This is a genomic window from Kitasatospora sp. NPDC048407 (genome assembly GCF_043200475.1).
Taxonomy (GTDB): Bacteria; Actinomycetota; Actinomycetes; order Streptomycetales; family Streptomycetaceae; genus Kitasatospora.
In genome coordinates this window covers 1-55,212 of sequence record NZ_JBICXW010000001.1, presented here as the reverse complement: position 1 = coordinate 55,212, position 55,212 = coordinate 1, and the positions used below count along the sequence as shown (strand labels likewise).

51 protein-coding genes and 2 pseudogenes (1 of these 53 only partly in view) are annotated in these 55,212 nt (G+C 72.4%); 27 read left to right on the top strand and 26 right to left on the bottom strand.

From position 1 onward, the window contains the following. From ACGFWJ_RS00265 to ACGFWJ_RS00250, 4 genes are all read right to left on the bottom strand, one after another. On the bottom strand, positions 1-27 hold the beginning of the coding sequence (locus ACGFWJ_RS00265; RefSeq protein ID WP_387633707.1) for a DUF6296 family protein. The gene continues 204 nt to the left of window position 1, outside the view; the window shows 27 of its 231 coding nt (coding positions 1-27); its start codon is at positions 25-27; its stop codon lies beyond the left edge, outside the window. A gap of 126 nt (positions 28-153) precedes the next feature. Further along, positions 154-1,053 carry a hypothetical protein gene (locus tag ACGFWJ_RS00260; RefSeq protein WP_387864503.1) on the bottom strand — a complete coding sequence of 300 codons (900 nt, stop codon included), beginning with the start codon at positions 1,051-1,053 and terminating at the stop codon, positions 154-156. Then, the gene (locus tag ACGFWJ_RS00255; protein ID WP_392943708.1) at positions 1,050-2,141 is read right to left on the bottom strand and encodes an SPFH domain-containing protein; all 1,092 of its coding nucleotides are present in this window, start codon (positions 2,139-2,141) and stop codon (positions 1,050-1,052) included. Before ACGFWJ_RS00255 ends, ACGFWJ_RS00260 begins: the two co-directional genes overlap by 4 nt. A 153-nt stretch (positions 2,142-2,294) precedes the next feature. Further along, positions 2,295-3,164: an NAD(P)-dependent oxidoreductase gene (locus ACGFWJ_RS00250; RefSeq protein ID WP_392943707.1), complete on the bottom strand. Its 870-nt coding sequence runs from the start codon at positions 3,162-3,164 to the stop codon at positions 2,295-2,297. A gap of 213 nt (positions 3,165-3,377) precedes the next feature. Between ACGFWJ_RS00250 and ACGFWJ_RS00245 the strand changes: the two genes are divergently transcribed. Further along, complete coding sequence (locus tag ACGFWJ_RS00245) at positions 3,378-3,695, top strand: DUF6191 domain-containing protein (protein WP_392943706.1); 318 nt, start codon at positions 3,378-3,380, stop codon at positions 3,693-3,695. Between the two features lie 61 nt (positions 3,696-3,756). Here ACGFWJ_RS00245 and ACGFWJ_RS00240 read toward each other — a convergent pair whose 3' ends face one another. Next, on the bottom strand, positions 3,757-4,533 hold the full coding sequence (locus ACGFWJ_RS00240; protein ID WP_392943705.1) for a VOC family protein: 777 nt from the start codon (positions 4,531-4,533) through the stop codon (positions 3,757-3,759). Positions 4,534-4,719: 186 nt separating this feature from the next. Here ACGFWJ_RS00240 and ACGFWJ_RS00235 point away from each other — a divergent pair, with 186 nt between their 5' ends. Next, entirely contained in the window at positions 4,720-5,127 is a 408-nt protein-coding gene (locus ACGFWJ_RS00235; protein WP_392943703.1) for a hypothetical protein, read from the top strand. Between the two features lie 84 nt (positions 5,128-5,211). On the opposite strand, the gene ACGFWJ_RS00230 is transcribed toward ACGFWJ_RS00235, so the two are convergent. From ACGFWJ_RS00230 to ACGFWJ_RS00220, 3 genes are all read right to left on the bottom strand, one after another. Further along, positions 5,212-6,081, bottom strand: coding sequence for an SGNH/GDSL hydrolase family protein (locus ACGFWJ_RS00230; protein ID WP_392943701.1), 870 nt, complete (start codon positions 6,079-6,081; stop codon positions 5,212-5,214). A gap of 68 nt (positions 6,082-6,149) precedes the next feature. Then, the gene (locus ACGFWJ_RS00225; protein WP_392943699.1) at positions 6,150-7,340 is read right to left on the bottom strand and encodes a glycosyltransferase; all 1,191 of its coding nucleotides are present in this window, start codon (positions 7,338-7,340) and stop codon (positions 6,150-6,152) included. Next, positions 7,337-8,758: a glycosyltransferase family 4 protein gene (locus tag ACGFWJ_RS00220; protein ID WP_392943697.1), complete on the bottom strand. Its 1,422-nt coding sequence runs from the start codon at positions 8,756-8,758 to the stop codon at positions 7,337-7,339. Before ACGFWJ_RS00220 ends, ACGFWJ_RS00225 begins: the two co-directional genes overlap by 4 nt. A gap of 418 nt (positions 8,759-9,176) precedes the next feature. Between ACGFWJ_RS00220 and ACGFWJ_RS00215 the strand changes: the two genes are divergently transcribed. Next, positions 9,177-11,906 carry a TIM-barrel domain-containing protein gene (locus ACGFWJ_RS00215; protein ID WP_392943695.1) on the top strand — a complete coding sequence of 910 codons (2,730 nt, stop codon included), beginning with the start codon at positions 9,177-9,179 and terminating at the stop codon, positions 11,904-11,906. A 160-nt stretch (positions 11,907-12,066) separates the two neighbouring features. Here ACGFWJ_RS00215 and ACGFWJ_RS00210 read toward each other — a convergent pair whose 3' ends face one another. Next, the gene (locus ACGFWJ_RS00210; RefSeq protein WP_387633688.1) at positions 12,067-12,489 is read right to left on the bottom strand and encodes an avidin/streptavidin family protein; all 423 of its coding nucleotides are present in this window, start codon (positions 12,487-12,489) and stop codon (positions 12,067-12,069) included. A 280-nt stretch (positions 12,490-12,769) separates the two neighbouring features. Here ACGFWJ_RS00210 and ACGFWJ_RS00205 point away from each other — a divergent pair, with 280 nt between their 5' ends. After that, positions 12,770-13,600 carry a pentapeptide repeat-containing protein gene (locus ACGFWJ_RS00205; protein ID WP_392943693.1) on the top strand — a complete coding sequence of 277 codons (831 nt, stop codon included), beginning with the start codon at positions 12,770-12,772 and terminating at the stop codon, positions 13,598-13,600. Between the two features lie 154 nt (positions 13,601-13,754). Then, the gene (locus tag ACGFWJ_RS00200; RefSeq protein ID WP_387864479.1) at positions 13,755-13,991 is read left to right on the top strand and encodes a hypothetical protein; all 237 of its coding nucleotides are present in this window, start codon (positions 13,755-13,757) and stop codon (positions 13,989-13,991) included. A gap of 216 nt (positions 13,992-14,207) precedes the next feature. On the opposite strand, the gene ACGFWJ_RS00195 is transcribed toward ACGFWJ_RS00200, so the two are convergent. The 3 genes from ACGFWJ_RS00195 to ACGFWJ_RS00185 all read right to left on the bottom strand — a co-directional run bounded on the left by ACGFWJ_RS00195 (position 14,208) and on the right by ACGFWJ_RS00185 (position 16,262). Further along, positions 14,208-14,780: a rhodanese-like domain-containing protein gene (locus ACGFWJ_RS00195; RefSeq protein WP_387633684.1), complete on the bottom strand. Its 573-nt coding sequence runs from the start codon at positions 14,778-14,780 to the stop codon at positions 14,208-14,210. A 133-nt stretch (positions 14,781-14,913) separates the two neighbouring features. Beyond that, on the bottom strand, positions 14,914-15,888 hold the full coding sequence (locus ACGFWJ_RS00190; RefSeq protein WP_392943691.1) for a sulfite exporter TauE/SafE family protein: 975 nt from the start codon (positions 15,886-15,888) through the stop codon (positions 14,914-14,916). Continuing rightward, on the bottom strand, positions 15,885-16,262 hold the full coding sequence (locus ACGFWJ_RS00185; protein ID WP_392943689.1) for a rhodanese-like domain-containing protein: 378 nt from the start codon (positions 16,260-16,262) through the stop codon (positions 15,885-15,887). Before ACGFWJ_RS00185 ends, ACGFWJ_RS00190 begins: the two co-directional genes overlap by 4 nt. A gap of 320 nt (positions 16,263-16,582) precedes the next feature. On the opposite strand from ACGFWJ_RS00185, the gene ACGFWJ_RS00180 reads away from it, so the two are divergent. Together ACGFWJ_RS00180 and ACGFWJ_RS00175 are read left to right on the top strand one after the other, a co-directional pair. Beyond that, positions 16,583-17,953 carry a rhodanese-like domain-containing protein gene (locus ACGFWJ_RS00180; protein ID WP_392943687.1) on the top strand — a complete coding sequence of 457 codons (1,371 nt, stop codon included), beginning with the start codon at positions 16,583-16,585 and terminating at the stop codon, positions 17,951-17,953. Between the two features lie 131 nt (positions 17,954-18,084). After that, a complete protein-coding gene (locus tag ACGFWJ_RS00175; RefSeq protein ID WP_043911727.1) occupies positions 18,085-18,351 on the top strand; it encodes a metal-sensitive transcriptional regulator in 267 nt (88 codons plus the stop codon). Between the two features lie 212 nt (positions 18,352-18,563). Here ACGFWJ_RS00175 and ACGFWJ_RS00170 read toward each other — a convergent pair whose 3' ends face one another. The 3 genes from ACGFWJ_RS00170 to ACGFWJ_RS00160 all read right to left on the bottom strand — a co-directional run bounded on the left by ACGFWJ_RS00170 (position 18,564) and on the right by ACGFWJ_RS00160 (position 20,772). Beyond that, entirely contained in the window at positions 18,564-18,830 is a 267-nt protein-coding gene (locus ACGFWJ_RS00170) for a metal-sensitive transcriptional regulator (RefSeq protein ID WP_043911730.1), read from the bottom strand. Positions 18,831-18,919: 89 nt separating this feature from the next. Beyond that, on the bottom strand, positions 18,920-19,807 hold the full coding sequence (locus tag ACGFWJ_RS00165; RefSeq protein WP_392943684.1) for a lysophospholipid acyltransferase family protein: 888 nt from the start codon (positions 19,805-19,807) through the stop codon (positions 18,920-18,922). A gap of 80 nt (positions 19,808-19,887) precedes the next feature. Further along, complete coding sequence (locus ACGFWJ_RS00160; RefSeq protein WP_392943682.1) at positions 19,888-20,772, bottom strand: GNAT family N-acetyltransferase; 885 nt, start codon at positions 20,770-20,772, stop codon at positions 19,888-19,890. Positions 20,773-21,143: 371 nt separating this feature from the next. On the opposite strand from ACGFWJ_RS00160, the gene mptB reads away from it, so the two are divergent. From mptB to ACGFWJ_RS00145, 3 genes are all read left to right on the top strand, one after another. Next, positions 21,144-22,547, top strand: coding sequence for a polyprenol phosphomannose-dependent alpha 1,6 mannosyltransferase MptB (mptB, locus tag ACGFWJ_RS00155; protein WP_392943680.1), 1,404 nt, complete (start codon positions 21,144-21,146; stop codon positions 22,545-22,547). Next, a complete protein-coding gene (locus ACGFWJ_RS00150; RefSeq protein WP_392943678.1) occupies positions 22,541-23,791 on the top strand; it encodes a glycosyltransferase 87 family protein in 1,251 nt (416 codons plus the stop codon). Before mptB ends, ACGFWJ_RS00150 begins: the two co-directional genes overlap by 7 nt. A 222-nt stretch (positions 23,792-24,013) precedes the next feature. Beyond that, positions 24,014-25,120, top strand: coding sequence for a DUF4037 domain-containing protein (locus ACGFWJ_RS00145; protein ID WP_392945429.1), 1,107 nt, complete (start codon positions 24,014-24,016; stop codon positions 25,118-25,120). A gap of 129 nt (positions 25,121-25,249) precedes the next feature. Here ACGFWJ_RS00145 and ACGFWJ_RS00140 read toward each other — a convergent pair whose 3' ends face one another. From ACGFWJ_RS00140 to ACGFWJ_RS00120, 5 genes are all read right to left on the bottom strand, one after another. Then, positions 25,250-26,101: a class I SAM-dependent methyltransferase gene (locus ACGFWJ_RS00140; RefSeq protein ID WP_387633668.1), complete on the bottom strand. Its 852-nt coding sequence runs from the start codon at positions 26,099-26,101 to the stop codon at positions 25,250-25,252. Between the two features lie 176 nt (positions 26,102-26,277). Further along, positions 26,278-27,378: a glycerate kinase gene (locus tag ACGFWJ_RS00135; RefSeq protein WP_392943676.1), complete on the bottom strand. Its 1,101-nt coding sequence runs from the start codon at positions 27,376-27,378 to the stop codon at positions 26,278-26,280. Positions 27,379-27,560: 182 nt separating this feature from the next. Next, a complete protein-coding gene (locus ACGFWJ_RS00130) occupies positions 27,561-28,421 on the bottom strand; it encodes a sugar phosphate isomerase/epimerase family protein (protein ID WP_392943674.1) in 861 nt (286 codons plus the stop codon). Beyond that, the gene (locus ACGFWJ_RS00125; protein ID WP_392943672.1) at positions 28,418-29,566 is read right to left on the bottom strand and encodes a dihydrodipicolinate synthase family protein; all 1,149 of its coding nucleotides are present in this window, start codon (positions 29,564-29,566) and stop codon (positions 28,418-28,420) included. The genes ACGFWJ_RS00130 and ACGFWJ_RS00125 overlap by 4 nt, the downstream gene beginning before the upstream one ends. Positions 29,567-30,015: 449 nt before the next feature. After that, positions 30,016-31,167, bottom strand: coding sequence for a Gfo/Idh/MocA family protein (locus tag ACGFWJ_RS00120; RefSeq protein WP_392943670.1), 1,152 nt, complete (start codon positions 31,165-31,167; stop codon positions 30,016-30,018). 384 nt (positions 31,168-31,551) lie between these two features. On the opposite strand from ACGFWJ_RS00120, the gene ACGFWJ_RS00115 reads away from it, so the two are divergent. Next, a complete protein-coding gene (locus ACGFWJ_RS00115) occupies positions 31,552-32,586 on the top strand; it encodes a LacI family DNA-binding transcriptional regulator (protein ID WP_392943668.1) in 1,035 nt (344 codons plus the stop codon). 329 nt (positions 32,587-32,915) lie between these two features. Here ACGFWJ_RS00115 and ACGFWJ_RS00110 read toward each other — a convergent pair whose 3' ends face one another. Further along, entirely contained in the window at positions 32,916-33,338 is a 423-nt protein-coding gene (locus ACGFWJ_RS00110; protein WP_387633655.1) for a MarR family winged helix-turn-helix transcriptional regulator, read from the bottom strand. A gap of 124 nt (positions 33,339-33,462) precedes the next feature. Here ACGFWJ_RS00110 and ACGFWJ_RS00105 point away from each other — a divergent pair, with 124 nt between their 5' ends. After that, complete coding sequence (locus tag ACGFWJ_RS00105) at positions 33,463-34,311, top strand: NAD(P)H-binding protein (protein ID WP_392943666.1); 849 nt, start codon at positions 33,463-33,465, stop codon at positions 34,309-34,311. A gap of 84 nt (positions 34,312-34,395) precedes the next feature. On the opposite strand, the gene ACGFWJ_RS00100 is transcribed toward ACGFWJ_RS00105, so the two are convergent. Continuing rightward, on the bottom strand, positions 34,396-34,971 hold the full coding sequence (locus ACGFWJ_RS00100) for a MarR family winged helix-turn-helix transcriptional regulator (RefSeq protein ID WP_392943664.1): 576 nt from the start codon (positions 34,969-34,971) through the stop codon (positions 34,396-34,398). A 403-nt stretch (positions 34,972-35,374) separates the two neighbouring features. Between ACGFWJ_RS00100 and ACGFWJ_RS00095 the strand changes: the two genes are divergently transcribed. The 8 genes from ACGFWJ_RS00095 (at position 35,375) to ACGFWJ_RS00060 (ending at position 45,357) form a co-directional block, all read left to right on the top strand. Continuing rightward, a complete protein-coding gene (locus tag ACGFWJ_RS00095; protein WP_392943662.1) occupies positions 35,375-36,424 on the top strand; it encodes an MFS transporter in 1,050 nt (349 codons plus the stop codon). Positions 36,425-36,565: 141 nt separating this feature from the next. Continuing rightward, positions 36,566-38,866 carry a molybdopterin oxidoreductase family protein gene (locus tag ACGFWJ_RS00090; RefSeq protein WP_392943660.1) on the top strand — a complete coding sequence of 767 codons (2,301 nt, stop codon included), beginning with the start codon at positions 36,566-36,568 and terminating at the stop codon, positions 38,864-38,866. A gap of 6 nt (positions 38,867-38,872) precedes the next feature. Then, complete coding sequence (locus ACGFWJ_RS00085) at positions 38,873-39,490, top strand: 4Fe-4S dicluster domain-containing protein (RefSeq protein WP_387633649.1); 618 nt, start codon at positions 38,873-38,875, stop codon at positions 39,488-39,490. Continuing rightward, entirely contained in the window at positions 39,490-40,119 is a 630-nt protein-coding gene (locus ACGFWJ_RS00080; protein ID WP_392945427.1) for a ubiquinol-cytochrome c reductase iron-sulfur subunit, read from the top strand. The genes ACGFWJ_RS00085 and ACGFWJ_RS00080 overlap by 1 nt, the downstream gene beginning before the upstream one ends. 52 nt (positions 40,120-40,171) lie before the next feature. After that, complete coding sequence (locus tag ACGFWJ_RS00075; RefSeq protein WP_392943658.1) at positions 40,172-40,534, top strand: hypothetical protein; 363 nt, start codon at positions 40,172-40,174, stop codon at positions 40,532-40,534. An 83-nt stretch (positions 40,535-40,617) separates the two neighbouring features. After that, a complete protein-coding gene (locus ACGFWJ_RS00070) occupies positions 40,618-41,022 on the top strand; it encodes an SHOCT domain-containing protein (RefSeq protein ID WP_392943656.1) in 405 nt (134 codons plus the stop codon). 61 nt (positions 41,023-41,083) lie between these two features. Next, complete coding sequence (locus ACGFWJ_RS00065) at positions 41,084-43,129, top strand: SpoIIE family protein phosphatase (protein ID WP_392943654.1); 2,046 nt, start codon at positions 41,084-41,086, stop codon at positions 43,127-43,129. A 53-nt stretch (positions 43,130-43,182) separates the two neighbouring features. Then, positions 43,183-45,357: a SpoIIE family protein phosphatase gene (locus tag ACGFWJ_RS00060; RefSeq protein ID WP_392943652.1), complete on the top strand. Its 2,175-nt coding sequence runs from the start codon at positions 43,183-43,185 to the stop codon at positions 45,355-45,357. 71 nt (positions 45,358-45,428) lie between these two features. On the opposite strand, the gene ACGFWJ_RS00055 is transcribed toward ACGFWJ_RS00060, so the two are convergent. After that, positions 45,429-46,433 carry an aldo/keto reductase family protein gene (locus ACGFWJ_RS00055; protein WP_387633643.1) on the bottom strand — a complete coding sequence of 335 codons (1,005 nt, stop codon included), beginning with the start codon at positions 46,431-46,433 and terminating at the stop codon, positions 45,429-45,431. A gap of 232 nt (positions 46,434-46,665) precedes the next feature. Here ACGFWJ_RS00055 and ACGFWJ_RS00050 point away from each other — a divergent pair, with 232 nt between their 5' ends. From ACGFWJ_RS00050 to ACGFWJ_RS00040, 3 genes are all read left to right on the top strand, one after another. Then, complete coding sequence (locus tag ACGFWJ_RS00050) at positions 46,666-47,901, top strand: ROK family transcriptional regulator (RefSeq protein ID WP_392945425.1); 1,236 nt, start codon at positions 46,666-46,668, stop codon at positions 47,899-47,901. A gap of 204 nt (positions 47,902-48,105) precedes the next feature. Next, positions 48,106-49,113 carry an Acg family FMN-binding oxidoreductase gene (locus ACGFWJ_RS00045; RefSeq protein WP_392943649.1) on the top strand — a complete coding sequence of 336 codons (1,008 nt, stop codon included), beginning with the start codon at positions 48,106-48,108 and terminating at the stop codon, positions 49,111-49,113. A 64-nt stretch (positions 49,114-49,177) separates the two neighbouring features. Further along, positions 49,178-49,519 (top strand): DUF5713 family protein, encoded by a 342-nt coding sequence (locus ACGFWJ_RS00040; protein WP_392943648.1) that lies wholly within the window; start codon positions 49,178-49,180, stop codon positions 49,517-49,519. 565 nt (positions 49,520-50,084) lie between these two features. On the opposite strand, the pseudogene ACGFWJ_RS00035 reads toward ACGFWJ_RS00040, so the two are convergent. Beyond that, positions 50,085-50,480, bottom strand: a pseudogene (locus ACGFWJ_RS00035) (class I SAM-dependent methyltransferase); the annotation flags it as partial. A gap of 392 nt (positions 50,481-50,872) precedes the next feature. Between ACGFWJ_RS00035 and ACGFWJ_RS00030 the strand changes: the two are divergent. The 4 genes from ACGFWJ_RS00030 to ACGFWJ_RS00015 all read left to right on the top strand — a co-directional run bounded on the left by ACGFWJ_RS00030 (position 50,873) and on the right by ACGFWJ_RS00015 (position 54,220). Then, on the top strand, positions 50,873-52,054 hold the full coding sequence (locus tag ACGFWJ_RS00030; protein ID WP_392943646.1) for a CopD family protein: 1,182 nt from the start codon (positions 50,873-50,875) through the stop codon (positions 52,052-52,054). Between the two features lie 164 nt (positions 52,055-52,218). Continuing rightward, positions 52,219-52,854 (top strand): ArsR/SmtB family transcription factor, encoded by a 636-nt coding sequence (locus tag ACGFWJ_RS00025; protein ID WP_392943644.1) that lies wholly within the window; start codon positions 52,219-52,221, stop codon positions 52,852-52,854. After that, positions 52,838-53,584 (top strand): SRPBCC domain-containing protein, encoded by a 747-nt coding sequence (locus ACGFWJ_RS00020; RefSeq protein ID WP_392943642.1) that lies wholly within the window; start codon positions 52,838-52,840, stop codon positions 53,582-53,584. The genes ACGFWJ_RS00025 and ACGFWJ_RS00020 overlap by 17 nt, the downstream gene beginning before the upstream one ends. 63 nt (positions 53,585-53,647) lie before the next feature. Continuing rightward, positions 53,648-54,220, top strand: coding sequence for a dihydrofolate reductase family protein (locus ACGFWJ_RS00015; RefSeq protein WP_387633637.1), 573 nt, complete (start codon positions 53,648-53,650; stop codon positions 54,218-54,220). An 81-nt stretch (positions 54,221-54,301) separates the two neighbouring features. Here the strand turns inward: ACGFWJ_RS00015 and ACGFWJ_RS00010 are convergent, their stop codons facing one another. Then, positions 54,302-54,943 (bottom strand): DedA family protein, encoded by a 642-nt coding sequence (locus ACGFWJ_RS00010; RefSeq protein WP_392943640.1) that lies wholly within the window; start codon positions 54,941-54,943, stop codon positions 54,302-54,304. 153 nt (positions 54,944-55,096) lie between these two features. Beyond that, a pseudogene (locus ACGFWJ_RS00005) lies at positions 55,097-55,212 on the bottom strand (electron transfer flavoprotein subunit alpha/FixB family protein); the annotation flags it as partial.

Below are 55,212 nucleotides of genomic sequence, written 5' to 3'. Positions count from 1 at the left end.
GAAGGTGAGAGCGAATCGTCGAGCCATGGCCGGACCTCCTTGCCGTCGTTCGTTCCATCCTAGGCAGGGCCCCGCCGCCGGTCGCTCCCGGACGGCGGGGCCCGCTGCCCGTCCGGCCTGCGGCGACGTGCGGTCGGGGGACGCGGGGCGGGCTCAGGCGAGCAGGTGGAGGCGTTGCGCGGCCGGGCCGACGCGGACGGTCTGGCCCCAGGTGAGGTGCAGGGCGTCGGACTCGATGCCGTCACCGAACGCCACCAGCCGCTCGGACTCCACGGTGAGGGCCAGCCGCTGCTCCGAGGTCAGCAGGCCCTCGACGCGCGAGGTGCCGGTGACCGGGGACGGCCACGCCTCCCGGACGAACCAGGACAGCTGCGGCACCGTCGGCGCGGGCAGCGGCAGCCGGCTGGACCGCTCCAGCCACGCCGAGCGGCACCACCCCGTCGCGCCCGTGCCGGTGCCGACGAGCACGCCCGAGGATGCCTGCGACTCAGCGTCGCCACCCGGTGCGGAGAGCCGGTAGCGGGCGGTCTGGTGGCCGGGCTGCCCGAGGTAGATCTCGTTCAGCGCCAGCAGCCGCTGGGTGTCGTCCGCCACCGCCTCCACCATGGTGCGCAACTCCAAGCGCCGCTCCGCGCCCGGCCCGACGGCCGCCCGCAGCAGCGGCCCGGCCTGCCCCGGACGGTGTCGCACCAGGACGCCCGGGTTGCGGCCCGGCTCCGCGTCGATGCCGATCACCGGCTGCCCCGACAGGTACTTGGCGGTGTTGGCGACCAGGCCGTCCTGGCCGACCACCACCACCAGGTCCTCGGGCCCGAACAGGAACCGGTCCAGGTCCGCCCGCTCCACCCGGGTCTGCCGCCAGTCCAGCGGCACCGCCGCCGACACCTCGGCCAGCGCACTCCGGGCCAGGTCGTGCCGCTGCTCCGCCTCGGCGAGCGAGCGCCCGCGGCCGGCGAGGAAGAACTCCGCCTGGCCGTGCGTCCCGTGATGGGCGATCAACTCCTGGTACTCGGTGCGCCGGTGGACCAGCACCACGCGCGGAGCGAGGCTCATCGGACCGGTCGATCCGTGTCGCCGGCCGGACCCGTCGGGGTGTGGGGCGTCGTGGCGGGCGTCGGGGTGGAGAGCCGGGTGAGCAGGCCGGTCAGCACGTCCGGGGTGAGGGTGACACTGTCGATCCGCGGCAGGTGCTCGGCCAGCCGGATCAGGGCCAGCGCCTGCAGGATCTCCGGTCCGACCTGCTGGTGCGCCGTCAGCCACGCCGCCTCGGCGGCCGCCTTCGCCTCGCCCAACGCCCGTACCGCCTCGGCCTGTTGAGTGGCCAGCGTGCCGGCCGCCTCGGCCTCCGCCACTGCCAGCCGGGTGCGCCGGGCGGCCTCGGAGTCGGTGCGCACCGCGTCCGCCGCCGCCTTCTGCTCCGCCTCGCGGCGCGCGTTCGCGCCCTGCTGCGCCACCAACTCCTCTTCGCGGCGCGCCAGTTCGATCTGGCTGGCGAGTTCGTTCTCGGCGATGGCGCGTTCCCGCTCGACCGCGACCGCGCGACGCTCGTAGGTCGCCCGGTCCGCCTCCTGCTGGACCTGCTCCCGGGCCGGGGTGCGCAGCGCCCGCTCCAGCTCGGCCTCGGGCCGGACGGCGGTGACGCGCACCGCGAGCACCGTCAGCCCGATTTCGCCCAGCCGGGGCTCGGTGCCCAGGCCTTCGGCGATCCGCTCGCGGACTGCCGTCACACCGTCAACCAGAGTGGCCGCAAGGGGAGTTCGGGCGATCAGCTGGAGGGCGTGCTGCTGCGAGGTCTCGGTGAGCAGGGTGGCGAGCTGGGCGAGCGGCTCGGCGCGCCAGCTGCCGGTGTCGGGGTCGATGCCGAAGTCCAGGCGGGCGGCGGCGACCGTCGGATCGCTGATCCGGTAGGTGACGGTGGCCTGCACCGCGAGATCCTGGAAGTCGGCCGTGCGGGCGTGGAACATCATCGCCAACTCGCGGTCGTCGACCGGTACTTCGGATATGGCGGCGGTGAGCGGCCGGAACCAGAAGGCGAGTCCGGCGCCTTCGTGGGTGAGCTGTCCGCCCCGGAGGTGGCGGATGTGGCTGGTCGGTGCGGAGCGCAGGTGGCGGAAGCCGAAGCGGCGGGTGATGTCGGCCATGGGAGTCGCGGCGTCCTCTCTTTTCGTCTCTATGACGATAAGCGGGCGTGCCGGTTGTCGTCAATACGACGAAAAGAGGGGGTGGGCTACGTTCGAGGTGGGCTGTGGGTGGCTGTGGTCCTGGTTCTGGAGTGGTTCCGGTGGCCGTGGGCCTCAGATGGCGGCCCGGGTGCGGGAGGTGGTGGAGATCGCGGCGAGGTCGCTCTCGCCGTGGCCGTGGGCGACGGCCTGCAGCAGCGAGTCGCGCAGCAGGGAGGCGAGAGGGAGGGGCGCGTTGGCGCCGGCGGCGGTGTCCAGGGCGAGGTTGACGTCCTTCAGCCCGAGTGTGAGGCGGAACCCGGCCGGGTCGAAGGACCGCTCGGTGATCATCGCGCCGTAGCCGGCGTAAACCGGGCCCGGGAAAAGGGAGTTGGTGAGGACGTCGAGCAGCGCCGACGGTGCGAGGCCGTTCGCCTCGGCGAGTACGGCGGCCTCCGAGAACGCCTCGATCGCTGACACCAGAAGGAAGTTGGCGCTGATCTTCGCCACGTTCGCGGCCGCCGGGTCCTCGCCGAGATGCCAGGTGCGCCGGCCCATCGCGTCGAACAGCGGTGCCACCCAGTCGAGTTCGGCCGCCGGACCCGACGCCAGGATGTTCAGGTTCCCGACCGCCGCGGCCTCCGCCCGGCCCAGCACCGGAGCCGCGATGTAACCCAGCCCGTGCTGCGCGTGCAACTCGGCGGCCCGGCGTGCCAGCCCCGGAGAGACGGTCGCCATGTTGACGTGCACGGCGGCCCGCGCGGCGGACAGCAACTCCTCGTTCAGCAACAGGCGTTCGACCACCTTGTCGTCCGCCAGCATCGAGATCGCCACCTCGGCGCCGAACGCCTCCGCGAGCGTCCCCGCCGCCGACGCCCCGTCCGCGACCAGCTCAGCCACCGGCTCCGCCGACCGGTTCCACACCCGCACCGAGTGCCCCGCATCCAGCAACCGACGGGCCATCGCCCGACCCATCGCACCCAGACCGACGAAACCGACGTCCATGCTCACTGCCTCCGGCGGGGTGGGTGCGAACGGTGCACGGTGCTCCGAGGGCGATGCTACGACGCGAATCCGCGAGTCGGCCGGTGCGGCGCGGCCGGGTGGCTGGGGTACGAGGGGTGTTGGCCGGGATGCGGTGGCTGTTCGCGGGGGATGCGCGAGGCCCTGTGCCGCGAGGCCCTGTGCGGAGGGCGGCCGGGCGGTGATACTGACCGAATGGGGTTCATCGTCTTCATGACGCTGCCGGGCCTGGTGCTGCTGCTCACCGCGCTCGCGGTGGTCGACCAGGTGCTGCTGCGGGCCGGTCGCGCCGGTCTCCTGCCGTGGCGGCCCGGCAGCCGGCAGGGGCAGGTCTCGGCGACCGGATTCGAGCAACTGCACGCCCAGTTCTCGGCGGGCAAGCAGAACGAGCTGAAGGAACGCCAGTCCGCGCTGATGCTTCGCGACGAGGACGAGGACGGCGCCCCGCCGAACCGCAGCCGGATCGACCTCGCGCGCGGCTCGGCCGTGATCCGCCTGCCGAAGCCCAACTGACCGGCGCTTACGGGGCGGTTCGCCGCAAGAGCCGGTCAGTTGGGCTTCGGCAGAGCGCGGATCAGTCCGTCGGCAGGGGCTGGACGAGGGTGAACGTCGCGCCCTGGTCGTCGGACGCCACGGACATCCGGCCGTACGGCGTGTCGAACGGGGCTTGAGTGACGCGACCGCCCAGGCCGGGCACCTTGGCCGCGGTCGAGTCGACGTTCTGCACGGCGAAGACGACCATCCAGTGCGCCGGCACTTCGCGCGGAGTGTCCGCCGGCAGTTCGCCGATCCCGCCGACCGTGCCGTGCGGCAGGTCGAGGGTGGAGTACTTCATCGAACCGTCGGACACCTCGCCGTACTTGTAGCCGAACACCTCGCGGTAGAACCTGCGGTTGCCCTCGTAGTCGCGGCTCATGTTCTCGTTCCAGGCGACCGTGCCGTCCTCGTTGGCGACGCCGAAACCGGTGTGGTCGCCGGACTGCCACACGCCGAACACCGCGCCGCCGGGGTCCGCCGCGATCGCCATCCTGCCGAGGGTCATCACGTCCATCGCGGGCGACAGGACCTTCCCTCCGGCCGCGGTGATCTTCGCGACGGTGTCGTCGACGTTGTCGGTGGCCAGGTAGGTGGTCCAGGCCGTGGGCATCTCGGGCTTCATCTTCGGGCCGATGCCGGCGATGTTCGCGCCGTTCTTCAGGGCCAGGCTGTAGCCGCCGACGTCCTTGCCGCCGCGCTGGACCTGCCAGCCGAGCAGACTGCTGTAGAACGTGACGGCCTTGTCGAGGTCGTCCGCGGACAGATCGACCCAACAGGGCGTTCCAGCAGGCCATGCGGTGTTTCGGGTGACCATGTGTGCCTCCGAGTGGTCCGGGTTGCCGGATTGAGCACTGCACCGTAACCGGGCCACCGAGACCGCGCCGGGGCCGAAGGGCGGCACTTAACCCGTTCCAGGGAGGGGATTCGACTGTTTGCCGCCGCCGAACGTCTCGACCGGACAGCGCTCGGGAGGGGGCCGCCCGCTGGCAGGATGAGCGGCATGAACGCCGAGGAAAGCCCAGTTCTCGAAGACCTCGTCAACTGGCGTGGTGAACTCGACGACCTGGTGCGAAATGCACGCCGCGCAGGTCAATCGGCCCACGCCGTCGTGGATCGCGCCGTCGTGGATCGCGCCGCCCTTGAGGCCGCCCTGGCCAAGGCCGCCGACGGCCTTGTGGCATCGGCCGAGCTCACCACGTGGGCCCAGGTGGTGCACCTCCACGATGGCCTGGACCTCGAGGACGGTCATGAGGACTTCGTGGCGCAGTTCCTCTTCGAGGCATCGACCCCAGAACTCTTCGAACCGATCACGCCTGAGTTCTGTCAACGCTGGCTGGACAAGATCCGCGCCTCACTCGCGAGTTCGAAAGGTGTCGAACGAGGCACGGAGCGCGACCAGCGGGACTGAACGACCAACCTTGCCGGTCGCGCGGTGACCGGGGTGCCCGCTCCGGGGGCGTGGCGCGCCGGTGGCCCCGGCAAGTGCGTTGCGCTAGCGGGGCGTTGAGGTCTTCGCGGTGCGCGGGGCCGGCTGGGGGCCGGGTGTGGTGAGGCGGGCGATGATGGCGGCGGTGGTTCGGGCCTCCGCGTGGTCGAGGCGACGGGACGAGCCGCGGAGGAGATGGCGGGCCTCGATCGCGGCGAGGGCGAGCAGGCCGGGGAGCAGGTCGGTGGAGCGGGCCGCCAGCCAACGGGTGCCACGGGTGGCCATCCACCACAGGTCGGCGCCGGGGACGGAGGCGGGGGTCGGCAGCTCGGCGGGCGGCGGGCCGACCGGATGGCCGGATTCGGCGAGCAGGGTGTGGAAGCCGCGGGCGATCAACTGGTGCCCGGCGGCGCTGGGGTGGAGCCGGTCCACGCTCAGCAGGCTGCGCCGTTCCGTCCAGGGCAGGTCCGCGAGGTGCAGGTGCACCGCGTGGTGGTGCTCGGACAGTGCGTGGATCACCGCGTTGACGCCGCGCATCCGGCGCGCCAGTGGGCGGGCGAGCGGTGCGGGAAGTCCCAGCAGTCGGCCCGGGTCGGGCAAGCAGGCGGTGAGCGGGACGGTGCCGGATGACGCCAACGAGGATAGAGCAGCGCCGAATTGACGGGCCGTCAGATCGAGGTCGAAGGAGGCTCGCAGGGTGTCGTTGCCGCCCACCAGCACTGCCGCGTACTGCGGGCGCAGGGCGAGTGCGGTGGGTAGTTGGGAGACCAGCAGGTCGCGGCTGAGGGCGCCGCTGTTGGCGAGGTTGCGGAAGTCCACGGGGCCTGGCGAGAGGCTGGGCGCGAGCAGTGCCGCCCAGCCTCGCCAGCCGCCGGGGACGGGGTCGCCGACGCCCTCGGTGAGGGAGTCGCCGAGCGCAGCGAACCGAACCGTCATCACGTCCCTCCAGTGGGGTTGGGTGGGTGTGGAATGCGGTGGGGGAGTGGGCAGTTGGGGTCTGCGCACTACGGTGCGAGGTGGTGGGCGGCGGGTGTGGGGACGGTGGCGTGGTGGGCGGCGGGTGTGGGGACGGTGGCGTGGTGGGCGGCGAGGAAGGCGGTGACGGCGGCGTCCCAGCTGAACCGTTCGGCCCGGGCGCGGGCGGCGGCCCGGCGTTCGGCCTCGGGGCGGTCCAGCAACTTCCTTATGGCGTCGGCGAATCCGGGGCCGGTGTCGGCGGCCGCGAGGCCGGCCCGGCCGACCACCCGGGGCAGTGCGGAGGAACGGCTCACCGCGACGGGGGTGCCGCAGGCCAGCGTCTCGAGTGCGGCCAGGCCGAAGGTCTCCACCGGGCCCGGCGCGATCGCGGCGTCGGCGGTCGCCAACAGGGCTGCCACGTCGGCGCGTTCGGCCAGGTGGCCGAGGAACGTCACGGGCAGCCGTAGTTCGGTGGCCTGCCGCTCCAGGCGGCGGCGCAGCGGGCCCGTCCCGGCGACGGCCAGCACCGCCGGGACGCGGTGGTGGCGGCGCAGCTCCGCCAGTGCCTGAAGCGCCCGTTCCGGACGCTTCTCGCCCGACAGCCGCGAACACATCACCAGCAGCACCTGGTGCGGATCGGCCAGTCGCGCCCGCAGCGCCGGGTCGTGGCGGGCGGGGTGCATGGTCGTCAGGTCGACACCCAGCGGTGCCTGGGCGAGGTTGTCGGCGCCGATCCGCTCGAACTCCTCGGCCGCCCACGCCGTCGTGCACAGCACCGTGTCGTAAGCCTGCGCGGTGCGGGAGTTGAGCCGGTCCGCGAGGCCGCGTGCCGCGGGCCGGGGCAGGCCCCAGGTGCCGAGGACGCCCGTGGCGCTCTCGTGCGAGACCATCATCGACCGCACTCCGTGCGCTCCGGCCCAGGCGCCCGTCCAGCGCAGCGTGGTGCGGTCCGAGACCTCCAGTCGGTCCGGCGCCAACTCCTCGAGGACGGCCGCGAGGTGACGACGGTCCCGGAGCACCCGGTAGCCGCCGCTGCCCGGCACCCGGGGCCCGGGCAGCGTGATCACCCGGCCCTGCTCGGTCCACTCCTCGCTGCGGCGCGGCCCCGGGACGACCAGCACCGGCTGGTGGCCCGCCGCCAGGTAGCCCGCACCGAGGTGCCGGAGCGCCGTACGCAGGCCGCCGGACACCGGCGTGACGAAGTTCGCCACCCGGACGATACGCAGTTCGCTGTTCACGCCGGCTGCTCCTCGACCAACTGACCGGCCGTGCGAGCGGTGAGGTCGGAGCCGGGCTGCACGTCGGCGGGGGTGGAAGGGGAGGGCTGCGGAGGTGTCGCTGGCGGCGGGACGGTGGCCGGTGTGTCGGCGTCGGCGTCGGCGGAGGTCGGGGAAAGCGCTTTCCCGTTGGTGCGGGCCTGAACGGGGACCGACGGCCCGTCGTTCGGGGTGGCAGTTGGCCCGGCCGTGCTGGAAAGCGTTTTCCCGTTGGTGTGGGGAGGTGTGCCCGCAGGGCGGGTGCGGTGCTCGGTGAGGACGTCCTCGTAGTGCTGGATGAGCTGGTCGCCGACGGCCTCCCAGGTGCGGTCGGTGACGTCGGTGCGGCCGGCCGCGCCGTAGCGGGTGCGGACGTCGGGGGCGGCGGCGAGGGTGGCGACGGCGCGGGCGACGGCCCCGGGGTCGCGCGGGGCGACCAGCAGGCCGGTGCGGTGGTGGCCGACCAGGTCGAGCGGGCCGCCGACGGCCGGTGCGACCGCGGGGACGCCACTGGCCATCGCCTCCTGGATGGTCTGGCAGAAGGTCTCCAGCGGGCCGGTGTGCACGAACACGTCCAAGGTGGCGAAGCAGCGGGCGAGTTCGGCGCCGGTGCGGCGGCCGAGGAACACCGCGCCGGGCATCGCGGCCTTCAATGCGGGGGCGCTCGGTCCGTCGCCGATCACCACGACCCGCACCCCGGGCAGCCGGGAGGCCTCGGCGAGCAGGTCGACCCGCTTCTCCGGGGCGAGCCGCCCGACGTAGCCGACCAGCACCTCGCCGCCGGGGGCGAGCGAGCGGTGCAGGGCCTCGTCCCGGTGGTCGGGGTGAAAGCGCGCGGAGTCGACGCCGCGCGCCCAGATCCGGACGTTGCGCACGCCGTGCGCGGTCAGGTCCTGGGCGGCGGGGGTGGACGGGGCGAGATTGCGCGCGGCGGACCGGTGCACGGATCGGATCCGTGCCCAGGCGAGCGCCGAGCCCAGCCCCCGTCCCATCCGGTACGCCTGCGCGTACCCGGCCAGGTCGGTCTGGTAGACGGCCACCGTCGGCAGGTCGAGGCGCTCGGTGATCCGGGCGGCCCGCGCACCGAGCACGAACGGACTGGCGAGGTGCACCACGTCCGGTCGGTGGGAGGTCAGCGCGGCGGCCAGGCGGCGGCTGGGCAGCGCGATGCGTACCTGCGGGTAGCGGGGCAGCGGAACGGACGGAATGCGCACCACCGGCAGCGGTTCCCGGTCCGGGCCGAAGGACTGCGGCGGGCAGTGTGCGCCGCGGGCCGGCGCGGGCGTGATCACCAGTGGCTGGTGACCCCGCCGGACGAGGTGTTCGGCGGCCCGCAGCACGCTGTGGGCCACGCCGTTGACCTCGGGCGGGAAGGACTCGGTGACGATGGCGACTCGCATGCCAACGTTGTGGCCAAACAGGGCGTGCGCCCGGACAAAGGGATCTTTCCCGCAGGCGAACGTCTGCCGCCATTTCCGCACACCCAGGTGGCGCGGCTGCCGGCCCGTCGTGCGTTTCGCGCAAATGCTCTGCGCACTGTGCGCGAAGCTGCGCAGAACGCGGCTTGAACGAACACTTGACGTCATGTCGGCTTGCTGCTGCGATATGTACCGCTCAACTCGCCGGATCGGCCCCACCCCTCAACCGAACGGCCCCACAAGCGACTTGGCGCACCCCCACCCCCTCATCCGGTTCGGCCCGGCGACGCACTTCCCACCCTCCGCCCCCGCCCGTACAGGAGGAACCAGCATGCGAACCCCACTGCCAAGGCCGGGTAGCCCGAGCCGTCGGTACACAGCGGCCACGCTCGTGCTGCTGATGCTGGCGACACTGTTCGCAGTCGTCGGCCCGGCCGCCGCCGCGCGCGCCACCACCGCCGGCAACGCCACCGGCGTCACCCGCTCAGGCGACACGTTCACCGTCACCACCTCCGGCAAAGCCGCCGCCCGGATCCAGCTGGCCCGCGCCGACATCTTCCGGATCTGGCTCTCGCCGAACGGCAAGTTCACCGACGACCCGGCCGGCAGCGACCTCGCCGTCACCACCTCCTTCGGCAGCGTCGGCGCCACCCTCGCCGACGCCGGAACCTACTGGCACATCGACACCAGCGCGATCACCCTGCGGATCAACAAGTCCCCGCTCACCTTCGCGCTCTACCGCGCCGACAACACCACACTGCTCTGGGCCGAATCCCAGCCCACCAGTTGGACCACCAGCCAGGCCACCCAGTACCTGAACCGCGGCGCGGACGAGCAGTTCTACGGCACCGGCCTGCACCTGGGGGAGTGGGCGTTGCGCGACAAGACCGTTCCGGTCGCCGTCTCCAACCAGTGGACCGAGAACAGCAACGCCAGCCCCGCCCCGTTCTACATGTCCACCAACGGCTACGGCGTGATGCGCAACACCTGGGCCCCCGGCAGCTACAACTTCGGCACACCCGCCCAACTCACCCACAACGAAAGCCGGTTCGATGCCTGGTACTTCGCCGGGAACTCACTGAAGGACGTGCTGAACGCCTACACCGACGTCACCGGCAAACCCTTCCTCGCCCCCATCTGGGGACTCGAACTCGGCAACGCCGACTGCTTCAACGCCTCCAACCCCGCCTACACGGGCGACCACAACCGGCTGCGCCACCAGACCACGCCCGACGTGGTCGGCTACGCCACCGACGCCCGCGCCGCCGACATGCCCTCCGGCTGGTTCCTGCCCAATGACGGCTACGGCTGCGGCTACACCGACCTGCCCGCGGCAACCGCCGGCCTGAACGACCGCGGCTTCCACGCCGGCCTGTGGACCTCCACCGGCCTGAGCAACATCAACTGGGAAGTGGGAACGGCCGGTTCGCGCGCCGTCAAGACCGACGTGGCATGGATCGGCGGCGGCTACAAGACCGCGTTCACCGGCGTCAACCAGGCCGTGGCCGGCATCGAGAACAACTCCGACGGCCGCCGCTTCGTCTGGACCGTGGACGGCTGGGCCGGCACCCAGCGCAACGCCGTCGTGTGGACCGGCGACACCCACGGCACCTGGGACGCCATGCGCTGGCACGTCCCGTCCATCGCGGGAGCGGGCCTGTCCGGCCTCAACTACGCCTCCGGGGACGTCGACGGCATCTACGACGGCAGCCCGAAGACCTACGTCCGCGACCTCCAGTGGAAAGCCTTCACCCCCGCCTTCATGACCATGTCCGGCTGGGGCGCGAGCAACCCGTCCACCGGCTACAACGACAAGCAGCCCTGGCGGTTCGCCGACCCGTACCTGTCGATCAACCGCAAGTACCTGCAGCTGAAGATGCGGCTGATGCCGTACATGTACACCATGAGCCGGATCGCCACCGACACCGGCGTGCCCGCCACCCGCGCCATGGTGCTCGAATACCCGGAAGATCCGGTCGCGCGAGGGAATTTGACGAGCGGTCAGTTCATGGCGGGTGATTCGTTCCTGGTCGCCCCCGTGGTCAGCGACACCTCCGTGCGCGACGGAATCTACCTGCCCGCAGGCAACTGGGCCGACTACTGGACCGGAAAGACCTACACCGGCCCGGGCTGGCTCAACGGCTACAGCGCACCGCTCGACACCCTGCCGCTGTTCGTCAAGTCCGGTGCCATCGTGCCGATGTGGCCGCAGATGAACTACACGGGCGAGAAGCCCGCCTCCACCCTGACCTACGACATCTACCCGCGCGGGAACTCCTCCTTCAGCCTCTACGAGGACGACGGCACCACCCGCGCCTACCGGAGCGGCGCCTACTCCCGCCAGCAGGTCAACGTCACTGCGCCCAGCGGGGGTTCGGGTGACGTCACGCTGGCCGTCGCCGCCGCGAACGGCAGCTACACCGGTCAACTCGCCGCCCGCGACTACGAGTTCACCGTGCACGCGGCAAGCGCACCGAACGGCGTCACGGCGGGGGCGTCCACGCTGGTCCGGCTGAGCAGCAAGGCCGCGTACGACGCCGCAAGCACCGGTTGGTACTTCGACGCCGCCGACCGTTCCGGCACGCTCTGGATCAAGGCCGGCAACCACGCCGTCACCAGCGCCTTCAGCGTCACCGCGACCGGCCTCACGCTGCCCACCGGTACCCCCGTCACCGCCAGCGGCCCCATCCCGCAGGCGAATTGGAAGGTCGTCTCCACCGACAGCCAGGAGACCGCCGCGGAGAACGGCGCCGCGACCAACGCCATCGACGGCAACAGCGGCACCCTCTGGCACACCCAGTGGTCCACCACCGCCACCCCGCTGCCGCACGAGATCCAAATCGACCTGGGCGCCCGCTACAGCGTCGACAGCCTGACCTACCTGCCCCGCCAGGACGGCGGCGTCAACGGCCGGATCGGCAACTACGAGATCTATGTCTCCGACAGCACCAGCAGTTGGGGCGCCCCCGTCGCGGCCGGGACGTTCGCCGACACCTCGGCCGCGAAACCCGTCAACTTCACTGCGAAGAGCGGGCGTTACGTACGTCTACGAGCCCTGAGCGAAGCCGGCAACCGAGGCCCGTGGACCAGCGCCGCAGAGATCACCGCCACTGGAACGCCCATGCCGTAGCCGAGAGTTCGCCGCGCGCCTCGTGCCTGCCCCGACCCGCCACGCGGGAAGGGGCGGGCACGAGGGCGTTCTGCGCGGGGTGCTCAGGGCGACGGCGCGCTCAGGGCGACGGCGCTCAGGGCGGCAGTGCTGAGGGCGACGACGCTCAGGGCGGCGGTGCTCAGGGCTTCGGATGCGGCAGCGGGCGCGCAAGCCGGCGGACCTCGTCCAGTCGGGCCGGGTCGGGCTCCTGGCGGGTGAAGAGATCGTGCCCGACCACCGTCGACTCCCACTCGTCCGGAGCCTCCGCGGAACGCGTCAGCAGCCAGGCCGCCGAGATCCACTCCGCCCCGTTCCGCTGGTACTGGCCGCTCCAGGCCGTCACCGAACCCGCGTCGCCCAGCTCGTTGTGCCACGCCACCGCCCAGCCCACTGCCGTCCCGTGCCCGGGCTGCGCCGGTGCCACCAGGCGTCCCACCAGCGGATACGCTCCGCTCGCCAGGCCCGTCGCCGAGACGTAGGTGCCGGTCAGTGAACCCTCCGGACCCTCCACCAACCGCATGTGCGAACCCAGTTCGCTGTACCAGTCGCCGGTGATGCCCACGCTGCTCCTCCCGTCGTCGCCCCCGGCCGCACCGTGTCCGGCCCGGACACGGCAGCCACCACTGTGCCGCCCCCGGCCGCCCGGGCAACGGCGACGCGCGGACGTCCCACGACGGATGACCCGAGCTGCGGACGCCCCGGGGCCGCTGAGAACCTGCCGCCCCGGGGCCCGGATGCCCCCGGGGGCGGGTGCACCCCCGCGACCGGGGAGAATGGTGTCCGGACGGAACGATCCGAGCCCGCCGCCCCGCCCCGCCCCGCCTCGCAGGAGACCCCGCACCGTGACCGATCAGCAGCACCCCACCCAGACCGGCCGTCGCCTCGACCTGCTCGCCGACTGCTCCTCCTGCTTCGGGCTGTGCTGCGTCGCCCTGCCCTTCGCCAAGTCCGCCGACTTCGCGGCCAACAAGAACGCCGGCACCCCCTGCCGCAACCTCGACGCCGACTACCGCTGCGGAATCCACGTCAAGCTGCGCGACCGCGGCTACCAGGGCTGCACCGTCTTCGACTGCCTCGGCGCCGGCCAGAAGATCTCCCAGCACACCTTCGAAGGCCGCAGCTGGCGCGAAGACCAGGACACCGCCCGACAGATGTTCGACGCCTTCCCGGTGATGCGGCAACTCCACGAACTGCTCTGGTACTTGACCGAGGCGCTGGAGCTCCCCAAGGCCCGTCCGGTGCACGCCGAACTGCGCCGCGCGAGTGATGCCATTGACGAGCTGACCCGCCGGGACGCCGCCGCCCTGATCGCCGCCGACGTCCCCGCGATCCGCGCCGAGACCAGCGAACTCCTGCTGCGGGCCAGCGAGTTGACTCGCAACGCGCTGCCCGGCAAGAAGCGCAACCACCGCGGCGCGGACCTGATCGGAGCCAGGCTCAAGGGTGCCGACCTGCGTGGCGCGAACCTGCGGGGTGCCTACCTGATCGCCGCCGACCTGTCCGGTGCGGACCTGCGCAGTGCCGACCTGATCGGGGCCGACCTGCGCGACGCCGACCTGCGCGGCGCGGACCTGACCGGGGCGCTGTTCCTGACGCAGTCCCAACTGGCCGCCGCCAAGGGCGACTCCACCACCAGCATCGGCCCCGGACTGGTCCGGCCTGCGCACTGGTGACGCGCCGGTTCGCCCGGTAGGTGGGTGGGCGTGGCGCGTCGGAGGGGGCGCGAGGGGCGCGCGGGGACCCCGGAAACGGGATTAATGGACTGCGGCCGGTGCGGCGCGCGCGTATGGTCATGAACTCCCCGACGCGAGAGGAGGATCATCCGCGATGGGACTGTTCAGAGACGCCCCGCCCACTGCACATCCGGAGTTCACCAACCTACGGTTCATGGCCGCCGGTTCGCCCTCGTGGTGGAAACGCAACCGCCACAAGGTCGTTGGCATCGTCGGCCTGCTGATCGGATTCTGGCTGGCCGGACACCACGACACCGCAGCACCCGCAACACCGGCGGCACCCGCGGCGCCCACCGCACCCGCTGGGTCCTGCACCCCGACCGGGCACTGACCGCCGGGCACGGACCGTTGGAAAGTGACACCGAACGCTGATTGACCGGCGCCGCCCGTGAGTTGGGGTTCGGCCGTCGACGACCGATGACACACGTAGGCCCTCGGTGCCACCCGTTCAGACAACGGGTGGCACCGAGGGCCGAGTTCACTCACCGCCGCTCGGCCTGGCGTCCGGATCGGACACGGGGCGCTTCGACGGAGGTGGCTTCAGGCGTCACTTGCCGCCGTGCAGGGCGCTGAGCGTCGCCTCGAACGCGGCACCGGAGTTGCGCGGACGGTTGTACGGCAGCTTGCTCAGCATCGAGCCCATCGCGCAGGTGTTGGTGGCCGCCGAGAACGCCAGACCGAAACCGACCGCGGCCGACACCCAGCGCGCGCCTGGTACGGCCAGGTCGACCACGACGCCGGCCAGCACCAGCGAGCCCGCCACCATCCGGACCTGGCGGTCCAGGCCCCATCGGACCTTCTCGCCCGGCACCTTGTTCAGCTGGTGGCCGCCGGCCGCCCAGGCGGCGGTCCCGCCGGAGACCAGCAGCGTCGTGATCCCGGCGGCGGACAGCTGCTCGCACGCGTTGACGGCCCGGGCGCCCGAGGCGCAGGTGATCGCCAGCTCGCCGCGGGCGGCGGCGGCGCGCAGGGCGGGCAGCGCCTGCGACAGCTGGTCCAGCGGCACGTTGTGGGCGCCGGGAATGTGGCCGCCGGCGAACTCGCCGGGCGACCGCACGTCGATGACGGTCAGCTGCTGAAGCCGGGGCTGGAGCTGGTCGACGGTCAGGGGCGTGGTCATAGGTAGTGGGGCCTTTCGGGCAGGAGTGACCCGGCATGCGGTTGCCGCCGGGCGGGGGAGTGGACCGAAAGCGCAGGTGGGGCTGCGCGGTGGAGGTGGCGCGGTGCCTGGCGCGGGGCTGTGGGCCCGGCGGTCAGAGCACGGCGTCCACCAGCATCAGGGCGGCGACCGCGAGCAGGGCGCCGGCGAAGATGCGCTGCAGGGTGCGGCCGGACAGCTTGGACGCCAGCCGCTTGCCGTCCCACGCGCCGAGGATCGCAGCGGCCGCGAACGGGCCGACCACGGCCCACGGGATGTCGGCGGCACCGCCGAGGCGGGGCAGCAGTGCGGACAGCGAGTTGAGCGTGATCACCAGCAGGCTGGTGCCGATCGCGTCGGCCATCGAGAACGCCAGGAACGACACCAGCGCGGGCACGGCGAGGAACCCGCCGCCGACTCCCAGCACGCCGGTCGCCGCACCCAGCCCCGCCCCCGCCAGCGCGGATCGCCGCGCGGACGCGGGAACGGGTGAGGTGGCGGACGTGTCCGGCTGATCGGTGTGGTCGTCGTGCTCGGAAGGCAACGGGAAAGCGTTTTCCGTGTGCGGGTCCGCGACGCGCAACGTCCCGGACGCGCCGTCGGCCGTCGCCTGCGACACGCCCGCTCCGCCGTCGAGCACCCGGGCCGGTTCCGGCGCCCGGGCCGGTTCCGGTGCCCGGGTCTGGGCCGGGATCGACGCGTGCCCCGCGACCCGGCGGCTGCGCGGCGCGCGTCCGGCGGACAGCATCCGCCAGGCGGCCAGTGCGGCGAGCAGGGCAAACGCGGCGGTCAGCGCCGAGCCGGGCAGATGACGGGAGAGGGCGCCGCCGAGTGCCGCGAACGGGAGTCCGGCGGCACCGAACAGCAGGCCGCTGCGCCAGCGGACGCGTCCGGCCTTGGCGTGCGCGACCAGTCCGGTGAGGGAGGTCACGGCGACGATCAGCAGGCTGGCGGTGGTCGCGGTGCCGGGAGTCAGGCCGAGCAGGTAGATCAGCGCGGGGACGGCCAGCATGCTGCCGCCGCCACCGAGTCCACCGAGGGCCAGCCCGACCACCGCGCCGGCGATCAGAGCGAGGATGACGGCGGTCATATCGCGGTGCCGCAGGAACACTCGCCCTGGTGCGACGGAAGCCCCGCCTGCAGCCAGGCGCGCATTCCGCCCACCACATTGACCGTCCGTACGCCGCGCGCGTTCAGCAGGTCGGTGGCCACCTGCGAACGGTTCCCGGAGCGGCACAGCGCCAGCACAAGCGGTCCGTCGGCGCCCGGTACGAGGTGCCCGTCGAGGGCGCCGGGGCTGTCCAGGCTGCCGAGCGGGACGAGGACCGAACCCGGGGCGTGCACCTCGGCGTACTCCGCGGGCTCGCGGACGTCGAGCAGCAGTGCCTCGCCGGCGGCGGCCAGGCGGTGCGCCTCGGCGGCGTCGATCTGCGCGGGAGCGGGCGGCTGGTGGAACAGGGCCACGGGGTCCTCCTGGGCGGTGATGAGGGTGGGACGTGCGGGAGTGGTGCGGGGTCCTCCGGCGGTACTTCGCGGCGCTCGGCCGTCCCGAGGAAGATACCGGAGGGGGTATATCGTTGGGATCGAGCATATACCCCCACCCGTATCGCTCGGGATCCGCTACAGTCGAGAACTGCCTGCAATAATACCCATGGGGGTATCGGCGGGCTCGGGTGTCGGGCATATCGGCCCCGCACCCGTACCCGCCCGCGGCTCCGCACCCGTATCGCGCCCGCACCTCCACCCTCCAGCCGTGACCGGCCGACGCAGAGATGAGGACATCCGTGTTCTTCGCCCAGTACTACCTCGAGTGCCTCTCCCAGGCCTCGTACCTGATCGCGGACGAGACCACCGGCCGCGCCGTGGTGATCGATCCGCGCCGGGACGTGGACGAGTACCTGGCGGAGGCCGAAGCGCGCGGCTTCACGGTCGAGGGCGTCATCAACACCCACTTCCACGCCGACTTCCTCTCCGGCCACCTCGAACTCGCCGACCGCACCGGCGCCTGGATCGGCTACGGGCAGCGTGCCGAGACCGAGTACCCGATCCGCAAGCTCGCCGACGGCGAGCGGATCAGCCTCGGCACCGTGGAACTGGAGATCCTCGAGACGCCCGGCCACACCCCCGAGTCGATCAGCGTCCTGGTCCGCGAGAACGCCGACGACACCGTCCCGTACGGCGTGCTCACCGGTGACGCCCTGTTCATCGGCGACGTCGGCCGCCCCGACCTGCTGGCCTCCGCCGGCGTCACCGCCGACGAGCTCGGACGGATGCTGTACGACAGCGTCCAGCGCAAGCTGATGGCGCTGCCCGACGACGTCCGGGTCTACCCCGCGCACGGCGCCGGCTCCGCCTGCGGCAAGAACCTGTCCACCGAGCTCCAGTCCACCATCGGACAGCAGCGCGCCACCAACTATGCGTGCGCGCCGATGACCGAGGACGAGTTCGTGGCCATCGTCACCGCCGGCCAGCCCGCCGCCCCCGGCTACTTCGGCTACGACGCCGACCTCAACCGGCGCGAGCGCGACCTGCTCGACGCCGCCGCGCTCGACACCCCGCTGGACGCCGAGACCTTCCTCGCCCGTCGCGCCGAGGGCGCCGTCGTCGTCGACGCCCGCGACCCGCTCGACTTCGCCGCCGGACACCTGGCCGGCGCCATCAACGTCCCCGCCGACGGGCGCTTCGCCGAACAGTCCGGCACCGTCCTCGACCCCGCCTGGACGCTGCTGGTGGTCGCCCCCGAAGGCCGCGAACAGGAGACCGTCACCCGCCTCGCCCGGATCGGCTTCGACCGCGTCGCAGGCCACCTCGCCGACCCCGAGACCACATTCCGCTCCGTGCCCGAGCAGATGCGCCAGGCCGCCCGCCGCACCGTCGCCGACCTGCGCACCGAACTCGCGGGCAGCGAGCCGCCGCTGGTCCTCGACGTGCGAGGCGGCGCGGAGCGCGACGGCGGACTGATCCCCGGCTCGATGCACCTCCCGCTGGCCGAACTCCCCAAGCGCCTGGCTGAGATCCCGCAGGATCGCGCCGTCGTCGTGCACTGCGCCGGCGGCCACCGCTCGTCCATCGCGGCCAGCCTGCTGCGCCACCACGGCCACCCGCAGACCTCCGACCTGCTCGGCGGCTACGGCGCGTGGGAGTCCGCAGTCTGACCGCCAACCACCGCACCACCCCGACCGGTGGGCGGGAATGCCCCGCCCACCGTCCTGGTTGATACCGGCGGGGGTATTACCGGCCCCACCCGGCACCCGCCGGGGAAGGCCCAGCACGAGGAGGAGACCCGATGCAGGTGGACGAGGCGGCCGTCGGCGCCGTACTGAACCGGCTGCGCCGCGCCCAGGGCCAACTGGCCGGCGTCATCGCCATGATCGAAGCCGGCCGCGACTGCAAGGACGTCGTCACCCAGCTCGCCGCCGTCTCCCGCGCCCTCGACCGGGCCGGCTTCAAGATCGTCGCCAGTGGCATGCGTCAGTGCATGGCCGAGGCCGAGGAAGGCGGCGCCCCCATGAGTGAGGCGGAACTCGAGAAGCTCTTCCTCACCCTCGCCTGAGCGGCGTCCTGCGCTTCTGGTGCCGGTGCTTTCGGTGCTTTTGGCTGGGCACGCCGCTTGTGAACGAACCCCGGGTGCGCTGTGGTCGCGCCTGGGGTTCGTGCGTGTGCGGGGCGGGGCTGCCCGGATTCGATCGGATCGGTTCGGTCTGGTTCGAATCGGTTTGGATCGGTCTGAGCTGGTTCGGATCTCGACCGGTTTTGCGGTGTCGGCTATGCCAGGGTGAGGAAGAGCTTCTCCAGCTCGGCCTCGGTCATCGGGGGCGTGTTCTCGTCGGCGGAGGCGAGGCATTGACGCATGCCGCTGGCGAGAATTTTGAAGCCGGCCCGGTCGAGGGCGCGCGAGACTGCGGCGAGTTGGGTCACCACGTCCTTGCAGTCGCGGCCGGCCTCGATCATCGCGATCACGCCGGTCAGTTGGCCCTGGGCTCGGCGCAGCCGGTTCAGCACCGCGCCGACGGCCTCCTCGTCCACCTGCATCGAGCACTCCTCGCCTTCTCTGAACTCGCCCGATCATACGGGAGCCGTACGGTCGTACCTGCCGCCGTGGTCGTGGGCGGGCTGGTCGGTCAGTGTGCGGCGCCCGCTCGGGGCCGCAGAACGTCCTCGCGGTCGGGTACGAGGACCGGCTGCTCGGACGGGTGGGCGGACGGGTCGGCCGGCCGCTCTGAGGGGTCGGCCGGCCGCTCTGATGGGTGGGCTGCGGTGGTCGGGACGGTGCAGGCCGCGCAGTCGGGGATGTCGAGGTGGCGCCGCTGGTCCACCACCCGCTGGGCGGCGGCGGCCAGTTGGCGCCGGCCGGGGAACAGCGCGGGCGGCAGCTGCGGCAGGAACTCGACCTCGGCGGCCAGGCCACGAACCGAGACGACGCGCCACAGCGAAGGCAGCAGCCCGTCCTCACCGACGAAGGCCGGCGCGGTACTCGGACCCGCCGCCGTGCGGTAACGCAGCACCAGCGGTTGGACGGGGACGTCGGCGCGCACCGCCGCCTCGAACAGGGCCGGGCGGAACCGTCCGCCGACGCGCCCGCACCAGGTACTTCCCTCCGGGAAGACCACCACCCGCTCGCCGCAGCGCAGCGCCGTCGCGATCTCGTCGACCGTGCCGGGCAGTGCGCGCAGCCGCTCCCGGTCGATGAAGATGGTGCCGCCCCAGGAAGTCAGCGGGCCGAGCACCGGCCAGCGGCCGACCTCGGTCTTGGCCAGCATCCGGCCCGGACGGACGGCAGCGACCAGCGGAATGTCCAGCCACGAGATGTGGTTCGACACCACCAGCGAACCACCAACCTGCTTGCCCGGAACGCCGATTGGCCGCACTCGCACCCCCAGCGAGGCCAGCAGCAGCCGCGCCCAGCAGCGCACCAGGCGCTCGGTCGGCAGCCACCGCAGTGCCCGCACCGCGGGCGTTGCAACGACACCCGCGAGCAGGACCGTCGCGCAGCCGGCCAGTCGCAGCATTCGGTGCGCGACCCCTGCGCGCGGTTCGGGGACCGTCACGCAGGCGCCGGGCGTGCATGGCGCGGTCGGCAGCCAGGCGCTCATGCCGCGGTCGCCGTTCTGGCCGAAGTGGCGTTCGTGCTGCGGGAGTTGTCGGTTTTGCTGGTGCCGCTGGTGATGGTTGAGATCGGCAGGTCCGCCGCTGCGGACAGGAAGTGCCGGAGGTAGCGCGGGTCGGTGCGCTCCAGCGACAGCAGGACGTACAGGTCCGCCACGTTGAAGTCGGGGTCGAACGCGGGCTCGCCGCACACCCACGCGCCGAGGCGCAGGTAGCCGCGTAGCAGTGCCGGGATCGGGGTCCGCCCCTGCCGGGCCACCCCGTCCGCCGACCACGGACGCAGGGGGGTGACTCGATACTCCTGCGGCGCAAGGTACTTGGCGGACACCGCGTCCCACACTCCGGCGGCGGCGGTGCCACCGTCGGACAGCGGGACCGAGCAGCAGCCAGCCAGCCACGCGTTGCCGGTGGCCGTCATGTAGCGGGCGATGCCGCCCCACATCAGGTTGATGACCGCGCCGTTGCCGCGGTGCGCCTCGGCGATGCAGGACCGGCCGACCTCCACCAGGCCGTCCCGCAGACCGCCGAGCCGGCCCAGGTCGAACTCGGTGTCCGAGTACAACCTGCCCGCGCGGCGCGCCTGTTCGGGACGCAGCAGTCGGTACGTGCCGACCACCTCGCCGCTCGACTGCTCGCGCACCAGCAGGTGGTCGCAGAACTCGTCGAACGGGTCCGCGTCCAGGCCCGGCAGCGGCGACTCCAGCACCGCCCCCATCTCCTGCGCGAACACCTGGTGCCGCAGCCGCTGCGCGGCGCGCACGTCCTCCGCGGTCCGGGCGAACACCAGTTGGTACGACGGCTGTTGGCCCGCCACGGCGTGGGTGTTGGTCGAGGGTGACTGGGCAGGGCGGGCGGAGGTGGTGGCCATGGCTGACTCTCCGGGGTCTCGGGGCGCGATACGGTGGCGGCGAACAGCACGGGACGACACGCGACGACACGACGCCCGCTGCCGGTCCGCCGGTTCGCCGGTCGGGCGGCGCCGGTCAGAAGCGGCATGGGTATGTCTCCCCGACCCGACTGGCCCTCAGGTGGACGTCCGACGGAGATCAGATGTGCACATGCTGAATGGCCGGTTCGGCGAACGGAGTTCACCGATTTGGGGTGTGGCGGGGCGGTGGCGGAGCAGGCCGGGGGTGGGGTGGGTCGGTGGGTGGCCGGCTCTCTCCGGACGCCCTGTGGTCATCCGCCGGACGCGAGCCGGTCGTCCGGTCGCCACACCGTTCTGTCAGCCTTCCCGGCATGCCGAACACGGGCGTGAACGCCTACCCGAGCCGGTACCGGTGGCTCGGGCTCCTGGGTTCGCTCGCTCTGGCCGTCGGGGCCCTCAGCGCAGGCGCTCGGTCCGCCGCTGACACCGGCCCTGCGCTGCGTGCTTCTGGCGGTGCGGGTACCGTGCTGGTGTTCGCGGGGCTCGCCGTTCTTGTCGCCGCCTGGCTGTTGATGGGGCGACCCGTTGACGGTCAACCGCCGCCCAGTGAGCGCTGGTTGAACGTCACGCTGATCTGGTGGGTCGCCCCGCTGCTGCTCGTGCCTCCGCTGTTCAGCCGTGATGTCTACAGTTACCTTGCCCAAGGTGCCATGCTCGCCCACGGTTTGGACGTCTACACGCACGGGCCGGCCGACCTCGGCGGGCCAACAGCCGTACAGATACCGCAGGTTTGGCAGCACACTCCCGCTCCCTACGGTCCTGCCTTCCTGCTGGTGGCCCGGGCCGTCGCTCCGCTCGCCGAACACCCGTGGGTCGGAACGGTGGTGCTGCGGCTGGCTGCTGTTCTCGCCGTTGCCGCGATTGCCGCCCTGCTGCCCGCGCTCGCCCGCGCGCTCGGCGTCGATCCGGCCGCCGCGTTGCGTCTGGGGGTGCTCAATCCGCTGGTGTTGGTCCACCTGATCGCCGGTGCGCACAACGATGCGCCGGCGCTCGCCCTGCTGCTCGGCGGCCTGCTTGCCGCCACTCGGCGGCGTGCTGTGCTCGCCGCCGCCCTGGTCGCCCTGGCTGCCCTGGTGAAGGCCCCGGCCGCGCTCGCTCTGCCCGTGGCGTGCCTGGTCGCTGCTGCGGATCGTACTTGGCGGGCCCAACTGTGGACGGGCGCACGGGCTTTGGGGGCGGCCGCCGGCACGGTGATTGCCTTCACCGCCGTTGCGGGCACCGGTTGCGGATGGATCTCAGCCCTCACCACCACGGCCACCAACTCCAGTTGGTCACTCACCAGCAGTCTGGGCCGACTGGCCGCCGATATCGCAGGCACCGCTCCGGAGGGTGCGGTCAATGTCGCCCGGTTGCTCGGGATCGTCCTCGCGGCAGCTGCTATTGCCGTGTTGGGGTGGAGAGTTGTCGGGCGGGGGAGCGAGCCGGTGGCTGCCCTGGCGTTCGCGTTTGCCGTCCTGGTTGCCCTCGGGCCGGCCTTCCGGCCGTGGTACGCGTTGTGGGCAGTGCTTCCCGCGGCGTTCGCCGTTCGTGCAGCGGGTGTCCGGAGGGTCGTCGAACTTGCCTGCGTGGTCCTGGTGTTCGTGGTGATGCCGGACGGGTTCAGCCCGGACGGTGCGGAACTGGTGCTCGCGGGCGGCGGATTGGGGATCGGGGTCGGAGTCGTGGCGGCTGCGGAGCGCGGGATCTCGGTCCGTGAAGGGCAGTTGGCGTGCTGACGCGGGGAACGACCGTCGCCAGGGTCGTGGTCCTGGGGGTCGCCGTGGTCGTTACCGCCCTGGTCCTGGCGGTCATTCCTGGGCATCGCGGCTGGTTCGACATCGGGGTGTACTACGGCACGGTGCGGCACTGGTTCGAGACCGGGCAGCTCTATGACTACGTCCGCCCCGGCGCGGCCTACGGGTTCACCTACCCGCCGTTCGCCGCGGTCTGCATGCTGCCGATGCGCCTGTTCGGCTGGCATCCGGCGATCGCGGTCGGTGTCGTTCTGTCCGCCGTCGCGACCGCCCTCCTGCTGTACTGGCTGGTCGATCCGATCGCGCGGCGGCGCGGCTGGTGCCGGTGGTACGCGTTCGGGCTGGCGGCCTGTCTGTGCGGTCTCAGCAACCCGGTGCGCGACACTTTCAGTTTCGGTCAGGTCAACCTGCTGCTGGTCGCCCTGGTCTTCGCGGATCGGCAACTTGCCGACAGCCGTTGGAAGTTCATTAGCGGGGTCGGCATCGGACTGGCCGCCGCGATCAAGCTCACCCCCGCACTGTTCATCGTCCACCTGCTGATCACCCGCCAGTGGCGTGCCGCCGGGACCGCCACCGTGACCGCGCTGGGCGCCACCGGGCTGGGGTTTCTGATCGGTCCCGAGGTCTCCCGGCAGTTCTGGACCGCCACCCTCTGGGACACCGACCGCGTCGGCGGCTTCGCCAACATGTCCAACCAGTCGCTGCAGGGCCTCATCGCCCGCCTCGGACCTCAACTCCCGGGCCGGGCACTGTGGGTGGCCGCCTCGCTCGCCGTCCTCGCCATCTGGGCGCACCGCCTGCACCGGGCCACCCGGGCCGGTGACACCCTCGCCGCCTACAGCCTCACCGGCCTCGCCTGCTGCCTGGTCAGCCCGATCACCTGGGTGCACCACCTGGTGTGGGTGCTGCCCGCGCTGGTGGTCCTTGCCGAGGTTGCGCTGCGCGAACGCCGCCGCGGCCTGCTCACCGTCAGCTGGCTGCTCCAACTGGTCATCTCCAGCGGCATGGTGTGGCTCTGGCACCCCGACGGGCGCACCCCCGGCACACTGTTCGGCGGCAGCGCCTACGTCCTGCTGACCTTCACGCTCCTGGTCGCCATGCCAATTCGCGACCGCCCCGACGAGCCGTTCAAGGGGCTTGCGGCCGAGGCGCACGTCGCCGATCCGGCCACCGCTTCCGAACCTCGCCCGGGGCGGCCCGACAAACGCCCCGCCGCCGTCGGCTGAACTGCTCGGTCGCGTTGATGTCCTGACCTCGCCCAGGGCGGCCCGACAAACGCCCCGCCGCCGTCGGCTGAACCACTCGGTCGCGTTGACGTCCTGACCTCGCCCAGGGCGGCCCGACAAACGCCCCGCCGCCGTCGGCTGAACTGCTCGGTCGCGTTGATGTCCTGCCGGCAGGGCGATATGCGATGGACCACGGCGCTGCTCGCTGCCAAGGTGGGCGGCATGATCACGCCGGAGCCGCCGTTCGTGCCGAGACTCGAACTTGCCGCAGCACTGTACGAGGACGCAGTCCGACCCCTGCTGGAAAGCGCTTACCCGCGGCTGCGTTTCGCCGCTGCGCGAATCGGACCGGGCTCCGAAGTGCTCGGCTTCGACACCGCCCGCTCCGCCGACCACGACTGGGGGCCGCGCCTTCAACTCTTCCTCACCCCCGAGGACGCCGAGCGGCACGGCCCGGCCATCACCGCACTGCTCGCCGAACGCCTGCCCCCGCAGATCCGCGGCTGGTCCACCCACTTCCGTGCCACCGGCGACCCGCGCAACCCCGTCAGCCACCTCGAACCCGCCACCGCCGGCGCCGTGGACCACCGCGTCACGGTCCACCACCTGCCCGGCTGGCTCACCACCCAGCTCGGCCCCCGGGCCGCCGCCTGGGCCGACACCGATCCCACCACCACCGACTGGCTCGCGCTTCCGCAGCAGAAACTCGCCGAACTCACCGCCGGCATCGTCCTGCGCGACGACCACGGCACCGTCACCGCCGTCCGCCGACGCTTCCGGTGGTACCCCGACCAGCTGTGGCGATACCTGATGGCCTGCCAGTGGCAGCGCATCGCGCAGGAGGAAGCGTTCGTCGGCCGCTGCGCCGAGACCGGCGACGAACTCGGCGCCGCCGTCGTCGCCGCCCGCCTGGTCCGCGACCTGATGCGGCTCACCCTGCTGCAACATCGTTCCTTCGCGCCGTACAGCAAGTGGTTGGGGCAGGCGTTCGCGCGCCTGCCCGCCGACCCCGTCCTCGGGCCGGCTCTGCGCGCCGTCCTCGCCGCCACCGATCTGTGCGACGCGTACGAGTCCGCCGCCCGCGCCCACAACGCGCTGGCGCTCACCGAACCGTTGGACCCGACGCGGCGCCCGTACCACAGCCGCCCGTACCTGGTCCTGCACGCCGACCGCTTCGCCCGCGCCCTCCAACGTACCGTCACCGAACCGGAGTTGCGCGAACTCCCGCTGACCGGCGCCGTCGATCAGTGGGCCGACAGTACCGACCTTCTCGCCCACCCGGCGGCCGTTTATGCGGCTGTTGATGCCCTGGCCGGAGAGGTGCGCTGACCGTTCGGGCGACGGCCTCCGTCCGAGTGACCGCAGCGTCGGGACGGCCCAGCGGATTCGGTGGGCCGTTCGGGTTTCTTCCGGCGCTGGAGTCAGGTTCGCCGCCCGGCGGTGTTCGGCGGTGGGGCTTCAGGACGGGCGGGAGGCGCGCAGTGAGTAGACCAGCGGGAGGCGGGGGCCGGGCGGCAGGAAGAAGTGGCCGTGCGCGTGTTCGTGCAGGAACTCCAGGTGCAGGCCGGCCGCTGCCAGGGCGCTGACCACGTCGCCGATTCCGTGCCGCCACTGCACCGTGCGGGTCGCGGTCATCGTCGCGTCCCGGTCGGCGTAGCTGCCGGGCTCGTCCACGACGGCCGGCGCGCGGTCGAAGTAGTCCTCCACCACAGTGCGGCCGTCCTCCGCGACGAGTTCGGCGACCGGGTGGAACTCGGACAGGTACACGAAGCCGCCCGGGCTGGTCAGTGCCGCCACCGTGCGTGCCCAACGTGCAAGGTCCGGAAGCCAGTTCAGCGCTCCCATGCCCGTGTACACGATGTCGAAGGTTTCGCCGCCGAGGGCCTCCACCGCCCCGTACACATCGGAGGTGACGAAGCGCGCTGAGTCCGTCCCGATCCGCTTCGCGAGCTGCGCGGCCTCCACGAGCGCCGGCTCGGAGAAGTCCAGCCCCGTCACCAGCGCGCCGCGACGCGCCCACGAAAGGGTGTCCAGGCCGATGTGGCACTGCAGGTGCAGCAAGCGCTTTCCAGTGACGTCCCCGAGCTCCGCGAGCTCGAAGTCCCGCAGCACTTCGGCGCCGGCCACGAACGCCGGGACGTCGTAGAACGCACCGCCGACATGGACCGGCACCCGCTCGTCCCAGTTCGCGCGGTTGGCCGTTGCCCAGTCCGTCCAGTCCGCGGCGGGCGTGGTCGGGGCGGGCGTGGTCGGCGCGGGCGTGGCAGGGGTGGCCGGTGCGGACTGTGGGTCGTCATGGAAAGTAGACATGACGACTTATCCTTCCGGGCCGCCGACAGCAGGTCAACGGGATATCGGGCAGGTGGGAGGAGGGTTCACTCGGCCGGTCGGCCGGTCGGCCGGTCGGCCGGTCGGCGGGGCGGCCGGTCGGCGGGGCGACGGGTCGGCGGGTCGGCGGGTCGGAACGGGTGGTCGGGGACGGCGGATCAGGACTGCGAGGCTGTCCACCGGTCCGCGAGCGTCGCCCCGGCGCGGTGCAGCCAGTGGGCCGGCTCGGCCCGGGCGGCGGATGCGGAACCGGCCAGCGAGGAGAGGGTGAGCACCTCGGCGGCAGTCGACTCGCCCGCCACCACGTTGGACGGAACGCCCGCCGCCTCGGCCAGGCGCACCACCTCGCCGACGGCCTTGCCCTGAAGACTTGTCGCGTCGTACCGGCCCTCGCCGGTGATCAGCAGATCTGCTGACGCCAACATGTCGGGCAGCCCGAGGAGTTGGGCAACCGCTGGTGCGCCCGGTTCGACCACCGCGCCCCAGCCTGCAAGCAGCCCGTAGCCCGTTCCGCCTGCCGCACCTGCACCGGGGTGCGAGGGGTCGGCGCCCATCAGCTCCGCCAGTCTCGTCAACCTGCGCTCCAGCAGCGGGAGTTCGTCCTTGCCGGCGCCCTTCTGCGGCCCGTACACCGCCGCCGCGCCGCGTTCGCCGAGCAGCGGATTGGTCACATCCGTGAGCAGCACCACCCCGCCGGGCGGGGCGAAGCGGATCCGTGAACGGTCGAAGGTGGCGGCAACCTCGAGTGCGGCATCGAGCTTTGACGCAGCGTCAGCAAGCTCTCCGCCTTCGTCGTCCAGCAGGCGGGCGCCGAGAGCGGACAGCAGTCCGAAGCCGCCGTCGGTGGACGCCGAACCGCCGAGGCCGATCAGCAGCCGGGTCGCACCGGCGTCCAGAGCGGCGGCAATCGTCTCGCCGGTGCCCCGCGTGGTCGCCGTCAGCGGGCGCAACTCGTCTCCCAGCAACGGGAGTCCACTTGCCACCGCCAGCTCGACCACCGCCGTGCCGTTCGGCAGCAGTGCGAACTGCCCGCACACCGGCCGACCGTCCGGGCCGGTCACGTCCGGGACGTCGATCAGCCGCGCGCCGGGGCTGGCGGAGACGATGGCCGCGAGCGTCCCCTCCCCGCCGTCGGCCATTGGCGCGCACCGTACTTCGTCCGCCGGCCGGACCGAACGCCAACCTGCGGCCAGTGCCTCGGCGGCATCCGCCGCGTCGATCGTCCCCTTGAACGAATCCGGCGCCACGACGATTCGCATCCGCCCACCTCCGCCTCTCTCGATCACGATCTCGACCCACTTGCCCGTTTCCGGCTCCCGCGCCCGGTTTCCAGCCCCGGCGCGGCACCACTCAACCGGACCGGGCCGCGCGCCCACCACTGCGACACGACAGGGGCGGCGGACCGGCCGGTGACCCTCCGGCCCGCTCGCGCCTGCCTTGGTCAGTGGCGCACGATGTGCGTGCGGTGGCGCTCCTTCACGGTGGCGAGGGTCTGTTCGCCCGGGGTGTGCCAGACCGCCTCGTTGAACAACTCGACCTCGATCCAGCCGTCGTAGCCGGCGGCGGCCACCCGGTCGGTCAGCCAGCCGAAGTCGATGTGCCCGTCGCCGACGTGCCCGCGGCCCAGCAACGCGTCCGCGGGCAGCGGCAGCGTCCAGTCGCACACCTGGTAGGAGGCGATCCGGCCACCGGCGCCGGCCCGTGCGATCTGCTGCTCCAACTCCGGGTCCCACCAGACGTGGTAGCTGTCCACCACGACACCGACCTGCTCGGCCGGATGGGCCTCAGCCAGGTCGAGCGCCTGGCCCAGGGTGGAGACCACCGCCCGGTCCGCGCAGAACATCGGGTGCAGCGGCTCGATCGCCAGCCGGACTCCGAAGTCATCGGCGTGCGGCGCGAGTTCGGCGATCATGTCGGCCACCTGGCGGCGGGCCCCGATCAGATCCCGGCTGCCGGCCGGGAGGCCGCCCACCACCAACACCAGGGTGTCGGTGCCGAGTTCGGCCGCCTCCTCGATCGCCGCCAGGTTGTCCGCGAACGCCGCCCGACGCGCCGCCTCGTCGCCGGCCGTCAGGAACCCGCCCCGGCACAGGCTGCTCACCGCGACACCCGCGTCCCGGCACAGCCGCGCCGCCCGGGCCAGACCCGCCTCGGCGACCTTGTCCCGCCACAGACCGATCGCCGGAACTCCGGCGTCCACGCAGCCCCTTACCGCCTCCTCCAGACTCCAGCCCTTGGTGGTGATCTGGTTCAGCGACAGCCGCTCGCACCCCTCGGCCACCTTCAGCCCTGCCGAGCTCATGCCCGCACCCCCGCCAGCGCCAGGAACTGCCGCATCCGACCGGCCGCCAACTCCGGATCGCCCAACACCCCGGCCACGTCCGCCAGTCGGAACAGCTCCACCAGGTGGTTCACCGAACGGCCGCTCTGCGCACCGGCCACCATGGTGAAGTGGTCCTGGTGCCCGCACAGCCACGCCAGGAACACGATGCCGGTCTTGTAGTGGAACGTCGGCGCCGCGAACAGGTGTCGCGCCAGCGGCACCGTCGGGCCGAACAGCGCGTCGTAGCGCGCCAGATCACCGGCGTCGAGCGCCTGCAGAGCAGCCGCCGCGACCTCCGCGATCGGGTCGAACACGCCCAGCAGCGCGTCACTGTGCCCGACCTCGTCACCCCGTACCAGCTCCGGGTAGTTGAAGTCGTCGCCCGTGTACATCCGCACCCCGGACGGCAGTTCACGCCGCAGCGCGATCTCCCGGCCCGCATCCAGCAGCGACACCTTGATGCCGTCGATCCGCCCCGGGTGGCTGCGGATCAGTTCGAGCACCGTCTGCGCGGCCGCATCCAGATCCGCCGAGCCCCAGTAGCCGGCCAGCGCCGGATCGAACATCTCGCCCAACCAGTGCAGAATCACCGGCCGTTCGGCCTGCTCGACCAGCTTCCCGTACACCGACAGGTAGTCCTCCGGACCGCGCGCCGACGCCGCCAGCGCCCGGCTCGCCATCAGGATCGGCTGCGCACCCGCCGCCTCGACCACCGCCAGCTGCTCCTCGTACGCCGCCGACACCTCGGCCAGCGAGACGTCGACGGACGTCAGTTGGTCGGTGCCCGCGCCGCATGCCAGCCGACCGCCGACGGACTTCGCCTCCGCACCCGATCGGGCGATCAGCTCCTGGGTCGCGGCCCAGTCCAGGCCCATCCCGCGCTGTGCGGTGTCCATCGCATCGGCGACACCGAGGCCCAGCTCCCAGAGCCGGTGCCGGAACTTGAGTGTTCCCTCCCAGTCCACGGCGGCCGGCGCGCCGGGCGCGTTCCCGCCCAGCGGATCGGCAACCACGTGGGCGGCCGCGAACGCCACCCGGGACGAGGCCGGCCCCGACGGGGCGGCGAGCGCCACGGGCTCGCGCAACTGGTACCGGCCGATGCCGGGCAGATCGAGATGAGTCATGGTGTCAGGCCTTGAGGTCGGGCGATCGCGGGGATCGAGGGAGGGGTGGGGTGGGGTGGGGTGGGGTGGGGTGGGGTGGGCGGAGAGGGGGGTGTCGGTGGGTGGGTGCGGAGAGCGGCCGGCCGGGTGGAGGAGATCATCTACGCGGAGATGATCCCTGCATAGATCAACTCAACCGCGTGACAGAAAATGACCGCTTGCGGCGCGCGGGCGCCAGGCGCCGGCCCGGGGGGCGCGAGGGATGGGCGAGGGATGGGCGAGGGAGGGGCGGGGGAAGTTGGGCGGGGCGGCGAGGGCGCGCCGGACCGTGCAGCCCCGTCCGGCCGCATGGTCGCGCCCGCCGCCCGCCGCCCGCCGCCCGGTACCGGGGGCCCCATGCCCAGCACCCAGCGCCCGCCACGCGGCGCCCGCCACGGGGCGCGAGGCGCGAGGCGCAGGGTGTCAGTGCGTCAGAGGCTGAGCTCCGGCACGTCCAGCCGCCGGCCCTCGCGGGCCGAGCACAGGCCCAGTTCGGCCAGCTGCACGCCCTTGGCGCCCTCGAGCAGGTCCCACTGGTACGGCGCGCCGGTCACGACGTGCTTGAGGAACAGTTCCCACTGGATCTTGAAGCCGTTGTCGAACTCGGCGTTGTCCGGCACCTGCTGCCACTGCTCGCGGAACTGCTCGGTGGCCGGCAGGTCCGGGTTCCACACCGGCTTCGGGGTCGAACCGCGGTGCTGGATCCGGCAGTTGCGCAGCCCGGCGACCGCGCTGCCCTCGGTGCCGTCGACCTGGAACTCCACCAGTTCGTCCCGGTCCACCCGGACCGCCCACGAGGAGTTGACCTGGGCGACGATCCCGCCCTCCAGCTCGAAGACGCCGTACGCCGCGTCGTCGGCCGTCGCCGGGTACGGGCGGCCCTGCTCGTCGACCCGCTGCGGGATGTGCGTCGCGGCGTGCGCGTACACCGAGCGGACCGGGGCGATGATGCCGTCCAGCACGTAGCGCCAGTGCGGGAACATGTCGAGGATCATGCCGCCGCCGTCCTCGGCGCGGTAGTTCCAGGAGGGACGCTGGGCGTCCTGCCAGTCGCCCTCGAACACCCAGTAGCCGAACTCGCCGCGCACCGACAGGATGCGGCCGAAGAAGCCGCCGTCCACCAGGCGCTTGAGCTTCAGCAGGCCCGGCAGGAACAGCTTGTCCTGGACCGCGCCGTTGCAGACGCCGGCGGCCCGGGCCAGCCGCGCCAGTTCCAGCGCCGCGTCGAGCGATTCGGCGGTCGGCTTCTCGGTGTAGATGTGCTTTCCGGCCGCGATCGCCGTCTTGATCGCGGACTCGCGGGCCTGGGTGACCTGCGCGTCGAAGTAGATCTCCGCCAGCGGGTGGGCCAGTGCTTCGTCCAGCGAGGTGGTCCAGTGCGACAGGCCGTGTCGCTTCGCCAGTTCCTCCAGCTTGGCGGCGCTGCGCCCGACCAGGATCGGCTCCGGCCACAGCACCTGGCCGTCGCCCAGCGGCAGGCCGCCCTGTTCGCGGATGGCCAGGATCGAGCGCACTAGGTGCTGGCGGTAACCCATCCGGCCGGTGACGCCGTTCATGACGATGCCGATGACCCTGCGGGACATGGGTGGGGTCCTTTCCGTGGGCGGAGGTGGTGGAGGCTCCGTCGATCGGACGGCGGGAGGGTCGGAAAGCGCTTACCGCGATGGCCACGGGGGGACCGCGAGCGGTCGCGGGAAAGCGCTTTCCAACTCCCTGCGGTCGCTCGGCAGGTCGCCTGGTCGAGAGTCGGAGCGGGGTGGTGCAGAAGCTTTGTGCGGGCAACTGGAAAGCGCTTTCCACGCCGGCCGTCGAAGGCCCTTGGAAAGCGCTTTCCATGCGCCGAGGCTAAGCGGCCCGCCCGCCCCGGTCAAGGCGTTGTGGTCGGCTCGGTCAACCGAGCGGGGCTGGGCGGTAACCTGTCCCTCGATCATCGGCGAGCAGGGCGCGGGGAAAGCGGGGAGTATCGGGTGGCTGTCACTCTCGGGGATGTGGCGCGGCACGCTGGTGTCTCGCTGGCCACCGCCTCCCGGGCCCTGAACGGCTCGGCGCGGTCGGTGACGGAGGAGTTGTCGGCGAAGGTCCGGGCGAGTGCCGAGGCGCTCGGCTACCTCCCCAACGCGCCGGCGCAGGCATTGGCCAGGTCGTCCGGCGCGACGATCGGGGTGCTGCTGCACGACGTGGCCGACCCGTACTTCGGCGGGATCGCGCGCGGGGTCGGCGACGCCGCCGCCCGGGCGGGCCTGCTGTCGCTGGTGACCAGCACGGACGGCGACCCCCGGCGCGAGCTGGAGGCGATCCGGATGCTGCACGCGCACCGGGTCCGGGCGATCATTCTGGCCGGGTCGGCGTACAACGACACCGCGGTGATCCAGCAGCTGGACGAGGCGCTGGCCGCGTACCAGGAGCAGGGCGGCCGGGTGGCGGCGATCACCGACCACGGTCCGCTGTACGACACCGTCGAGGTGGACAACAAGGCGGGCGCCGCCGCGCTCACCCGCGCACTGGCCCAACTCGGCCACCGCCGCTTCGCGGTGATCACCGGCCCCGAGCGGATGCGGGTCGCCGAGGACCGCCTCGACGGGGTCCTGGACGCGCTGCGCGAGCTCGGGCTGGAGGCGGGCGAAGGGATGGTCCGGCGCGCGGAGTTCACCCGGGAGGGCGGTCGGGCCGCGATGGCGCGGATCCTGGACGTCGCCCAGGAGAGTGGAACTCCGCTGCCCACCGCCGTGATCGCCCTCTCCGACATCTGCGCCGCGGGCGTCCTCGCCGAACTGCGCGACCGCGGCATCTCCGTCCCCGGCGACGTTTCCGTGGCCGGCTTCGACGACATCCCGTTGGCGACCGACCTGGCTCCGGCCCTGAGCACCGTTCGCCTGCCGCTCGCCACGATGGGCGAGTTCGCGGTCCGGCTGGCCCTTCGCGAGGGTCGCGAGACCGACACCAGCACGGCCTCCGCGGAGGTGGTGCTGCGGGACAGCACGGCCGCGCCGAGGGCCGACTGACGGTGGATCTGGTGGCCGGCTGACGTCCGGGTCAACAAGGTGTCCCGGGCGCTGGTTCGTAACCCAGCGTTCGGGTCAACAAGGTCTCCCGGGCGCTGGGTTACGAACCGAACGGCACCACGTGGGACACCCGCCGCGGTGAGGCCGCGCCGATCCGGCGCTGGCGGCTGACGCGCGAGATGTGGGAGCGAACCCGCCGCGAGGACATCGAACTGGTCGGCGTGAAGGAGTGCCTCCCGGCGCTGGGGCTCGGCTGACAGTCTCCGGGCGATCCTGATGAATTCGCCTGTGAGGCTGGATGGTTGGGGGTGGTTGGGGGCGGCGGGCGGTCAGGCGAGGAGGTCGGCCGCTGCCCGGTGGATCTTGGTGAGGGCGCTCAGCAGGTGTTCGCGTTCGGCGGGGGTGAGGTCGGCCATGACCTGTTCCTCCATGGCGCGGCGTTCGGCCTCGATCGGTTCCTGAAGGGCGCGGCCCGCGTCCGTGAGTCGGAGGCGGACCAGGCGGTTGTCGTGGTCGTCGCGGTGGCGGGTGAGGAGTCCGGCGGTGGCCATCCGGGTGGCCATCTTGACCACGGTGGGCGTGGTGACGTTGAGCGCGGCGGCGATCTCGCCGGGGGTGCGGCCGTCGCGTTCCCACAGGGCGGCGAGCAGGTGGTTCTGTCCGAGGTGGAGGCCGTGGCGTCGCATGGCGCCGTCGGCGAGGGCCCGGAGTGCCTTCGAGGTCTTGCCGTGCAGGTCCAGGAACTCGGGCATCGCGGCCTCCGGTGGGGTGTCGGTACGCGCAACAGGGCGATGCGACAGGTCGATTGACGGCTAATCAGTTCCTGGCTAACGTTCTCGCCGGATCGCTAGACGGCTAACGTCCCCAGGGGGATTGATGATACTGATCACCGGCGCGACCGGAAACATCGGACGGGAACTGGTCCACGCCCTCGACGCGGCGGGCGCCGAGCTGCGCCTGCTGGTCCGCGACCCGGACCGGGCCGCCGCACTGCCCGCGCGCGCCGAGCGTTTCGTCGGGGACCTGGGCGAACCGTCCACGCTGGCGGCCGCGTTGAGAGGTGTTGAGGGGATGTTCCTGCTCACGCCGGGCATCGGTACCGCGCACACCGCGTACGCCGTTGCCGCTGCCGAGGCGGCGGGGGTGCGTCGCCTGGTGCACCTCTCGTCCGCGAACGTGCTGGGTGATCCGATGCCCGCCATGGGCCGCTGGCACCACGAGCGGGAGGAGATCGTGCGCGGCAGCGGCATACCGGCGACGATCCTGCGGCCCGGCGGATTCATGACCAATGCCCTGGAGTGGGTGGAGACGATCCGCGCGGAGGGTTACGTGCTGGACCCGGTCGGCCCGGGCCGCTTCGCGCCGGTCGATCCCGCTGACATCGCCGCCGTCGCCGCCCTGGTCCTCACCGAGGACGGCCACGAAGGCGCGGAGTACGTGCTGACCGGTGGTGAGTGCCTGACGGTGGCCGAGCAGGTCCGGATTCTTGCCGGGGTGACCGGACGTCGGATCGAGGTCCGGGCGGCGAGGACGCCCGCCGAGGCGGTCCGGGCCCGCTTCCCCGGCGGGGTGCCGCAGGCGCTGGCCGATGCCATCGTCGAGGGGTTCACGCTGATGCGCGCCGACACCGTCGGGCTGCGAACCGACACGGTGGAGCGGCTGCTGGGCCGTGGGCCGGGGAGCTTCGCGGCCTGGTGTGCGCGCAACGCGGACGCGTTCCGCTGAGCTGCTCCGGTCGGCGTCGAAGTGCCGTGGCTCCGGTCGGCGTCGAAGTGCCGCGGCGCCGACCGGAGTTGGTTGACGACGGAGTCAGGAATGCCCGGCGGCGAGGTACTGCTCCAGGTGCTGCTGGTTGACGACCAGACGCAGGCACAGGTGCCGGAACTGGGCGAGTTCCTCGGGGGCGAAGCCGCGGAAGACGGCGGACATGGCGCGCTGGGTGGGCAGGCGGAAGGCGTCGAGCCAGTCGCGGCCGGCGGGGGTGATGGTGACGCGGACGGAGCGCCGGTCCTCGGGGTGCTGGACGCGGCGGGCGAGGATTTCGCGTTCCAGGGTGTCGACCAGGCCGGTGACGTTGCGGGAGCTGACGCCTGCCGCGCGGGCGAGTTCGCCGATGGTGAGGCCGTCCGGGTCGGCGTTGCCGAGCCGGGTGAGCAGGTCGAGGGCCCCGGAGCTGAGGCCGCGGCCGCCGGCGCCGTGGGCGCGCAGGCGGTCGATGGACTGGGAGGCGGAGCGGACGGCGGCGGCGGCCTCCAGCGCGAGGGTGTCGTCGTCCAGGGCGAACGCGCGCATCGAGCTGCGTACGCCGGGGTCGTAGAGGTGGCCGTCGGAGTCCTCGGTGAGGGCGGGCTCGGGGGCGGGTGAGTTATGTACGTCCTTCAACATGAAGCAGTACCTTAATTGCTGCCGCCGGTTCGGTCCAGGCCTGGTCGGGCCTGATGTCCGTTCAATCCGGCGGCAGCGAGCGCGCGTTGCCCGCTCGACCGTTCGGCGCAGCGACGCGCCGCCGACGGCGCAGTTGGGCGCGCGGGGTGGTGGAGGCGCTCGTTAGCGTCCGAGGGCAGGAGGGTGTCAGGGGCTGGATGCCGGACGCCCGATCGACCATCGGATCGAGTCGAGCGCTAGGAGAGTGCGCGTGGCCGCGACACCGCCGCCCCCCGAGGGACCGGTCGGGGGAACGGGGGGCAGTTCGGCCGGGGGGACAGGGGGCGCGGGGGGAGCCGGCGGTGCAGGCCGTACCGGGGGCGAGCCGCCGCCGTACCGAGGGGGCTCCGCGCGGGCGGACGACGTGCAGCCGGTCGGGCTCGAGCCGGCCGGCCGGGCGTCGATGGTGGCGGGGGCGGCGAGCGTGCTGCTGATCGCGGCGATCCTGCTGGGCAGCCGGGAGTTGCGGGACTTCGACTCGGCGCTGGTGCCGTACGCGGTGGCGTCGGTGTTCCTGACCTTCGGCGTGGTGTACCGGTACATGATGTGGATCTCCGCCCCGGCCGCCCGCCGGCTGTTCCGGGAGGGCTGGAGCGTCGCCCTGTCCTGGGAGAACCTGAAGCGCTCGCCGACCGCGCTGCCGAAGATGGCGGCCACCTACCTGGGCTTCCAGAAGTTCCTCGGCGCCCGCTCGCACGCCCGTTGGGTGGCGCACCAACTCATTTTCTGGGGCTGCCTGTTGGCGGCATTCATCACCTTCCCGCTGACCTGGGGTTGGTTCACCTTCACCTCCTCCAGCGCGGCCGGGCCGGGCTACGAGATGCGGCTGTGGGGGGTGAAGCTGTTCGGCTTCGACTCGGGCGGCTTCTTCGGCTGGGTGCTGTACCACGGGCTGGACCTGGCGGCGGTGATGGTGATCAGCGGTGTCGGCTACTTCCTGTGGCGGCGGGTGCGGGACCGGGCGGCGACCACCGGCCAGCGGTTCGGCTACGACTTCGTCCCGCTGCTGGCGCTGCTCACCATCTCGGTGACCGGCCTGCTGCTGACCTTCTCCGAGATGTTCCTGCACGGCGGCGGCTACGAGTTCCTGGCGATCCTGCACATGGCATCGGTGGTGCTCACCCTGGTGTACCTGCCGTTCGGGAAGTTCTTCCACATCGTGCAGCGGCCCGCCGCGGTCGGCATGCAGCTGTTCAAGTACACGGCGCGGCGCAAGGGTTCGGACGCCGAGGAGCTGCGGGCGTGCCGCCGCTGCGGGCAGCCGATCGACACCGTCGCCGCCGTCGACAACCTGCGCGCCACGATGCGCGACCTGCGGCTCGGCTTCGACGAGTGGGCCGAGTACTGCCCGCGCTGCAAGCGGGTGCTGCGCGGCACCGCCTACCTGTCGACCGTCAAGCGAGGGTTCAAGTGAGCGCCGGCATCGAGCGAGGGTTCAAGTGAGCGCCGGCATCGAGCGAGGCTTCAAGTGAGCGCCGGCATCGAGCGAGGCTTCGAGTGAGCGCCGGCATCGAGCGAGGGTTCAAGTGAGCGCCGCCGTCATGGGAGGGTTCAAGTGACCGCCGAGCACGTCCCGTTGGACCCGAGTGTCGCCCCGCTCGGGACGCGCAACTTCCGTGACGCGGGCGGCCTGCCCGCCGCCGCGTGGCGGGCCGACCAGGGCGAGCAGACCCTCGTTCCCACGCACTGCTGCTTCTGCGGCGTGCAGTGCGGGATGTACCTGCGGGTGGACGGGCACGGCAAGGTGTTCGGGGTGGAGCCGCGCAACCACGACATCAACCGAATGCGCCTGTGCCCCAAGGGAATCAACGCCTACCAGCAGGTCAACCACCCGGACCGGCTGACCGCCCCGCTGCTCCGCCGGGACCGCAACCAGCCGCTGCGGGAGGTGAGTTGGGACGAGGCGCTGGACTTCACGGTGGAGCAGATCAACCGGATCCAGCGCGAGCACGGCCGGGACGCCTTCGGGATGCTCGGCGGGGCCAGCCTGTTCTCCGAAAAGACCTACCTGGTGGGCAAGTTCGCGCGGGTCGCGCTGAAGACCCGGCACGTGGACTACAACGGCCGGCTGTGCATGGTGAGCGCCGCGGGCGCAAACAAGCTGGCGTTCGGCATCGACCGGGCGGCCAACCCGTTCGCCGACATCCTGCAGACCGAGTGCCTGCTGCTGGTCGGGGCGAATGTCGGCGAGTGTTTCCCGGTGCTGACCCAGTACGTGTGGGGCGCCCGCGACCGCGGCGCGACGCTGATCGTGGTCGACCCGCGGGAGACCGCCGTCGCCCGCACCGCCGACATCCACGTGGCGCTCAAGTCCGGTACGGACGCGGCCTTTTTCAACGCGGTGCTGCACGTGATCGTCGAGGAGGGGCTGACCGACGAGGCGTTCCTGGCGGCGAACACCACCGGCTGGGAGGAGGTCAAGGCCACCGTCAAGGAGTACCCGCCGAGCCGGGCCGCCGAGATCTGCGGCGTCCCTGCCGAGCAAGTCGTCCAGGTGGCAAGGGCGTTCGGCCGGGCGCGGCGGGCGATGGGCTGGCACGCGCGCGGCATCGAGCACCACACCCAGGGCGTGGAGAACTGCCTGACCGTCATTAACCTGTGCACCGCGACCGGCAATCTGGGCCGCCCGGGCGCCGGTTACGGCACACTGACCGGTCAGGGCAACGGGCAGGGCGGCCGCGAGCACGGCCAGAAGTCCGACCTGCTGCCCGGCGGCCGTTCCATCAACGACCCGGCGCACCGCCGGCAGATCGCCGCGATCTGGGGCATCGAGGAGTCCGAACTCCCGCCCGCCGGAACGTCGATGACGGAAATGGTCTGGCAGATGCAGCGCCAGGAGATCCGCGGCCTGATCGGCGTCTGCAACAACCCGTTCGTCTCGCTGCCCAACTACGCGGTGGTGAAGGACGGTTACGACAAGCTGGAGTTCCACGCCCAGTTCGACTTCTTCCTGTCCGAGACCGCCGCCAACGCGCACGTGGTCTTCCCCGTCACCAGTTGGGCCGAGGACGAGGGCGTGATGGCGAACGCCGAGGCCCGCGTCGTCAAGCACAACAAGGCCCAGGAGCCCCCCGAGGGCGTGCGCACCGACACCTGGGTGATGTGCGAACTCGCCCGACGCCTGGGCGTGGGAAGCAAGTTCGCCTTCGAGGACTCGCGCGAGGTCTTCGACGAGCTGCGCCGCGCCTCGGCCGGCACGGTGATCGACTACTACGGCATCACCTACGACCGGCTGGAGCGGACCGGCGGCCTGGTGTGGCCCTGCCCGGGCATCGAACACCCGGGAACGCCAAGGCTGTTCGAGGACGGCAAGAGCTACCACCCGGACGGGAGGATCCACCTCCAGGTGGTCGAGTGGCACCCGCCCGCCGACCCGTACGACGACGACTTCCCGATGACGCTGACCACCGGCCGCACCGTCGCGCACTACCTGTCGGGCAACCAGACCCGGCGGCTGGGCGCGCTGGTCGAGCAGACGCCGAGGCCGTGGGTGGAGGTGCACCCGTCGCAGGGATTCCGCAACGGCGAGCCGGTGCGGGTGATCACCCGGCGCGGCAGCGCGGTGCTCCCGGCCCTGGTCACCGAGGCGATCCGGCCCGATCACGTGTTCGTGCCGTACCACTGGCCGTACCCGGTGGCCGCCAACCAGCTGACCATCGACGCCCTCGACCCGCGGTCGAAGATCCCCGAGTACAAGGTGTGCGCGGTACGGATCGAACGCGCCCGCACCGTCGAGCCGGTGCCCGCGCCGCCCGCCCCGCCGGGCCGCGAGGCGTACCCGGAGGCCCAGGTGTCGCGCACCGACCCGCTCCCGCCGACCTCGCCGCAGGGCCGCGGCACCGGAGAGAGGGGCTGAACCACCATGCTGGGACGCACCATCTTCATCGACCCCGGCCGCTGCATCGGCTGCCAGGCCTGCGTGTCGGCCTGCCGCGAATGCGACTCGCACCGCGGCAAGACGATGATCCACCTCGACTACACCGACGAGGGCCACACCGTCGCCTCGCTGCCCACCGTCTGCATGCACTGCGAGGACCCGGTCGCCCCCTGCGCCGAGGTCTGCCCCGCCGAGGCGATCCTGATCACCGCGGACGGAGTCGTCCACGAAGCCGACCCGACCCGGTGCATCGGCTGCGCGAACTGCGTCAACGCCTGCCCGTTCGGTGTGCCCAAGATCGACCTGGCGGCGAAGCTCCAGATGAAGTGCAACCTGTGCTACGACCGCACCTCGTACGGCCTGGCCCCGATGTGCGCCACCGTCTGCCCGACCGGCGCGCTGTTCTACGGCACCGCCGAGGAGTTGCAGGCGGAACGGCCCGGCGTGGAGGTCTCCACCGAGTTCGTGTTCGGCGCCACCACCGTCTCCACCGGCGTCGCCATGGTCGTCCCGCCGGAGCGCCGGGCACCCGTCCCCGGCGGGACGCTGAACCTGATCGAGGTCAACGGGCGGCCCACGCCCGGGAACGGAGCGATGGCGTGATCAGCCCCGTCGGCCCGTCCGGGCCGGGCGGACCCGAGGACGCCCACCAGGCCGAGCAGGACGCGCTGCGCGAGCGGATCAGCGCCGACTCGCTCACCACCCGCCGCGACTACCTGCGGATCGTCGCCACCGTCTCCGGCGGCCTGGTGGTCGGCTCCGCCGCCGTCTCGGCCGGCGCGCTGCACCGGCACGGCGACGGCATCGCCGCCCCGCTGAAGGTCGCCGACCGGCTCGAACGCGGGCAGGCGGTCAGCTTCGAGTACCCCGGCGAGGACGACCGGGCGATGGCGATCCGACTGCCCGACGGCACCGTCGTCGGCTACTCCACCATCTGCACCCACCTCGCCTGCGGCGTCCTCTGGCGACGCGACCAGGGCACCGACGGAGACCTCTACTGCCCGTGCCACGAAGGGAAGTTCGACGCCCGCACCGGCGCGGTGACGGCCGGCCCGCCACCCCGGCCGCTGCCCAAGGTGGTCATGGTCGAGGACGCCCAGGGCGCGGTGTGGGCGATCGGCACCGCCCGCTCCGGCGAGGACGAGCAGGCGGGCCTGTGCCGGGGCCTGCGCGACCGCAACCCGGCACTGGCCGACGCCGCCGGGTGCCTGGGCAGGGCGAGCGGCAAATGACCATGAACGAGAGAGAGTTGACGATGTATCAGGTCGAAGCACGGGGCGAGTGGTGAGCGAGGGCCACTTCCCGGAGGGCTACCACCCCGGCAGTGACGAGCCGCGCCTCAACCGGCCCGTCCATGAACGCTATCCGCAGCTCCGGCCGACCTCCGGCTACGCCGATGCCCGGGTCACCGCCACCGGACCCGGCCCCGGCGCGGGCACCGACCAGCAACCGGAACGCTCCGCGATCCTCTCCGCCCGCGTCGCCCTCGGCATCACCGTCGTCATCGGCCAACTGTGGGCACTCACCGTCGCCACCAACGCCTGGATGCGCGGTGAGGTCGCCACCGCATGGTGGTCCACCGGCTTCAGCGCCGCGTCCTTCCTGGTGGTCCTGCTCGCCTGGCGGATCTCGCCGGGCGACCGCTGAGCGCACCCGGCGGCGGAGCGCTGACATGCGGCGCCCGGAATGTGGTGATACCTCTCGAAAGGACCTGTGGAAGGGAGCCCACGATGGACAATTACCCGGCGCTCAACCTGTTCTGGACGATGTTGTGGCTGTTCCTCTGGATCCTCTGGTTCTTCCTGCTGTTCAAGGTGATCACCGACATCTTCCGCAGCCACGACCTGAGCGGCTGGGGCAAGGCCGGCTGGACCGCCCTCGTCATCCTGCTGCCCTACATCGGCGTACTGGCCTACCTGATCGCCCGCGGCAACTCCATGGGCAGTCGCGACCGGGCGCTCGCCGCACAGGCGGAGGGCGAGTTCCAGGACTACATCCGCAAAGCCGCCGGCACCGAGCAGCAGAACGCCGGGCCCCGGCACGTGGACGAACTCGCCCGGCTCGCCGACCTGAAGAACAGCGGCGCCATCTCCGAGGACGAATTCCGCGCGGCGAAAGCCAAGTTGCTCGCCTGAGTGCCGCAGACCCCGCAAGCCAGAGACCCCGCCGGCAGGCGGGCGGGAGGAGGCCGGCGCGGTGCCGGACACGCCACTGACACCCGAGGTGTTCGACCGCGCCATCGTGGCGATCGCGCTGACCGCGGGGACCGACCACCGACTGGTGTACGTCAACGACGCGTTCCGCGACCTGTTCGGCGACCGGCAGCTCGGCGACCCGGCCCGCGAGGTGTTCACGGAGCCGGGCGCCGAACGCTTCGTCGCCACCCTCGACGCCGTCCTCAGCGACGGCACCGCCCGGCAGGTCACCGCGCCGCGCACCCTCGCCTGCCCGGACGGCGGGACCGTCCACCGGCACTTCGTCTACTCCTGCTCACCCGCCGGTACCCCGTCCGGCCCCGGCATCCTCACCGCCGCCATCGACACCACCGCCGAACTGCACTCCGCCCTGGAGACCGAACGCCTCTCCGTCGAACGGCTGCAGGCACTGCGGCGCTACGAGGCACTGATGGCCGCCACCTCCCAGATGGTGTGGCTGGTGCACGCCGACGGCACCGCCGACGAACTCGTCCCCGGCTGGGAGGCCCTCACCGGCCGGCCCTTCCCCGAAACGGCCGGCAACCGCTGGCTGGACGTCGTCCACCCCCAGGACCGCGACCGGCTCGCCACCCACTGGGCCGCCGCCGCCCGCGAACTGCCCACCGCCTTCGAGCACGTCTTCCGGGTACGCGGCGCCGACGGCGGCTACCGGCACGTCCGGGCCCGCGCCGTCCCCATCGTCCGCGACGACGGACCCGCCGAATGGATCGGCACCACCAGCGACATCGAGGACCAGTGGCGCAACCGGCTGCGCGAACGGCTGCTCGCCCGGGCCGGCGCCGTCACCGAGGCCGAACGCGCCGACGACGCCTTCGCCGCGCTCGCCGCCACCCTCGTCCCCGAACTCACCGACGTGTGCGCCGTCTACCTGCTGCGCGAACCCGACGCCGCCGGCGGAGACGTCGTCGCCACCCGGATCGCCTCCGTCGCCCGCCCCGGACTGCCCCCGCTGCCACCCATCAACCGGCAGACCTACACCCTCGGCGCACGCGCCCGGAAAGCGGTTTCCGACCGCACCCCCATCGTGCTCGAATTCGCCGACGGCAACGTCCCCCGCGGCAGCATCCCCGAAATCTCCGCCCGCTGGCTGGAACGCGCCCACGCCACCAGCCTCACCCTGCTGCCCATCGTCGTCGACGGCGCCGTCGTCGCCCTCGCCGCCACCGCCGACTGCGAAGGCGCACCCCCGCCCGGACCCGCCGACATCGACCTCCAGCGGGAAGTCCTGCAACGCGCCCAGGCCCCGCTGCGCCAGGCCCTCGCCCTGCAACGCGCCCGGCACACCGCCGTCGTCCTGCAACGCGCCATGCTCACCACCCCGCCCACCGTCGGCGGCGCCGCCCTCGCCGGCCGCTACCGCCCCGGCAGCCGCAACGCCGAAGTCGGCGGCGACTGGTACGACGCGTTCACCCTCCCCGACGGCGCACTCGCCATGACCATCGGCGACGTCGCCGGCCACGACCTCGCCGCCGCCACCGTCATGGGCCAACTGCGCGCCATGCTGCGCTCCATCGCCTTCACCCGCCCGCACGGCCACACCCCCGCCGACACGCTGCGCGAACTCGACACCGCCGCCGAAGGGCTGGGCGTCGGCAGCTTCGTCACCGCCGTGCACGCCCGCCTCACCCGGCACGGCGCCGACGGCGCCTGGGAGGTCGAGTGGACCAACGCCGGGCACCCGCCGCCCGTCCTGATCCCCGTCACCGGCCCGCCCCGGCTGCTGACCGGCGAGGACGCCGACCTCCCGCTGTGCGTCGACCCGCGCCGCCCCCGGGTCACCCACCACGACCCGCTGGGCCCCGGCGAGACCCTGCTGTTCTACACCGACGGCCTGGTCGAAGTCCCCGGCGAAGACCTCGGTGACGGCATCGCCCGCCTCTGCCGGGCCGCCGCCGACGCCCGCCACCGCCCGCTCGACGACCTGTGCGAGTACCTGGCCGGACGGGTCGCCGACGTCCGCGACGACATCGCCCTGATCGCCTTCCGGCCCACCACGCTCGCCGGCACCGCGGACCGGCCACGATGAGCGCGGCGGGCCGGGGCGGCAGGGACAGCCGCGACCCGGAGAGGAGGGACGGCATGGACAGCACCGGCGACGGCGGCGAGAGCGAGGACGCGGCACTGCTCGACGCCCTGTTCAGCCAGGCCCCGGTCGGGCTCTACCTGCTCGACCAGGACCTGCGGCTGGTACGCCACAACGCCGCCGCCCACTACACCGCCCACGGCGCAGCCACCCGCCCCGACCCCGGCAACGGCGGCCGCTGGGTCGGCGACCTCGGGCCCGGCTTCGACGACGCCGAACTCGAAACACTCGCCCGCCAGGCCCTCCAGGACGGCGACTGGATCCGCGAACACCTGGTCCGCGGCCGCACCCCCGACGAACCCCGCCGCGACATCGTCGGCGCCGTCTCGTTCTTCCCGATCGAGTCCGACACCGGCCGCCGCTACCTGGTCGCCGCCATCCAGGACGTCACCGAACGCCAGGCCGCCCTCGACCGCCTCGACATCCTGCACACCGCACACCGCCAACTCGGCGCCTCCCTGGACGCCATCGGCTCCGCCGAGGAACTCGCCGACGTCGCCGTGCCCCGCCTCGCCGACATCGCCACCGTCGACCTGCTCGACGAACCCCTGCGCGGCCTGCCCACCCGCGCCGGACCCGCCGACCCCGCCGCCCCGCTGCGCCGCGCCGCCTACCGGGCCGTCCACACGCCCGGCGAGCTGGGCCCGATCCCGCACGGCGAACTGTCCACCTACGGCGCGCCCACCCCCTACAGCCAGGCGCTGGACGACGGGCGGGCGCGACTGGTGCGCGGACTGGGCGGCGACGAGGACTGGCTGTCCGCCGACCCCGCGCGCGGACGCCGGCTGACCGGCCTCGGCGTGCACTCGATGATCGTCGCGCCGCTGATGGCGCACGACACCGTGCTCGGCCTGCTCGCCCTGTACCGGAACCGGCGGCCCGCCCCCTTCGAACAGGCCGACCTGGACCTCGCCGTCGAACTCGCCTCCCGCGGCGCCCTGTCCATCGACAAGGCCCGCAGCTACGCCCGCGAACGCACCATCGCCACCACCCTGCAACGCCAACTCCTGCCCAGGGAACCGGCCGAACTGAGCGCCGTGGAGACCGCGCAGGTCTACCTCCCGGGAGTGGTCGGCCCCGGCGGCGACTGGTACGACATCATCCCGCTGTCCGCCGCCCGGGTCGGGCTGGCGATCGGCAGCATCACCGGAACCGGCATCGAGGCAGCCGCCCTGATGGGCCAACTCCGCACCGCACTAGGCACCTTGGCCGTGCAGGACCTGGCGCCGGACGAGCTGCTGGTGCGCCTGGACGAAGCCGCGCGGGTGCTGACCGACGAGCAGCGCGGCAGCCTCCCGCCCGGCGCGGACCGGCTGCCCGACGGCCTCGCGTCCTGCCTGTACCTGGTGTACGACCCGATCGCCCGGACCTGCACCGCTGCCTCCGCCGGCCACCCCGCGCCGGTGCTGGTCGGCCCCGACGGCGCCCCGCTGCCGTTCGAGGTCGAACCCGGGCCGCCGCTGGGCTGGGGCGACTGCTGCTACGAGACGACCACCACCGAGCTGGACGAGGGCTGCGTACTGGCCCTCTACACCGAGGGGTTGATGTCCGGCCGGGCCCGGAGCGCGGACGAGGACGGCACACCGGGGGGCGAACCGGGCACGCGGCGGGCGGTGCTGGAGCGGGTGCTGGCGCGGCCCGGCGAGGAACAACTGCACGACCTGTGCGACCGGGTGGTGTACGCGCTGCTGCCCGAACGGCAGCGCGAGGACGCCGTGCTGCTGCTGGCCCGCACCCGGGCGCTGCCGGACGAGCGGGTCGCGGTGTGGACGCTGCCGGGCGACCCGGCGGTGGTGCGCACCGCCCGGCGGCTGGCCGAACACCAGCTCGCCGCCTGGGAGTTGGGGGAGCTGGAGTTCGCCACCGACCTGATCGTCAGCGAACTGGTGACCAACGCGATCCGCTACGGGGAGCCGCCGATCCGGCTGCGGCTGATCCACGACCGGGGCCTGATCTGCGAGGTGTCGGACAGCGCGGCCAGCACCCCGCACATGCGGCGGGCGAAGAGCACCGACGAGGGCGGTCGCGGACTGTTCATCATCGGTCATCTGGCGCAGCGTTGGGGCACCAGGATCGGCCGGCGCGGCAAGACCATCTGGGCGCAGCAGGAACTTACGTCAACAGGCGGGTCACCTAAGGAGGTTGACGTGGGCGATTCGCTCGAGCCTTAGTGGGTGGGGGAGTTGTCGGGCCCGGGCCGGTGCCGCGGATCGGTGGTGCGGGCGCCGGCCCGGGCGTGGCGTCAGGGGCGGGCCTTGGGGGCGTTCTCGGCGGTCTTCGCGGGGTCGAACTGGGCGACGGGGGCGAGGATTTCGTCCATCCGGGCGAGCAGTTCCGGCTCCAGCTTCACGCCGGCGGCCTTGACGTTCTCGGTGACCTGCTCGGGCCGGGAGGCGCCGATGATCGCCGCGGACACGTTGGGGTTCTGCAGCACCCAGGCGACGGCCAGCTGGGCGAGCGACAGCCCCGCCTGGTCGGCGAGCGGGCGCAGCAGCTGGACGCGCTCGAGGACGTCGTCGCGCAGCCAGCGGGCGACGAAGTTCGCGCCGCCCTTCTCGTCGGTGGCGCGGGAGCCGGCCGGCGGGGCGGCGCCCGGCTGGTACTTGCCGGTGAGGACGCCCTGCGCGATCGGCGACCAGACCACCTGGCCGAGGCCCAACTCCTCGGACACCGGGACGACTTCACCCTCGATGACCCGCCACAGCGCGCTGTACTGGGGCTGGTTGGAGACGAACGGGATGCGCAGCTCGCGGGCCAGCGCGTGCCCGGCCCGGATCTGGTCGGCCGTCCACTCGGAGACGCCGATGTACAGGGCCTTGCCGGAGCGGACCACGTCGGCGAACGCCTCCATGGTCTCCTCGAGCGGCGTGGACGGGTCGAAGCGGTGCGCCTGGTACACGTCCACGTAGTCGGTCTGCAGGCGGCGCAGCGAGCCGTTGATCGACTCCATGATGTGCTTGCGGCCGAGCCCGCTGTCGTTGCGGCCGGGCCCGGTCGGCCAGAACACCTTGGTGAGGATCTCCAGCCCTTCGCGGCGCTCGCCCTTGAGGGCGCGGCCCATGACCGCCTCGGCGCGGGTCTCCGCGTACACGTCGGCGGTGTCGAAGGTGGTGATGCCCGCGTCGAGGGCGGCGCGGATGCACGCGGCCGCGGTGTCCTCCTCGACCTGCGAGCCGTGGGTGAGCCAGTTGCCGTAGGCGATTTCACTGACGATCAGGCCGCTGCGGCCCAGGTGACGGAATTCCATGATCTGTACGGTACGTCAGCTGACGGTTCCGGTGGGTACCATCGCGGTGCCGCAGGAACCGGGAGCGGGCCGGGGCGGGCGGGGCGTGTCGGTGCCGATTTCCGGGGCCGGCGCGGGTGTGACGACCTGGACGTGGACGAGAGTGTGTCTGAGGCGGTGTTGCCGGCGGGGGCGGGCGGACTGTCCCGACCGGAGAAGAGGAACCGTGACCCACCCGCAAGCGAGACCCGTCGTGCGGCCGCGGTCCGCAGGCCCGGCGCCGGAGCCGGCCCCGTGGAACCGGCAGCGGCTGCGCAGCAACAACGAGTGGCTGCTGCTGGAGCTGCTGCGCACCGGCGGCCCGTCCTCGCGGGCGCAACTCGCCCGCGACACCGGCCTGTCGAAGCCGACCGTGTCGGCCGCGCTGGGTTCGCTGGAGACGGCCGGGCTGGTCCGGGAGGCGGGCACCTTGGCGCCCGACCGGGGCCGCACCGCCGTCCTGTACCGGGCCGACGCCGGCGCCGGGTACGTGCTCGGGATGGACGTCGGCCGAGCCCGCCTCCGGGTGGCCGTCGCCGACCTGTCGGGCCGGGTGGTGGCCCGCCGGGACGTCCCCAACCGCGGCCGTTCCGGCCCCGCCGTCGCGGACGCGCTGGTCGCCACCGCTCAGGAGACGCTCTCCGATGCGGGGCTGGCGGACGGTGCCGGCGGCGCTGTGGGCTGTCCGGCGGACGGGGTGGTGCGCGCGGTGATCGGTAGTCCCGGTGTGTGGGACGAGCGGCTGCGGATGATGCGGCACGCCCCGCACCTGCCCGGCTGGGCGCGGCCGGGACTGGTCGACCGGATCGCGGACGGCCTCGGCATGCAGGTGCACGTCGCCAACGACGCCAACCTCGCCGCGCTCGGCGAGTACACCTACGGTGCGGGGGCGGGCAGTTCCGTCTTCGCCTACCTGCTGGTCGGGACGGGCGTCGGCGTCGGCCTGGTGCGCGACGGCGAACTGTGGACCGGGGCGCACGGCGCGGCCGGTGAGATCGGCATGCTGCAAATGCCGTGCGTGTCAGATGAATTGACGGGACGTCAGGATGTCCGGCTGGAGGAGGTGGTGGCGGCGGACGCCGTGGTCGGCGAGGCGTGGCGGCTCGGGCTGACCAGTGCGACCACCGCCGAAGAGGTGTGCGAGGCGGCCCGGTCCGGCGATCCGGCCGCGCGGGCGGCGATCGACCGGCAGGCGCAGCAACTCGCCTTCGCGGTCGCCGTGGTGGCCGCCGTCGCCGATCCGGAACTGGTCGTGCTGGGCGGCGGTGTCGGCCGCAGCGCGGACCTGCTGCTGCCGCCACTGGAGGAGGCGCTGCACCGCAGCTGCGCGCTGAGACCCCGGGTGGTGGCGAGCACGCTCGGCGAGGACGCGGTGCTGATGGGCGCGGTGGCGACGGCGCTGGAGTCGGCGCGGCTGGAGGTGTTCGTGCGGCGTACCGCGTCCGCGTGAGTGCCGGTTCGGGGGGCTCGGCCGTTTCGGTCGTCTCGGTCGTCTCGGTCGTCTCGGTCGTGTCGGTCGTCTCGGCTGGGGAGAAGGGACGGACGTCGTCCGGAGGGGGCCTTTGGGCCCTACCGGCGCGGCCGATCCGAGGCGCACGCTCAAGATAAAGAGGCACGTGGAACGCGACGAGGATGCGGCGAGGAGTGATCCGCGATGGTCGAGTCGACGATTGGCACGAGGGGCGGTCCCGGGGCGGCACTGAGCGTGCAGGAACTCCGGGTGCTGGTGGCGGCGGCCGGAGCCGCGCCCTCGTTGCACAACTCCCAGCCCTGGCAGTTCCGGCCCGCCGACGACGGCCACGGAGTCCTGGTCTTCGCCGACCCGGACCGGGCCGTCCCGGTGGCGGACCCCGACGGCCGCGGCATGTTGCTGTCCGTCGGCGCGGCCCTGTTCAACCTGCGGGTCGCGGCCGCCCGGCAGGGCCTGCCCGTGGACGAGCTGGAACTGATGCCCGGCCCGTTCGGGGCCGACTCCCCGGTCGCGGTGGTGCACTTCGGCCCGCGCGGAGTCCCCGACGAGACGGCCGAGTTGGCGGAGGCGATCGCGCTGCGGCACTCCAGCCGTGAACCGTTCAACAATCGCGACGTCCCCGAGACGGTGATCGGTGAACTGATCGCGGCCGCCGCCGCCGAGGACACCGTCCTCGAGGCGCTGGAGGAGTCCGAGGCGCGCCGGGTCCTGGCACTCACCGCCGAGGCCGAGGCCCGGATCGTCGCCGACGCCGCCCGCCTTGCCGAGACCGGGAGCTGGCTGCGCGACGAACCTTCGGCGGACGGCATCCCGGTCTCCGCGCTCGGCCCGCAGGACCACGAAGCGCACGTCCCCGTGCGGGACTTCACCGGACGCCCCACCCGCTCGCAACGCTTCGAGGCGCTCCCGCAGTTGGTCACCATCGCCACCCGCGGCGACACGGCAGCCGACTGGCTGCGGGCCGGCCAGGCCATGGAACGCGTCTGGCTGGTGGCCACCGCGCACGGCGTCCGGGTCTCCGTCCTCCACCAGGCCGTCGAACTCCCCGAGACCCGCTGGCGGCTGCGCAACCCCGAAGCGGGCATCGGCACCGTCCAGGTACTCCTCCGCATCGGCTACGGCCCCCGGGGCGCGGCCACCCCGCGCCGCGAGATCGACGAACTCCTCGGTGGGGCCGTCCCCGCGAGCTGAGCGGTCTGTCAGTGCTCGGCGGGATGATCCTGCGCAGCATCCCCCGAGCGGACGGAGCGGCCGAATGGTGATTCGAAACGAGCAGGTGGCGGGCCACGAGTTCCTGCGCGACATGGCCGGGGACCCGTACTACCCCGCCCACCTGGTCGAACGCGGCCGCGCGGTGCTGCGCGCGCTGTGCGAACGGATCGAGTTCGAACGCCCGTCCGTACTACCGGAGTTGTACGCTCTGACGCACGCCGCGACGGAGGAGTTCAACCGCCTCGGCGAGGCGATGGAGGACGCCGGCAGCGAGATCGAGACGGTCGCCCGGGAGGCGATCGGCGCGGATCTCGCGTTCGTGGCGGCGGCGTACGGCTTCGCCGGTGCGGACCGGGAGGAACTGGTCGCGCCGCGCGATTGGTGAGCGGCGCGGGCTCAGCGGCCGCCGGGCAGTGCTGGTTCGGCGTGGCGGCGCAGCAGGACGCGGTCGTGTTCGTCGAGGACGATCGCTCGGGCTGAGTGGCGTAGTTGTGCTGGGGCGTCGGTGGGTGTTCCGTGGCGGCGTCAGCGGGTGGCCGTGGCGAGGAGTGCCGCGTGGGGGAGGGCGAGGGTGCCGTCCGGGGTGCGGAAGGCGTCGGCGAGGCGGTGGTAGTGGCGGTGGGCCTCGGACTGGGTTTCGGGGGTTTGGGCGAGCAGGGTGAGGCCGATGGTGGCGACGCCGGAGGCCGGGCCGGCCCACCAGTCGTCGGCGGTGGTGCGGTGGTCCCACGTGAGGGTGCGGCAGGTGGCGTGCTGGAGGCCGGCGGTGGTGAGGAGCGCGGCCAGGCCGTCCGGGGGAAGTCGTCGGCCGGGTCGAGCGGGCCCAGGTGCGGCGGCCGGACGGCGCCGGCGGCCTGGAGGGCCTGCGGGATCAGCGTCTGGCCCGAGCCCGGTGACCCGGACCAGATGGTCAGGGCCAGGCGGCCGCCGGGTCGCAGGACGCGACGGAGTTCGGCCAGGGCGAGCAGCGGCCGGCCGACGTGGTTGAGCACGAAGTTGGCCACCACCGCGTCGAATTCGGCGTCCAGGTAGGGGAGTTCGGGCAGCGTGGCAAGCTCGAGGCGCGCGGACGGCGCGTTGCGGCGGGCGAGTTCGAGCATGCTCGGCTCGGCGTCCACGGCGGTCACCTCCGCACCCCGGGCGCAGTCGGCTGCGGCGACGGTCCCTGGCCCGGCGCCCACGTCCAACAGCCGGGTGCCGGTGGACACTTCGGCGGCGTCCAGGAGCTTCGGCGCGGTGTGCGCGCAGAGCCGGCCGAAGGTCGCGGCGTAGGCGTCGGCCCGTCCGGCCCAGGCGGTGCGCTCGTTGGCGTCGAAGCTCGTGGTCGCTGCGGTTGGCGGCGGCATGGTTTCCCCCTGGGCGGTCGGGCGGTTGACGGGCGATCATAGCTCGGCGTGGGGGGTGCGGTTGGGGGGCGGAGCTGATGCGGACTCACCGCCCCGGGCCCAGTCGACGAGGCAAGCCAGGCATTGACGTGAGTTCTGGCCTCGGAACAGCCCTTGGTGTTCGTTGTGGGCGCGAAGCCCCCGATGAGCGGCGGATCGACGTGCGGTGATCGGTTGGGTAGGACCGACAGGTGGTCGCCGACGCCGATGTCGAGCGGCTTGCTACTGCCTCGGGCGGCGTCGAGCGCGCGCCAGAACGCTTCGATGTCCGTGACGGGCAGCCCCCAAGGGGTAAACGACAGATCGGAATCAGGATTAGGACAGGCTGGCCTATCTGAGGTTAGGCTAACCTAATGATGAATTTGCTGCTGGCCGCCAAGACGGCCGAATACGCCACGCCTGAAATCTGGCGGGTCCTCACCAAAACCGGCTACTTCGTCGGCCTGAGCGGCGCGATCGGCAGCGTTGTCACCTACGTCGCCGCCGTTCGCCCGGCGCTCAGGGCCGAGAGCACCGCGCCCGCGGACGCTGCCGCGCTGCGCAGGCGGTCGGCCGGGTACCTGGGGTGGGCGGGCGTTGTTCTGTTGGTTGCCGGGTACTTCCAGTTGGTGGCGCGCGTTGCCCGGGCCGGGAAGGGGATGCCCTTTGGTGACGCCATGGCTCCCGGCCGGATCGCGGACTTCCTCAATGCCCCTGCTGCCAAGGGGGCTTGGATCGCGCAGGGCACGATCTACGTGCTGCAGAACGTCGTGCTCGTCGCCACCGCCGTCGCGCTGATCGCGCTGTTCGTCCCGGCGGTGCGCCGCCACCTCGACCGTCTTGCCCTCGCTGCTCTGCCGGCCGCTCTCGCGGTCACTCTGATCGCGGGCATACCGGCGACCGTGCCCGCGGAACTCGACCGCTGGCTCGACCCGGTGTTCTCGCAGCTCCATATCGTTTCCGGGGTCGTGTGGCTCGGCGGCCTGGCGCTGCTGGTGGCCCTCGCGGGCGTTCGCGGTCGGCTCGGTGAGGGTGCGGGCCTGTTGTGGGCCGACATTTGGCGGCGGTTCAGTCTGGTGGCGATGGTGTGTGTCGGGGTGGTCACCATTTCCGGGCTGTGGATCACCTGGAAGCACGTCGGCGCCGTCCCCCAGCTGTGGACCACCGGCTACGGCATCGCCCTGTTGGTCAAGATCTTCCTGGTGCTGGGGCTGGTCACGGCCGGCGCGTTCAACCAGTTCTGGCTGATGCCGCGGATCGAGCGGGCCCGGCGTGCGGACGACTCCACCTCGCTGTTCCACCTGACGCTGCGGCACTTCCCGAAGGTGGTCTGGGGCGAGGTCGTTCTCGGTGTCGCGGTGCTGGTGGTGCTGCCGTTCATCGCCGGGTCCGCCCGCAGTGAGGCCGGCGGTGCGAAGGCGGTCTCCGACGGCAGCATCTTCGCTGCCGGCGCCGCGCTGGTGGTGGCCCTCGGGGTCTCGCTGTACGCCACCGCGAAGGTGTCGGACGCCCTGGCGCGCCGTCCTGCTGCGGTTGGTGAGCCCGCGGCGACCTGACCGCGGTACCTCGCGCAGCTTGGGCTCCCGGCATGACGCCGGGGGCCCTTTCTGCTGTGCGGGGCGCACCGACAAATTTTTTTGTCTTGACAGGTTTCCTGTTCGGCGGGAACCTGGAGTCACTCCCGGGGGACACCGGGAGCCCGGTAACGGAGGGTGGAGAGGTGCTGGACGTTGCTGTGATCGAAGAGCCCGGCGCGGCCGAGTCGTCCTTGGACCCGATACGGTCCCGGATTCTCGCCGCTCTGGCGGAGCCCGGTTCGGCGGCCATGCTGGCGGGGCGGTTGGAGTTGCCCAGGCAGAAGGTCAACTACCACCTGAAGGAGCTGGAGCGGCACGGGCTGGTCGAGCTGGCGGAGGAGCGGCGCAAGGGCAATGTCACCGAGCGGGTGTTCCGCGCGACGGCCGCTTCGTACGTGATCTCGCCCAGTGCGCTGGCGGCGGTCAGCCCGGATCCCTCGCGGTCGCCCGACCAGCTTTCCGCCCGGTGGCTGCTGGCGCTGGGGGCCCGGCTGGTGCAGGAGGTCGGGTCGTTGCTGACGGGTGCGGCGCGGGCCAAGCAGCGGGTGGCGAGCTTCGGGATCGATGCCGAGGTGCGGTTCGCGTCCGCGGCCGATCGGGCGGCGTTCGCCGAGGAGCTGGCCCAGAGCGTGGCCGGGCTGGTCAGCCGCTACCACGACGAATCGGCGCCGCAGGGGCGGAGGCACCGGGTGGTCGTCGGCCTGCACCAGATTCCCGCCCCGACCCCAGTCGACAGCCCGACGCACCGCAGGAGGACCCCCGATGACGCACCCCTTTGAGATCGGGCGGGAGATCGTCCTGCCCGCAGACCCGGAACAGGTCTGGGAAGCGATCGCCACCGGTCCCGGCATCGAGTCGTGGTTCATGGGCCGGAACGAGGTCGAAGCGTGCGAAGGCGGCGCCGCCGTCATGGACGTGGGCGGCCACCGGGAGGAGGCCGTGGTCACCGCGTACGAGCCCGGCAAGCGGTTCGCGACCCGGACGGCCACCAACGACGACGGCCGGTTCATGGCCTTCGAGTACCTCATCGAGGGCCGCGAGGGTGGCAGCACCGTGCTGCGCGTCGTCCACAGCGGCATGCTCGGCGACGACTGGCAGGACGAGTACGACGTGCTGTGTCGCGGCTGGCCGTTCCACCTGCACACGCTCCGCGAGTACCTGGCGCACTTCCCCGGCCGCACGGGCCGTCCCGTCTTCGCCATGGCGCAGACCGGCGAACGGCCGGTGCGGGAGGTCCGGGCCGCGCTCGCCGGTGGGCTTTCGCTGCCGGACGGCGTTGCCCTCGGGGCGCCGGTGCAGGCCGAGCCGGCCGGGTTGCCCGCGCTGGCCGGGGAGGTGACGTGGTCCGACGAGGAGCGTTTCGAGGTCCGCACCGCCGACGGGCTCTACACCTTCCACCACAGCCCCGGAGTGGTGCTGATGTTCCACCACCTCTTCGGAGCGGACACCGACACGGCCGAGGCCGGGTGGCAGCAGTGGCTGGCCGGCGTCCTGGCCGAGCGACCCTGAGCACGCGAACAACACAGTGAGCACCACGTACGGAAGACAGTCACACCTGAGGAGAGCACCATCATGCGCACCCTGATCAGCACGGCCTTTGTCTCGCTCGACGGCGTCGTGGAGGGCCCGGGCGGTGAGCCCGGTTACCGGAACTCCGGGTGGACGTTCAAGGACATCGAGTTCATCCCCGAGGCGTTCGAGATCAAGTCGCGGGAGCAGGAGGAGTCCACCGCGATGCTGATGGGCCGGGTCAGCTACGAGGCGTTCAGCCCGGTCTGGCCGGACATGGCGGAGTTCGCCCGCTACCGGACGCTGCCGAAGTACGTCGTCTCCCGCACCCTCGGCGAGGACCAACTGGTCGACAACTGGGGCGAGATCAGCATCCTGCGTTCGCTGGACGAGGTCGCCGCTCTCAAGGAGACCGAGGGCGGTCCGATCATCGTCCACGGCAGCGCCACGCTGGGCCAGGCCCTGTCCGACGCCGGGCTGATCGACCGGTACCACCTGCTGGTCTTCCCGCTGCTGCTCGGCGCGGGCAAGCGGCTGTTCAGCGCCACCGACAAGGACGCGCAGAAGCTGGCGCTGGTCGAGCACGAGGTGTACCGCAACGGCGTGCAGAAGCAGGTCTTCGACGTCGTCCGCTGAGGAGCGGGCCAGCACGCACGCCGCCCGCCGTTGACGAAGTCCGTCAGCGGCGGGCGGTGTGCGTGCGGCGGAACGAGTCCGTCAGCGGCGGGCGGCGCGCGTGCGGCGGAACTCGAGGGCGAGCGGGAGGAGGGAGAGGGCGATGATCACCGCGATGGCGGGGAGCAGGTAGCGGTCGACGTTCGGGATGGTGGAGCCGAGCGCGTAGCCGCCGAGGACCAGGCCGACGGTCCAGACCAGGCCGCCGACGGCCTGCCAGAGGGCGAAGGTGCGGGTGGGGACGCCGAGGGCGCCGGCCAGCGGGTTGAGGACGGTGCGGACCACGGGGACGAAGCGGGCCAGCGTGATGGCCTTGGCGTGGCCGTAGCGGGCGAGGAGTTCCTCGGCCCGCTCGGCGCCCTCGTGCAGGCGGCGGTTGCGGGAACGTTCCAGCAGGGCGCGGCCGCCCTTGCGGCCGAGCAGGTGGCCGACCTGGGCGCCGGCCAGGGCGCCGACGACGGCGGCGACGAGGACCTGCGCGAGGTTCAGGTGCGGGCCGGAGTGCAGGCCGGGGGTGCAGAGCAGGCCGGCCGTGAACAGCAGGGAGTCGCCGGGCAGGAAGAAGCCGATCAGCAGCCCGGTCTCGGCGAACAGGACGGCGGCGATGCCGAGCGCGCCGAATGCCGCGAGCAGGGAGGAAGCGTCGAGCGGGTTGACCGCCAGCAGGGCGGAGTGGGCGTACACGGCGTGGCCTCCGGGGCGCTCTGCGTCTACAGGGAAGTAGACCGTCTACGCGACTGTAGACGATAGGGGTGGGGGAGGCGCAACCGCGGGCCGGGAACGGCGGAAGGGCACGACCGTGGTGGTCGCGCCCTTCCGGGTGGTGCTGGGCGGCTGTCAGCCGGCCTTGACCTGGGTGGTGAGCTGGGGCAGGACGGCGAACAGGTCGCCGACGACGCCGTAGTCGACGAGTTCGAAGATCGGCGCCTCGGGGTCCTTGTTGACCGCGACGA

Excerpts from the sequence above, each read along its gene's own strand:
- ACGFWJ_RS00260 (WP_387864503.1), bottom strand. The coding sequence starts at position 1,053 with ATGAGCCTCGCTCCGCGCGTGGTGCTGGTCCACCGGCGCACCGAGTAC.
- ACGFWJ_RS00255 (WP_392943708.1), bottom strand. The coding sequence starts at position 2,141 with ATGGCCGACATCACCCGCCGCTTCGGCTTCCGCCACCTGCGCTCCGCA.
- ACGFWJ_RS00250 (WP_392943707.1), bottom strand. The coding sequence starts at position 3,164 with ATGGACGTCGGTTTCGTCGGTCTGGGTGCGATGGGTCGGGCGATGGCC.
- ACGFWJ_RS00245 (WP_392943706.1), top strand. The coding sequence starts at position 3,378 with ATGGGGTTCATCGTCTTCATGACGCTGCCGGGCCTGGTGCTGCTGCTC.
- ACGFWJ_RS00240 (WP_392943705.1), bottom strand. The coding sequence starts at position 4,533 with ATGGTCACCCGAAACACCGCATGGCCTGCTGGAACGCCCTGTTGGGTC.
- ACGFWJ_RS00235 (WP_392943703.1), top strand. The coding sequence starts at position 4,720 with ATGAACGCCGAGGAAAGCCCAGTTCTCGAAGACCTCGTCAACTGGCGT.
- ACGFWJ_RS00230 (WP_392943701.1), bottom strand. The coding sequence starts at position 6,081 with ATGACGGTTCGGTTCGCTGCGCTCGGCGACTCCCTCACCGAGGGCGTC.
- ACGFWJ_RS00220 (WP_392943697.1), bottom strand. The coding sequence starts at position 8,758 with ATGCGAGTCGCCATCGTCACCGAGTCCTTCCCGCCCGAGGTCAACGGC.
- ACGFWJ_RS00215 (WP_392943695.1), top strand. The coding sequence starts at position 9,177 with ATGCTGGCGACACTGTTCGCAGTCGTCGGCCCGGCCGCCGCCGCGCGC.
- ACGFWJ_RS00200 (WP_387864479.1), top strand. The coding sequence starts at position 13,755 with ATGGGACTGTTCAGAGACGCCCCGCCCACTGCACATCCGGAGTTCACC.
- ACGFWJ_RS00195 (WP_387633684.1), bottom strand. The coding sequence starts at position 14,780 with ATGACCACGCCCCTGACCGTCGACCAGCTCCAGCCCCGGCTTCAGCAG.
- ACGFWJ_RS00190 (WP_392943691.1), bottom strand. The coding sequence starts at position 15,888 with ATGACCGCCGTCATCCTCGCTCTGATCGCCGGCGCGGTGGTCGGGCTG.
- ACGFWJ_RS00175 (WP_043911727.1), top strand. The coding sequence starts at position 18,085 with ATGCAGGTGGACGAGGCGGCCGTCGGCGCCGTACTGAACCGGCTGCGC.
- ACGFWJ_RS00170 (WP_043911730.1), bottom strand. The coding sequence starts at position 18,830 with ATGCAGGTGGACGAGGAGGCCGTCGGCGCGGTGCTGAACCGGCTGCGC.
- ACGFWJ_RS00165 (WP_392943684.1), bottom strand. The coding sequence starts at position 19,807 with ATGCTGCGACTGGCCGGCTGCGCGACGGTCCTGCTCGCGGGTGTCGTT.
- ACGFWJ_RS00160 (WP_392943682.1), bottom strand. The coding sequence starts at position 20,772 with ATGGCCACCACCTCCGCCCGCCCTGCCCAGTCACCCTCGACCAACACC.
- mptB (WP_392943680.1), top strand. The coding sequence starts at position 21,144 with ATGCCGAACACGGGCGTGAACGCCTACCCGAGCCGGTACCGGTGGCTC.
- ACGFWJ_RS00145 (WP_392945429.1), top strand. The coding sequence starts at position 24,014 with ATGATCACGCCGGAGCCGCCGTTCGTGCCGAGACTCGAACTTGCCGCA.
- ACGFWJ_RS00140 (WP_387633668.1), bottom strand. The coding sequence starts at position 26,101 with ATGTCTACTTTCCATGACGACCCACAGTCCGCACCGGCCACCCCTGCC.
- ACGFWJ_RS00135 (WP_392943676.1), bottom strand. The coding sequence starts at position 27,378 with ATGCGAATCGTCGTGGCGCCGGATTCGTTCAAGGGGACGATCGACGCG.
- ACGFWJ_RS00130 (WP_392943674.1), bottom strand. The coding sequence starts at position 28,421 with ATGAGCTCGGCAGGGCTGAAGGTGGCCGAGGGGTGCGAGCGGCTGTCG.
- ACGFWJ_RS00125 (WP_392943672.1), bottom strand. The coding sequence starts at position 29,566 with ATGACTCATCTCGATCTGCCCGGCATCGGCCGGTACCAGTTGCGCGAG.
- ACGFWJ_RS00120 (WP_392943670.1), bottom strand. The coding sequence starts at position 31,167 with ATGTCCCGCAGGGTCATCGGCATCGTCATGAACGGCGTCACCGGCCGG.
- ACGFWJ_RS00110 (WP_387633655.1), bottom strand. The coding sequence starts at position 33,338 with ATGCCCGAGTTCCTGGACCTGCACGGCAAGACCTCGAAGGCACTCCGG.
- ACGFWJ_RS00105 (WP_392943666.1), top strand. The coding sequence starts at position 33,463 with ATGATACTGATCACCGGCGCGACCGGAAACATCGGACGGGAACTGGTC.
- ACGFWJ_RS00100 (WP_392943664.1), bottom strand. The coding sequence starts at position 34,971 with ATGTTGAAGGACGTACATAACTCACCCGCCCCCGAGCCCGCCCTCACC.
- ACGFWJ_RS00085 (WP_387633649.1), top strand. The coding sequence starts at position 38,873 with ATGCTGGGACGCACCATCTTCATCGACCCCGGCCGCTGCATCGGCTGC.
- ACGFWJ_RS00070 (WP_392943656.1), top strand. The coding sequence starts at position 40,618 with ATGGACAATTACCCGGCGCTCAACCTGTTCTGGACGATGTTGTGGCTG.
- ACGFWJ_RS00060 (WP_392943652.1), top strand. The coding sequence starts at position 43,183 with ATGGACAGCACCGGCGACGGCGGCGAGAGCGAGGACGCGGCACTGCTC.
- ACGFWJ_RS00055 (WP_387633643.1), bottom strand. The coding sequence starts at position 46,433 with ATGGAATTCCGTCACCTGGGCCGCAGCGGCCTGATCGTCAGTGAAATC.
- ACGFWJ_RS00045 (WP_392943649.1), top strand. The coding sequence starts at position 48,106 with ATGGTCGAGTCGACGATTGGCACGAGGGGCGGTCCCGGGGCGGCACTG.
- ACGFWJ_RS00040 (WP_392943648.1), top strand. The coding sequence starts at position 49,178 with ATGGTGATTCGAAACGAGCAGGTGGCGGGCCACGAGTTCCTGCGCGAC.
- ACGFWJ_RS00030 (WP_392943646.1), top strand. The coding sequence starts at position 50,873 with ATGATGAATTTGCTGCTGGCCGCCAAGACGGCCGAATACGCCACGCCT.
- ACGFWJ_RS00020 (WP_392943642.1), top strand. The coding sequence starts at position 52,838 with ATGACGCACCCCTTTGAGATCGGGCGGGAGATCGTCCTGCCCGCAGAC.
- ACGFWJ_RS00015 (WP_387633637.1), top strand. The coding sequence starts at position 53,648 with ATGCGCACCCTGATCAGCACGGCCTTTGTCTCGCTCGACGGCGTCGTG.